54 protein-coding genes, 3 pseudogenes and 1 riboswitch (2 of these 58 cut by a window edge) are annotated in these 57,671 nt (G+C 52.5%); of the genes and pseudogenes, 21 read left to right on the plus strand and 36 right to left on the minus strand.

All coding sequences use genetic code 11. The features are described 5' to 3' along the window. A protein-coding gene (locus MIH19_RS10870; RefSeq protein WP_249008867.1) for a RimK/LysX family protein crosses the window boundary here: on the minus strand, window positions 1–144 show its beginning. Its footprint begins 465 nt before the window's first position; the window shows 144 of its 609 coding nt (coding positions 1–144); its start codon is at window positions 142–144; its stop codon lies off the left edge, out of view. A gap of 261 nt (window positions 145–405) precedes the next feature. Here MIH19_RS10870 and MIH19_RS10875 point away from each other — a divergent pair, with 261 nt between their 5' ends. Then, the gene (locus MIH19_RS10875; protein ID WP_249008868.1) at window positions 406–1,818 is read left to right on the plus strand and encodes a TrkH family potassium uptake protein; all 1,413 of its coding nucleotides are present in this window, start codon (window positions 406–408) and stop codon (window positions 1,816–1,818) included. 57 nt (window positions 1,819–1,875) lie between these two features. On the opposite strand, the gene MIH19_RS10880 is transcribed toward MIH19_RS10875, so the two are convergent. Further along, the gene (locus MIH19_RS10880) at window positions 1,876–3,069 is read right to left on the minus strand and encodes a 1-acyl-sn-glycerol-3-phosphate acyltransferase (protein ID WP_249008869.1); all 1,194 of its coding nucleotides are present in this window, start codon (window positions 3,067–3,069) and stop codon (window positions 1,876–1,878) included. 322 nt (window positions 3,070–3,391) lie between these two features. On the opposite strand from MIH19_RS10880, the gene recQ reads away from it, so the two are divergent. From recQ to selD, 5 genes are all read left to right on the plus strand, one after another. Further along, window positions 3,392–5,251 carry a DNA helicase RecQ gene (gene recQ / locus MIH19_RS10885; protein ID WP_249008988.1) on the plus strand — a complete coding sequence of 620 codons (1,860 nt, stop codon included), beginning with the start codon at window positions 3,392–3,394 and terminating at the stop codon, window positions 5,249–5,251. A 117-nt stretch (window positions 5,252–5,368) separates the two neighbouring features. Continuing rightward, window positions 5,369–6,895, plus strand: a complete 1,527-nt coding sequence (locus MIH19_RS10890) for a GNAT family N-acetyltransferase (RefSeq protein WP_249008870.1) — start codon at window positions 5,369–5,371, stop codon at window positions 6,893–6,895. Between the two features lie 91 nt (window positions 6,896–6,986). After that, complete coding sequence (locus tag MIH19_RS10895) at window positions 6,987–7,385, plus strand: hypothetical protein (protein WP_249008871.1); 399 nt, start codon at window positions 6,987–6,989, stop codon at window positions 7,383–7,385. Between the two features lie 82 nt (window positions 7,386–7,467). Then, window positions 7,468–8,208, plus strand: coding sequence for a hypothetical protein (locus tag MIH19_RS10900; RefSeq protein WP_249008872.1), 741 nt, complete (start codon window positions 7,468–7,470; stop codon window positions 8,206–8,208). Further along, entirely contained in the window at window positions 8,208–10,487 is a 2,280-nt protein-coding gene (selD, locus tag MIH19_RS10905) for a selenide, water dikinase SelD (protein WP_249008873.1), read from the plus strand. Before MIH19_RS10900 ends, selD begins: the two co-directional genes overlap by 1 nt. On the opposite strand, the gene MIH19_RS10910 is transcribed toward selD, so the two are convergent. Beyond that, window positions 10,475–10,945, minus strand: coding sequence for a hypothetical protein (locus tag MIH19_RS10910; RefSeq protein ID WP_249008874.1), 471 nt, complete (start codon window positions 10,943–10,945; stop codon window positions 10,475–10,477). The genes selD and MIH19_RS10910 overlap by 13 nt on opposite strands. Window positions 10,946–11,112: 167 nt before the next feature. On the opposite strand from MIH19_RS10910, the gene MIH19_RS10915 reads away from it, so the two are divergent. Genes MIH19_RS10915 through MIH19_RS10925 form a run of 3 tightly spaced genes read left to right on the plus strand, consistent with a single transcriptional unit; the run spans window position 11,113 to window position 13,323 of the window. Beyond that, a complete protein-coding gene (locus MIH19_RS10915) occupies window positions 11,113–12,033 on the plus strand; it encodes an ABC transporter ATP-binding protein (protein WP_249008875.1) in 921 nt (306 codons plus the stop codon). Window positions 12,034–12,052: 19 nt separating this feature from the next. Further along, the gene (locus MIH19_RS10920; RefSeq protein ID WP_249008876.1) at window positions 12,053–12,814 is read left to right on the plus strand and encodes an ABC transporter permease; all 762 of its coding nucleotides are present in this window, start codon (window positions 12,053–12,055) and stop codon (window positions 12,812–12,814) included. After that, window positions 12,811–13,323: a DUF192 domain-containing protein gene (locus MIH19_RS10925; protein ID WP_249008877.1), complete on the plus strand. Its 513-nt coding sequence runs from the start codon at window positions 12,811–12,813 to the stop codon at window positions 13,321–13,323. Before MIH19_RS10920 ends, MIH19_RS10925 begins: the two co-directional genes overlap by 4 nt. Here MIH19_RS10925 and MIH19_RS10930 read toward each other — a convergent pair. After that, window positions 13,320–14,111 carry an enoyl-CoA hydratase gene (locus MIH19_RS10930; RefSeq protein ID WP_249008878.1) on the minus strand — a complete coding sequence of 264 codons (792 nt, stop codon included), beginning with the start codon at window positions 14,109–14,111 and terminating at the stop codon, window positions 13,320–13,322. The two genes, MIH19_RS10925 and MIH19_RS10930, sit on opposite strands and share 4 nt — an antisense overlap. Window positions 14,112–14,316: 205 nt before the next feature. On the opposite strand from MIH19_RS10930, the gene MIH19_RS22450 reads away from it, so the two are divergent. Continuing rightward, window positions 14,317–14,451: a hypothetical protein gene (locus tag MIH19_RS22450; RefSeq protein ID WP_283164114.1), complete on the plus strand. Its 135-nt coding sequence runs from the start codon at window positions 14,317–14,319 to the stop codon at window positions 14,449–14,451. A 135-nt stretch (window positions 14,452–14,586) separates the two neighbouring features. Here MIH19_RS22450 and MIH19_RS10935 read toward each other — a convergent pair. After that, a pseudogene (locus MIH19_RS10935) lies at window positions 14,587–14,673 on the minus strand (IS200/IS605 family transposase); the annotation flags it as partial. A gap of 20 nt (window positions 14,674–14,693) precedes the next feature. Between MIH19_RS10935 and MIH19_RS10940 the strand changes: the two are divergent. Further along, on the plus strand, window positions 14,694–15,908 hold the full coding sequence (locus MIH19_RS10940; RefSeq protein WP_249013660.1) for a transposase: 1,215 nt from the start codon (window positions 14,694–14,696) through the stop codon (window positions 15,906–15,908). Window positions 15,909–15,947: 39 nt separating this feature from the next. On the opposite strand, the gene MIH19_RS10945 is transcribed toward MIH19_RS10940, so the two are convergent. Next, window positions 15,948–16,433 (minus strand): DUF1456 family protein, encoded by a 486-nt coding sequence (locus MIH19_RS10945; protein WP_249008879.1) that lies wholly within the window; start codon window positions 16,431–16,433, stop codon window positions 15,948–15,950. A gap of 377 nt (window positions 16,434–16,810) precedes the next feature. On the opposite strand from MIH19_RS10945, the gene MIH19_RS10950 reads away from it, so the two are divergent. Then, a complete protein-coding gene (locus MIH19_RS10950; protein WP_249008880.1) occupies window positions 16,811–17,143 on the plus strand; it encodes a hypothetical protein in 333 nt (110 codons plus the stop codon). 91 nt (window positions 17,144–17,234) lie between these two features. Here MIH19_RS10950 and MIH19_RS10955 read toward each other — a convergent pair whose 3' ends face one another. Continuing rightward, window positions 17,235–17,882, minus strand: a complete 648-nt coding sequence (locus tag MIH19_RS10955; RefSeq protein ID WP_249008881.1) for an alternative oxidase — start codon at window positions 17,880–17,882, stop codon at window positions 17,235–17,237. A gap of 364 nt (window positions 17,883–18,246) precedes the next feature. Here MIH19_RS10955 and MIH19_RS10960 point away from each other — a divergent pair, with 364 nt between their 5' ends. After that, the gene (locus MIH19_RS10960; RefSeq protein ID WP_249008882.1) at window positions 18,247–19,518 is read left to right on the plus strand and encodes an MFS transporter; all 1,272 of its coding nucleotides are present in this window, start codon (window positions 18,247–18,249) and stop codon (window positions 19,516–19,518) included. 131 nt (window positions 19,519–19,649) lie between these two features. Next, window positions 19,650–20,300, plus strand: a complete 651-nt coding sequence (locus tag MIH19_RS10965) for a major royal jelly family protein (RefSeq protein ID WP_249008883.1) — start codon at window positions 19,650–19,652, stop codon at window positions 20,298–20,300. A 24-nt stretch (window positions 20,301–20,324) separates the two neighbouring features. Here the strand turns inward: MIH19_RS10965 and MIH19_RS10970 are convergent, their stop codons facing one another. Next, complete coding sequence (locus tag MIH19_RS10970; protein WP_249008884.1) at window positions 20,325–21,518, minus strand: CoA transferase; 1,194 nt, start codon at window positions 21,516–21,518, stop codon at window positions 20,325–20,327. A 261-nt stretch (window positions 21,519–21,779) separates the two neighbouring features. Between MIH19_RS10970 and MIH19_RS10975 the strand changes: the two genes are divergently transcribed. The 4 genes and pseudogenes from MIH19_RS10975 to MIH19_RS10990 all read left to right on the plus strand — a co-directional run bounded on the left by MIH19_RS10975 (window position 21,780) and on the right by MIH19_RS10990 (window position 24,943). Beyond that, entirely contained in the window at window positions 21,780–22,010 is a 231-nt protein-coding gene (locus tag MIH19_RS10975; RefSeq protein ID WP_249008885.1) for a hypothetical protein, read from the plus strand. A gap of 546 nt (window positions 22,011–22,556) precedes the next feature. Further along, window positions 22,557–22,745, plus strand: a pseudogene (locus MIH19_RS10980) (IS30 family transposase); the annotation flags it as partial. 129 nt (window positions 22,746–22,874) lie between these two features. Beyond that, window positions 22,875–24,500, plus strand: coding sequence for an AMP-binding protein (locus MIH19_RS10985; protein WP_249008886.1), 1,626 nt, complete (start codon window positions 22,875–22,877; stop codon window positions 24,498–24,500). A 2-nt stretch (window positions 24,501–24,502) separates the two neighbouring features. After that, a complete protein-coding gene (locus tag MIH19_RS10990; protein ID WP_249008887.1) occupies window positions 24,503–24,943 on the plus strand; it encodes a MaoC/PaaZ C-terminal domain-containing protein in 441 nt (146 codons plus the stop codon). A 43-nt stretch (window positions 24,944–24,986) separates the two neighbouring features. Here MIH19_RS10990 and MIH19_RS10995 read toward each other — a convergent pair. From MIH19_RS10995 to MIH19_RS11060, 14 genes and pseudogenes are all read right to left on the minus strand, one after another. Then, window positions 24,987–25,431, minus strand: a pseudogene (locus MIH19_RS10995) (IS21 family transposase); the annotation flags it as partial. 517 nt (window positions 25,432–25,948) lie between these two features. Then, window positions 25,949–27,352 carry a dihydrolipoyl dehydrogenase gene (gene lpdA, locus MIH19_RS11000; RefSeq protein WP_249008888.1) on the minus strand — a complete coding sequence of 468 codons (1,404 nt, stop codon included), beginning with the start codon at window positions 27,350–27,352 and terminating at the stop codon, window positions 25,949–25,951. 10 nt (window positions 27,353–27,362) lie between these two features. Next, the gene (locus MIH19_RS11005) at window positions 27,363–28,589 is read right to left on the minus strand and encodes a dihydrolipoamide acetyltransferase family protein (protein WP_249008889.1); all 1,227 of its coding nucleotides are present in this window, start codon (window positions 28,587–28,589) and stop codon (window positions 27,363–27,365) included. A 103-nt stretch (window positions 28,590–28,692) separates the two neighbouring features. Then, a complete protein-coding gene (locus tag MIH19_RS11010) occupies window positions 28,693–29,406 on the minus strand; it encodes a GntR family transcriptional regulator (protein ID WP_249008890.1) in 714 nt (237 codons plus the stop codon). A 52-nt stretch (window positions 29,407–29,458) separates the two neighbouring features. Beyond that, on the minus strand, window positions 29,459–30,181 hold the full coding sequence (locus MIH19_RS11015; protein WP_249008891.1) for an SDR family NAD(P)-dependent oxidoreductase: 723 nt from the start codon (window positions 30,179–30,181) through the stop codon (window positions 29,459–29,461). 18 nt (window positions 30,182–30,199) lie between these two features. Continuing rightward, window positions 30,200–32,383: an alpha-ketoacid dehydrogenase subunit alpha/beta gene (locus tag MIH19_RS11020; RefSeq protein WP_249008892.1), complete on the minus strand. Its 2,184-nt coding sequence runs from the start codon at window positions 32,381–32,383 to the stop codon at window positions 30,200–30,202. Between the two features lie 121 nt (window positions 32,384–32,504). Beyond that, window positions 32,505–33,269 (minus strand): SDR family NAD(P)-dependent oxidoreductase, encoded by a 765-nt coding sequence (locus MIH19_RS11025; protein ID WP_249008893.1) that lies wholly within the window; start codon window positions 33,267–33,269, stop codon window positions 32,505–32,507. A 42-nt stretch (window positions 33,270–33,311) separates the two neighbouring features. Continuing rightward, a complete protein-coding gene (locus tag MIH19_RS11030) occupies window positions 33,312–34,652 on the minus strand; it encodes a TRAP transporter large permease subunit (RefSeq protein WP_249008894.1) in 1,341 nt (446 codons plus the stop codon). Beyond that, entirely contained in the window at window positions 34,649–35,254 is a 606-nt protein-coding gene (locus MIH19_RS11035; RefSeq protein WP_249008895.1) for a TRAP transporter small permease subunit, read from the minus strand. The genes MIH19_RS11030 and MIH19_RS11035 overlap by 4 nt, the downstream gene beginning before the upstream one ends. A 12-nt stretch (window positions 35,255–35,266) precedes the next feature. Beyond that, a complete protein-coding gene (locus tag MIH19_RS11040) occupies window positions 35,267–36,286 on the minus strand; it encodes a TRAP transporter substrate-binding protein (RefSeq protein WP_249008896.1) in 1,020 nt (339 codons plus the stop codon). Window positions 36,287–36,456: 170 nt separating this feature from the next. Beyond that, window positions 36,457–38,082 (minus strand): GMC family oxidoreductase N-terminal domain-containing protein, encoded by a 1,626-nt coding sequence (locus MIH19_RS11045; protein ID WP_249008897.1) that lies wholly within the window; start codon window positions 38,080–38,082, stop codon window positions 36,457–36,459. Window positions 38,083–38,195: 113 nt separating this feature from the next. Continuing rightward, window positions 38,196–39,626: an aldehyde dehydrogenase family protein gene (locus MIH19_RS11050; protein ID WP_249008898.1), complete on the minus strand. Its 1,431-nt coding sequence runs from the start codon at window positions 39,624–39,626 to the stop codon at window positions 38,196–38,198. A gap of 69 nt (window positions 39,627–39,695) precedes the next feature. Further along, entirely contained in the window at window positions 39,696–40,610 is a 915-nt protein-coding gene (locus tag MIH19_RS11055; protein WP_249008899.1) for a hydroxymethylglutaryl-CoA lyase, read from the minus strand. A gap of 21 nt (window positions 40,611–40,631) precedes the next feature. Further along, window positions 40,632–41,828: a CaiB/BaiF CoA-transferase family protein gene (locus MIH19_RS11060; RefSeq protein ID WP_249008900.1), complete on the minus strand. Its 1,197-nt coding sequence runs from the start codon at window positions 41,826–41,828 to the stop codon at window positions 40,632–40,634. A 139-nt stretch (window positions 41,829–41,967) separates the two neighbouring features. Between MIH19_RS11060 and MIH19_RS11065 the strand changes: the two genes are divergently transcribed. Further along, window positions 41,968–42,858, plus strand: coding sequence for a LysR substrate-binding domain-containing protein (locus MIH19_RS11065; protein ID WP_249008901.1), 891 nt, complete (start codon window positions 41,968–41,970; stop codon window positions 42,856–42,858). 61 nt (window positions 42,859–42,919) lie between these two features. Here the strand turns inward: MIH19_RS11065 and MIH19_RS11070 are convergent, their stop codons facing one another. The 4 genes from MIH19_RS11070 to MIH19_RS11080 form a co-directional block, all read right to left on the minus strand. Further along, entirely contained in the window at window positions 42,920–44,281 is a 1,362-nt protein-coding gene (locus tag MIH19_RS11070) for an amidase family protein (RefSeq protein WP_249008902.1), read from the minus strand. Window positions 44,282–44,397: 116 nt separating this feature from the next. Next, entirely contained in the window at window positions 44,398–44,595 is a 198-nt protein-coding gene (locus MIH19_RS11075; protein ID WP_249008903.1) for a hypothetical protein, read from the minus strand. A 123-nt stretch (window positions 44,596–44,718) separates the two neighbouring features. Then, a complete protein-coding gene (locus tag MIH19_RS22535; RefSeq protein ID WP_349292907.1) occupies window positions 44,719–45,324 on the minus strand; it encodes a maturase in 606 nt (201 codons plus the stop codon). Window positions 45,325–45,798: 474 nt separating this feature from the next. Next, a complete protein-coding gene (locus tag MIH19_RS11080) occupies window positions 45,799–46,758 on the minus strand; it encodes a LysR family transcriptional regulator (RefSeq protein WP_249008904.1) in 960 nt (319 codons plus the stop codon). Between the two features lie 117 nt (window positions 46,759–46,875). Here MIH19_RS11080 and MIH19_RS11085 point away from each other — a divergent pair, with 117 nt between their 5' ends. After that, window positions 46,876–47,115, plus strand: coding sequence for a hypothetical protein (locus MIH19_RS11085; RefSeq protein WP_249008905.1), 240 nt, complete (start codon window positions 46,876–46,878; stop codon window positions 47,113–47,115). A gap of 582 nt (window positions 47,116–47,697) precedes the next feature. Here the strand turns inward: MIH19_RS11085 and MIH19_RS11090 are convergent. The 4 genes from MIH19_RS11090 to MIH19_RS11105 form a co-directional block, all read right to left on the minus strand. Further along, entirely contained in the window at window positions 47,698–48,027 is a 330-nt protein-coding gene (locus MIH19_RS11090; RefSeq protein WP_249008906.1) for an IS66 family insertion sequence element accessory protein TnpB, read from the minus strand. Next, window positions 47,999–50,929, minus strand: a complete 2,931-nt coding sequence (locus MIH19_RS11095) for an SPOR domain-containing protein (protein WP_249008907.1) — start codon at window positions 50,927–50,929, stop codon at window positions 47,999–48,001. Before MIH19_RS11095 ends, MIH19_RS11090 begins: the two co-directional genes overlap by 29 nt. Window positions 50,930–50,992: 63 nt before the next feature. Next, window positions 50,993–51,826 carry a molecular chaperone gene (locus tag MIH19_RS11100; RefSeq protein ID WP_249008908.1) on the minus strand — a complete coding sequence of 278 codons (834 nt, stop codon included), beginning with the start codon at window positions 51,824–51,826 and terminating at the stop codon, window positions 50,993–50,995. Between the two features lie 89 nt (window positions 51,827–51,915). Continuing rightward, window positions 51,916–52,389, minus strand: a complete 474-nt coding sequence (locus MIH19_RS11105; RefSeq protein WP_249008909.1) for a DUF4402 domain-containing protein — start codon at window positions 52,387–52,389, stop codon at window positions 51,916–51,918. A 272-nt stretch (window positions 52,390–52,661) separates the two neighbouring features. On the opposite strand from MIH19_RS11105, the gene MIH19_RS11110 reads away from it, so the two are divergent. Further along, complete coding sequence (locus MIH19_RS11110) at window positions 52,662–52,856, plus strand: hypothetical protein (protein WP_249008910.1); 195 nt, start codon at window positions 52,662–52,664, stop codon at window positions 52,854–52,856. 57 nt (window positions 52,857–52,913) lie between these two features. Here MIH19_RS11110 and MIH19_RS11115 read toward each other — a convergent pair whose 3' ends face one another. The 6 genes from MIH19_RS11115 to MIH19_RS11140 form a co-directional block, all read right to left on the minus strand. After that, window positions 52,914–53,477 carry a DUF4402 domain-containing protein gene (locus MIH19_RS11115; RefSeq protein WP_249008911.1) on the minus strand — a complete coding sequence of 188 codons (564 nt, stop codon included), beginning with the start codon at window positions 53,475–53,477 and terminating at the stop codon, window positions 52,914–52,916. A gap of 136 nt (window positions 53,478–53,613) precedes the next feature. Next, window positions 53,614–53,702, minus strand: a riboswitch (cyclic di-GMP riboswitch). Between the two features lie 85 nt (window positions 53,703–53,787). Beyond that, window positions 53,788–54,192: a hypothetical protein gene (locus tag MIH19_RS11120; RefSeq protein WP_249008912.1), complete on the minus strand. Its 405-nt coding sequence runs from the start codon at window positions 54,190–54,192 to the stop codon at window positions 53,788–53,790. Window positions 54,193–54,291: 99 nt separating this feature from the next. Beyond that, on the minus strand, window positions 54,292–55,023 hold the full coding sequence (locus MIH19_RS11125) for an AzlC family ABC transporter permease (protein ID WP_249008913.1): 732 nt from the start codon (window positions 55,021–55,023) through the stop codon (window positions 54,292–54,294). Window positions 55,024–55,027: 4 nt separating this feature from the next. Beyond that, entirely contained in the window at window positions 55,028–55,756 is a 729-nt protein-coding gene (locus MIH19_RS11130) for a 2OG-Fe dioxygenase family protein (RefSeq protein WP_249008914.1), read from the minus strand. 11 nt (window positions 55,757–55,767) lie between these two features. After that, on the minus strand, window positions 55,768–57,270 hold the full coding sequence (locus MIH19_RS11135; protein WP_249008915.1) for a radical SAM protein: 1,503 nt from the start codon (window positions 57,268–57,270) through the stop codon (window positions 55,768–55,770). Between the two features lie 388 nt (window positions 57,271–57,658). Next, a protein-coding gene (locus tag MIH19_RS11140) for an AraC family transcriptional regulator (protein WP_249008916.1) crosses the window boundary here: on the minus strand, window positions 57,659–57,671 show its 3' end. It continues 791 nt past the right edge of the window; the window shows 13 of its 804 coding nt (coding positions 792–804); its start codon lies off the right edge, out of view — the gene reads right to left on this strand; it ends in the stop codon at window positions 57,659–57,661.

Genomic DNA, 57,671 nt, shown 5'->3' on the forward strand with positions numbered 1-57,671 from the left:
TTGCATTACCACCCATTCCACAAATCCAAGAGTTTCGCCGGGGCGTTTATCACTGTCATCGCGTTTGTCTTGGGCACTGGCCAGAGGAGCCCAAGAAAGCGCAGTGACAATCGCCGTGATGAGCAAGAAACGTGCGTGAATCATAATGCGTCCTGTTTTAAGAGAAATAATGTGTACAAGCAGTAAAAGGTGCCCAAGATAACCTCCGATAAAGAATGATAAAAGCACCTGGCCATGCTTTTACGGCGATGTAATTGACCGGTAATCAGGGCCTTGTTCAGCCCCGCTCGCGGCCCGCCAAGTTGCGCAGCTGGCACCTCGGGAGTATCCTTGGCCGTCTTTGTATAACCTCGATTCGAGCACCGTTTGAGAAACCTCACACCCGTTGTATTTATCATTAGCGTCATGTTTATACTTTTGAGTATTTTCATGATCTTACCGCCACTTATTCTAATGGGTTCTGACGCTCCTAACAGCGCTGCGTTTATGGAATCAGCGGGCATTGTGTGCGTATTGGGGATGCTGGGTATACTCGCAACCTATCGCCGGTCCAGAGACTTGAAACCGCGTTTCATGTTCGTGCTCACAGTGTCGAGTTGGTTCTTCATTGCCATTTTTTCGGCTCTGCCATTTTACCTTAGTGACAATAATATATCGGCGGCGAACGCATTTTTTGAGAGCGCATCAGGTATCACCACCACAGGCGCAACGGTATTCAGCGGCCTGGACTCCATGGACCGCGATTTGCTGATCTGGCGCTCTCTTTTGCACTGGATTGGTGGTATTGGCATTATCGGCATGTTCGTTGCTGTATTGCCGTTTCTACGAGTCGGCGGCATGCGCCTGTTTGCTACCGAGTCGTCCGAGTGGACCGACAAAGCACTGCCCCGGATGAAAACCCTGAGTCGCGGACTTTTAGGGGTTTACCTGAGCTTCTCCGTGTTGGCTGTGATGACGTATTGGGTATCAGGCATGACATTGTTTGATGCCTTCAACCACGGCCTGAGCAGCATTTCGACCGGCGGTTTTTCTACCTCGGATTTGTCCATGGGCAAGTTCAACGACGTGATACTGCTGGAAACCACACTCTTCATGATTTTGGGCAGTATTCCGTTCTTTTTGTTTGTGCGGGAGTTGCACGGTCAGCGCGGCGTATTGTTTCGTGACCAGCAGGTGCGGTTGTTTTTGACTCTCCTGCTGATTGTGCCCGCGCTCTTAACGCTGTATCGCTGGGCGGTTTCTGCTGTTCCCTTCGATCCGGTTAGCAATTACATATCCACGCTGTTTAACGTTACCTCTGTTGTTACTACCACTGGTTACGCGTCGGAAGACTATACTGCGTGGGGACCGCTGGCTTTCGTGGTTTTTTTCTTTTTGATGTTTGTAGGCGGCTGTTCCGGCTCCACCGCTGGCGGCATGAAGATATTCCGCTTCCAATTGTCAGTCATTGTTCTCCGTGAGAATTTGATGCGCCTGCTTCATCCACGGGCGGTGCTAACCCGCAATTACAACGGTCGCGCGGTTAGCGACGATATCATTTCCTCGATGATCGCCTATACCTTCATCTTCTTACTGTGCCTGCTGGTTTTGACGGTGTCGCTGGCCGCTATGCAGCTGGATTTCATCACTTCTTTGTCCGGCGCATTGACGGCTCTAACCAACGTTGGCCCGGGCTTGGGTGACATCATTGGCCCTGCCGGAAATTTTGGGCCGCTGCCAGATGCCGCTAAATGGATGTTGGGCGTGGGCATGCTGATGGGGCGTTTGGAAATATTAAGCGTAGTAGTGGTACTGTCACCAGCTTTCTGGCGCAGTTAGACTTGCCGCATTTCAGCGCGGCAAGTCAGTCACCCTTAATCAAGTTTTAGTCTTCTATCAAGCACTGGCGTCTGCTGTATTCAGAGCATTCAACGCACTCGTTACCGGGTTAGCGTACATGTCCAGCAGGTAAGGCCGCGCTGCTGCGTCACACGCATTGAGGCGTTTTTGTAACTCTTTCTCAGCCGCTTCCAAAGCCTGGCGTGTGCAACTTGCGGCTGCAGCCAGCGAAGCAAACAGTCCGGCCTCTACTGGCCCCCTGCCCGCAGCAACTTCACGCATCTGATACGCCACCAGATTGGAGGGGTGCAAGTGGTAATGGCTGTGAATTTCCCGGTCAATTCGCGCCGTCAAGGCTTTTGGGTCGGCTTCTGCGTCTTCGATGGGTGCGCCGAAGTGCACGTGCACGTGGCCTTTAAAGCCGGTTAGTCCGCGCATAATCTGGCTGGTATCTTCGCCTTCTGCTTTCAGGTAAGCACCGGTGCGGGCCCGGGTTTCCAGCTCATTGGCTTTATCCAGATCACAGGGGTCAAATTCATAAGCAATCGATACTGGCACAATACTCAGCCGGTTTATCGCCGTTTGGAAATCCAGTCCGGATTTTTTCGGGCTCATGTGGAACATCTTCACAATAGCGGGATCTGTGCGGTCTATACCGTCTTTGGCCCGCCCTTCACGTTGCGCAATCCACACCCCGTTGTGGGTCTCGATGCTGTGATTGATAAAATCGGACAGCATAAGGTAGGCGTCACGTATTTCCCGTGGGCTGGTCATGCTGCGCCGCACTACAAAGCTCTTGTTTAATCGCATCATTTCAGCAAAGACGCGATTTTCGAGCAAATTGTCACCAATGGCGATGCGAGTGGTTTTTAGCCCTTGGTTATACAACAAAAAATTTACAATCATTGGGTCAAAAACAATGTCGCGATGATTGCAGATGAACAGGTGGGTAGATTCCTGCTTCAAATTCTGTAACCCGCTCTCGGTAACCCGAGTGGTGGTATTTCCAACCAGTTCACCAACGTAGCCCGACAACGATGCTTGCAAATCGTCTATACGGGTGAAACCACCAAAACGGCGGCGCAACCAATAACTCACAATTCCCCGCAGCATCGCCGGCGCCCAGCGTGCAGCTCCAGGCGATTTGATGCGGCCAATCAAGTTCAGAAATTCCCGATCATGTACTAATCGTTGTATTACGGCGGAAGTCTCCTCGTCCGAGTAAGGACGGATGGCATCAAATTTCTGCATTAATAGTAAAACCTTGTGTTAGTCGAGAGCCGCGAGCCTCGGTAAGAATCACGCTTTTGCAGAGGCAATAAATTTTTAACGCTATTGTATCGTTTTAAAAGCCAATTTTCCTTAAACGTTAATGAAGCTGCACGAATTTCCGCTGCTCCTTTGCTCTTAAATGACGACGCTGACGTATAACAACAGCGCTCAGGCTTATATTGATAATCCCACTGGGCAAAACACCCACCCTGAAATCTGCTATGATTCTGCCGCAGAAATACACAGTGCCGCTCTGTCGGCGCTGCTTCATTCAGGCTGCTTGCGGGTAAACCGGCTCATTATGTACTCCCATCAGGACTTCGATCAGCTCTCAAGCGAACGGCCCACAGCCGTGCAGACTCCCGAACAGGTGTTGCATGAAGTGTTTGGCTATGACAGCTTCCGCCCGTTACAGGAGGACATAGTAAAAGAACTGTGCGCCGGTGGCGACGCACTGGTGCTTATGCCCACCGGCGGCGGTAAATCCCTGTGTTATCAGGTTCCGGCCCTGGTACGCCCGGGCACCGGCATCGTGGTGTCGCCGTTGATAGCTCTGATGCAAGACCAAGTAACTGCCCTGAAAGAACTGGGAGTTAGAGCCGCTTTTTTGAATTCCACCATGGACTTCGAGCAAGCCAGAGCGACTGAATACGCTCTGATGTCAGGTGAGCTGGATTTGCTGTATTGCGCCCCGGAACGGCTGATTCAGCCCCGCACTATAGAACTGTTACACAATACCTCCATCGCTCTGTTTGCAATCGACGAGGCTCATTGTGTTTCCCAATGGGGTCACGACTTTCGTTCGGATTACTTGCAGCTGAGCATGTTGGCGCAAACTTTTCCGAACATACCACGTATCGCTTTGACTGCCACCGCCGATGAGCGCACCCGCAAAGAGATTGCCGAGCGCCTGTCGTTAACCCAAGCTCGGCATTTTATCAGCGGTTTTGATCGCCCTAATATTCAGTACAGAATTACGCCAAAAATCAATGCTAACAAACAGTTACTGGACTTTATCAAGACGGAACATGAAGGCGATTGCGGCATCGTTTACTGCCTTTCGCGCAAAAAAGTAGACGCCACCGCAAAGCTGTTGCAAGGCAAAGGTTACAACGCTCTTCCCTATCACGCTGGCTTGGCCACGGATGAGCGAGCATCAAACCAGGATCGTTTCCTGCGTGAAGACAGCGTTATTATTGTGGCTACCATCGCGTTTGGTATGGGCATAGACAAACCCGATGTGCGCTTTGTTGCCCACCTGGATTTGCCCAAAAGCCTTGAGGCTTATTATCAGGAAACAGGCCGTGCTGGCCGCGACGGCAAACCTTCTACCGCATGGATGGTTTACGGTTTGCAGGATGTTATCAAACTGCGGCAAATGCTGGAAACATCGCAGGGTAACGATCACTTCAAACGGGTTGAGCGACAAAAGCTTGACGCCATGCTGGGCCTTTGTGAGGTTACCGGTTGCAGGCGCAAGGTACTGCTGAACTACTTCGGCGACGAACTGGACCAACCCTGCGGCAATTGCGATACCTGCCTGACACCGCCGGAGACCTGGGATGGCACAGTTACCGTACAAAAAGCTCTGTCTTGCGTATTCCGCACCGGTCAGCGTTTTGGTGTGACCTACCTGATTGATGTGCTGCGCGGATCTGAAAACGATCGCCTCGTTCAAATGGGTCACCAGCAGGTATCCACTTACGGAATCGGCAAAGACTTAACCGCCAACGAGTGGAAATCGGTGTTTCGCCAACTGGTGGCAAACGGCTATCTGAGAGCAGATCCAGACGGTTACGGTGCTTTGCAACTGACCGAACAGTGCCGCCCCCTGTTGAAAGGCGAAGCCAGCGTTCAATTACGCAAAGATCCGGAGCCGCCAAAAAGCTCAGCGAAAGGCAGCTCCAGATCCGCTGCATCGGTGCGGGAGCAGATTACCGATCACGACGGTTGGGAAGCGCTGCGCGCATGCCGTAAACAGTTGGCCGATAAGCAGGGCGTGCCGCCCTACGTTATTTTTCACGACACCACGCTGTTCGACATGCTGGAGCGCCGGCCAGCCACTCTGGAGGAGCTTGCCGACGTTAGCGGTGTGGGCGCTGCAAAGCTGGAAAAATACGGAGATCTGTTTTTACAAACGCTGAACAGCTTGCGCAGCTAAACGGAACGTCATGCCCGGGTTTTCAGCTTCTGTTAAACTCTATCGTCTTTTACTCTCTGAGGGCGCGTGTTTTTACCGCGCCACCAATTGACTTAACGCCTGCGGGAGCCGCTGTTTATGGCCCATGAAGAACTGCACTTGAACCTTCGCAACTTGACGTTGAATGATTACGACCAACTGCAAATACTAATGGACCGGGTGTACCATGACATTGGAGGTGCCTGGCCCCGCGACACCATCAAAGCCCTGGTAGACCAGTTTCCAGACGGCCAGATCTGCATTGAAGAAAGCGGCGAATTGGTAGCCGTGGCGCTGACAGTTGCCGTGCAGTACGAACGGTTCAGCAATCCGCACACCTATGACGATCTTATCATGCGTGATGAGAAGCTTCGGCACGATGCAAAAGGCGATTCTTTGTACGGGTTGGATGTGTTCATTCACCCGGAATACCGCGGTTATCGCCTCGGCCGACGGCTTTATGAGGCTCGCAAAGAACTGTGCCGCTCTATGAACTTACGGGCCATTCTAGCGGGCGGGCGCATTCCTTTTTATCATAAATACAAAGACCACTGCACACCGGCCGAATACATCGAGCGGGTAAGCCGTAAAGATATTTATGATCCGATTCTGAGCTTTCAGCTTTCCAATGACTTTCAAGTTACCCGGTTATTGCACAAGTATTTGCCGGAAGATGAAAAATCCCTGGGCTATGCCACCCTGCTGGAATGGCGGAACATTTTGTACGTCCCCCCCTCTTCTGTGCTCAACACACGCAAAACCCAAGTTCGTATGGGTGCGGTGCAGTGGCAAATGCGTGAATTCGCATCGGTTGAGGAAGTGTTGACGCAGGTTGAGTATTTTGTGGATGCCTTGTCGGATTACAAAAGCGACTTCGCTCTATTCCCTGAGTTTTTCAATGCGCCTTTGATGGGCCTGACGGATCAGGTTGACCAAACTCGTGCAGTACGTTTCCTGGCTGGCTTTACCGAGCAGTTTCGTAACGAAATGTCTGACATGGCGGTCAGTTACAACATCAATATCATCACCGGCTCCATGCCGCTGCTTGAAAACGACCGGGTCTACAACGTCTCGTACTTGTGCCACCGCGATGGCCGTGTTGATGAACAACGAAAAATTCACATAACGCCGCACGAACGCCGTGACTGGGTGATTGAAGGCGGCAACGAGTTCAAGGTGTTCGAAACAGACGCCGGCCGCGTTGCTATTCTGATCTGCTATGACATTGAGTTCCCGGAACTGGGGCGCATGGCAGCTGAGCAAGAAGTAGACATCATTTGCGTACCCTTCTGGACTGATACCAAAAACAGCTATCTACGGGTACGCCACTGCGCCCAGGCACGCGCGATCGAAAACGAGTGCTACGTGGTGATCACCGGCAGTGTTGGTAACTTACCGAAGGTAGAAAACCTGGACGTGCAGTACGCGCAGTCTTCGGTGTTCTCACCCTCGGATTTTGCCTTCCCCCACGATGCGGTAATGGCAGAAACTACACCAAACACTGAAATGATCATGTTCTCTGATTTGGATCTGGCAAAATTAACGTTGGTGCGTAATGAAGGTTCGGTGACCAACCTGAAAGATCGCCGGGTTGATCTCTATCAGCTAAAAACACGTCCTTTCTAACAGTGGGTTGAAAAACCGGTCGAACCTTGTACTTTAGGGAGTAAGCAACAAGGTTCGTTAAAAGCTGACATGACGGCAGGAATCTTTACTGATGAATGAGGCATTGCCCGATTTACGCGCCCGCTTCCGTTTTCGGCGCGGACTGTTTCGTAAAGAACGTGTTAATGTTCCAGTGTTTGAGTTGGACACTTACGGCTGCGTATTGAAAAGTGACAAAGTGTTCGAACCGGGCGACACCATTATTCTGGACCTGGTGATGACCATGCCGGTAGACGAAATCTGCGCCCAAGGCATAAGCGGCGTAATTATCCAGCGTCGAAAACACTGTAGCAATTTTTTTTACTCCGTTGAGTTTGTGGATCCAGACCCACAAAAAAATCCCCATTTGAATGATCGCTTAAGTCGTATTCGCAGTGTGTTAAACAGAAAGCAGTCCATTCAATCCCGCCGCTCATCAGGCCCCGGCGCAGCGTTACATAAGACGGCCTGAACCAACTCTGTAGTGATTTTCAGCTATTCAGTTGTGCCATTCACAGCAAATGTATTGCCCCAACCCGCCTGAGGACACCATCATGGCCAAGAAAGAAAAGCCAAAAAACGTCGAAAAGATAGTAAAAAAAGTAAACAAGAAGTTCGCTAAAACAACGTCACACATTGAAAGTCTGTTTAATGATGCTCTGAAGCAGTTCGACAATCTGCAAAACCAGATAAAACAACCTGTGCACAAGCTGCGTAAAGACATAGACGAGTTGCGCGATCGCGAAATGAAGCGCTTCAACGACGAATTCGAGCGTCGGCTTCAAGAGTTTCAAGAAATGCAAAACAGCCTGCTGGAACGATTGGGCATAGGACACGCCGACGAAGGTAAGCCAAGCAAAAAGAAACCGATGTTGCCGACTCCTGCAGTATCCAAGAAAAAAAAGGCAAAGTCTGAGTCTGTAGCACCCTCGGAATCCGCGCCATCAAAATCAAAAGCACCGAAATCTAAAGCGCCCAAAAAAACCAGGGCCAAAGCCGCACCTGCGCCAGCACCTACTTCTACAACTGCGCCTACATTTACTGAAGCACCGGCAAAGGCACCCGCTCAAGCTCCAGCAAAGACCAAGGCAAAATCAACTCAACTGGCAGATCCCGCCGACCTGACCCGAATCAAAGGCATTGGCCCCGCTACCCAGAAAAAAATGAACGAAGCCGGGTTGACCGCGATCGGCCAGATTGCTTACCCCAGCGCCGAAGACCAAGAAAAGCTGAAAGCGTTTGCCAGCATCAAGGGCTTTGACCAACTAGCGGCTGAAGCCAAGAAAATCGTTTAATGCAAAAGCCTGACCAGCCTGTATTACAGGACATTGTCCTGATTGGCGGCGGGCACAGCCACGTCGGGGTTCTGCGGCAGTTCGCCATGAACCCCGTAGCTGGTGTGCGTTTAACGCTGATTTGCCGCGACACCGACACGCCCTACTCTGGCATGCTGCCCGGTTACATTGCCGGCCACTACAGCCATGACGACGTCCATATCGATTTAAGCCGACTGGCTGAATTTTCTGGAGCGCGCTTTTACCGGGACGAAGCCATCGGCATCGATACCGCTACCCAGCATGTTATCTGCCGTGATCGCCCGCCCGTCAGCTACGATTTGCTCTCTATCAACATTGGCTCTTCACCACGTACTGCCGATGTAAAAGGTGCCGCCGAACACGCCGTACCCGTGAAACCTATTAACCGCTTTAATCGGCACTGGCTTGACTTGCTTGACCGCATAAAACAACACCAGGGCCCGTTCACACTGGCGGTGGTAGGTGCAGGCGCTGGCGGCGTTGAGATGGCTATGGCCATGCAATACCGCTTGCAGAATGAACTACGCAACATTGCCAGCCAGGCGGTAGAACTCCATGTGCACATACTGGATGCCGCTGACACGATATTGCCCACCCACAGCCCTAAAGTACGTGCCGTGTTTGAACGCACCCTGGCTGAGCGGGGTGTGAATGTTCACTTGGGTGCGGCAGTAACCGAGGTAACCGCCCGAACCTTACACATTGAAGGCGAAAAATCGCCCTTAATAACGGACGAAGTGCTCTGGGTAACCCGCGCCGGCGGTCCGAAATGGTTGACCCAAACCGGACTGGCGCTGGACAACGGCTTGTTTATTCGAGTTCGCGATACGCTTCAGGTTGAAAACGACGATCGCATTTTTGCGGTTGGTGATATTGCCAACATGATTCACCACCCGCGCGAAAAAGCCGGGGTATTTGCGGTACGCCAAGGCAAACCGCTGGCCGATAATCTGCGCCGAATGGCCCTTGGCAAAACGCCGTTGAACTATCACCCTCAGAAAAAATGGCTGGCGTTAATTTCTACCGGTGACCGCTACGCGGTGGCCTCGCGCGGTAAACTGAGCGTATCCGGCGCGTTGGTGTGGCGCTGGAAAGACCAGATCGACCGTCGCTTTATGAAGAAATTCAAAGAGCTGCCGGCCATGCCTGATAATCAGGTTAAACCGGATACAGGCGCTGCACGCTCCGCCGACGATGCCGCCCAAGCGCTGTCTTTGGCCACCATGCGCTGCGGAGGTTGCGGCGCTAAGGTCGGAAGCACGGTATTGTCCCGCGCGCTGTCAAAGCTTCAGCCGGTGAACCGCGATGATGTCATTGTCGGCCTTCACGCTCCGGACGATGCAGCCGTATTGCGCATTCCTCCGGGCAAAGCCATTGTACAAACGGTGGACTTCTTCCGTGCCTTTATTGACGATCCCTACCTGTTTGGTCAGATTGCCGCCAATCACAGCCTGGGGGATATTTTTGCCATGGGTGCAATACCGCAAAGCGCAACGGCTATCGCCACCGTGCCCTACGGCATCGAAAGCAAAGTGGAAGAGCAAATCTACCAGATGATGGCGGGGGCTGTATCCGTGCTGAATAACGCCGATTGCGCTTTGGTGGGTGGGCATACCGGCGAAGGCCAGGAACTGGCTCTGGGGTTTGCGGTGAACGGCCTGATCGATCCCGATGTGCTGATGAGCAAGGGCGGAATGCAACCCGGTGACGCCATTATTCTCACCAAGCCCATAGGCACCGGTACTCTGCTGGCCGCACATGCGAAGCTTATTGCCAAAGGCCGTTGGATTGACGCAGCCCTGCGCTGCATGGTGCAGTCCAGCGCCAGCGCTGCCGAGTGTTTTCAGCAACACGGCGCCACAGCGTGCACCGACGTTACCGGCTTTGGTCTGCTTGGGCACCTGGCAGAAATGCTGCGCCCCTCGAGTTGCGCTGCAGAGCTTAATCTTGCTGCCATACCGCTACTGGACGGCGCATTAGAAACCAGCAGCCAGGGCATTCTAAGCTCGCTACACATGGCCAACAGCGGCGCAGCCAGCCGTATTGAGCAGGTCGGCCAGTGGCAAAATCATCCGGTTTATCCGCTGCTGTTTGACCCGCAAACCGCAGGAGGCTTGCTAGCAAGCGTGCCTGCGAGCAATGTTGAAGACTGTTTGTTGGCATTACGCCAGTGTGGCTATTCTCACGCCGCGGTGGTCGGCGTTGTTAAAGAAACCCTTGCCAATGCCAACATAACCTTGGTGGATCAATCGGCCTGAAACACCAGTCTGAACGGCGGTTGATCGCCCAGCGGCGTCATGCCCTTTTGCAAGTCTACGCGCCAGATCATAGCGTTGCCGGTGGTACAAAAAGGCGCGGAAAATTCTGCGTAATAGCCATTGCCTTCGCGCACCAGTGGCACCGGGTATTCGCCCATGTACATAGACTCGCCGCGTAACACCACTAATAACGGCTGTGGAGCGCCAGGGGCTACAATATCCAAGCGATAATTGTTCTCGGTGTCGTTATTCGTGGTGATGTCAGACAGGCTTACCCGCCAGCTTTGGCCCTGTTGTTGCCAGTCACAGTCGCTCTGCTGAAGGTTACAAGTGCTGGTTTGTTGCCCGGTCTTTTCACTGTTTGAGCCATCGAGCCAGCGCAACGCCAGAACGGCGACGGCAATAACCCCTACAATCAACCCTATTTTCAAACCCGAAGCCCTTATCCCACGTATCATTGGCACGCCTTGTTGCAGAAAATGGCATTATGGACATTGTTCCCGCCCATTCAAAGGTTTCTAAGACGATCAAAGTCATGACAAAATGATCGCTTGCTACCGTTCAGTCAATGCTTACTCATTTGAAAACAGGCCAGTATTTACTTATTTTAAAATAGGATGATGTCGTGCAACCGGAAATTTCCGTAAAAAATCTCAACAAATCCTACGAAAGCGGCTTTCAGGCCCTGAAGGACATCAATCTGGACATCAGCCGCGGCGAAATTTTTGCGCTGTTAGGCCCCAACGGCGCGGGCAAAACCACGCTGATCAGTATTATTTGCGGGCTGGTGAACATGTCGTCGGGTCAAGTTCTGGCGGGGGGTAACGATATCATTCGCGACTATCGTAAAGCGCGGCAGGCCATAGGTCTGGTGCCGCAAGAGCTCGCCACCGATTCGTTTGAAACCGTTTGGGCCGCTGTCTCTTTCAGCCGTGGGTTGTTCGGTAAACCGGCAAATCCGGCTCACATTGAAAAAATACTGAAGGCACTGTCGCTGTGGGACAAGCGCAACAACCACATAATGACGTTGTCTGGCGGCATGAAACGCCGAGTGATGATTGCCAAAGCCCTCTCCCACGAGCCACGTATCCTGTTTCTGGACGAACCCACCGCCGGCGTAGACGTAGAACTGCGTCGGGACATGTGGGCGCTGGTTCGGCAGCTACGGGAAAGTGGCGTCACCATCATTCTGACTACCCACTACATCGAAGAAGCCGAAGAAATGGCGGATCGTATTGGGGTTATCCGCCAAGGTGAAATCATATTGGTGGAAGATAAAAACCGGCTGATGAGCAAGTTGGGGAAAAAAGAATTGCGCCTGCAACTGCAGAACAAACTCGAGTCCTTACCCCCCGAACTGGCGGCGGAAGCCCTGGAGCTGTCAGAGTCTGGCCATGAACTGATTTACACCTTTAACACCCAGCACGAGCAGACTGGCATTTCCCACCTGCTGCGAACGCTAGGCGACCTGGGTATTGAATACCGCGACTTGAAAACCCGGGAAAGCTCTCTTGAAGACATATTTGTTGGGCTGGTGCACCAGTAAACACCCTATGGAGAACGGCATGAATTTTTACGGCGTAAGCGCCATTTACAAATTTGAAATGGCCCGCATGAAGCGGACCCTTATGCAAAGCATACTCTCGCCGGTGATTTCCACGTGCTTGTATTTCGTGGTATTCGGCTCGGCCATAGGCTCTCGCATGGGCGATATTGGCGATGTGCCTTACGGCGCATTCATCGTCCCGGGTTTGGTAATGCTGTCACTGTTGATGCACAGCATTTCCAACGCATCTTTCGGCATCTACATGCCAAAATTTTCAGGTACCGTTTACGAGGTGCTTTCGGCGCCCATATCCTATATAGAGGTAATATTAGGTTACGTAGGTGCTGCGGCCACAAAATCGGTGATACTGGGCTTAATTATTCTGATTACATCGAAATTTTTTGTCGACTACAGCATTTTACACCCGTTCTGGATGGTGTCTTTTCTGGTGCTGACCTCCGTCACCTTCAGCTTGTTTGGCTTTATAATCGGTATCTGGGCTGACAATTTCGAAAAGTTACAAGTTGTTCCAATGATGATTGTGACTCCCCTGACATTTCTGGGCGGCACCTTTTATTCAATCGACATGCTGCCCGACATTTGGCAAACCGTCAGCCTGTTCAATCCCGTGGTGTATCTGATCAGTGGATTTCGCTGGGCATTTTTCGGCGTGTCAGACGTGCATATTGGCGTTAGCCTACTGATGACGCTGGGGTTTCTGACCGCCTGTTTGGTGACCATAAGCTGGATTTTCAAAACCGGATACAAACTGCGCCCATGAAACTGGTAGCGTTCAAACCAAGAATGATTGCCCTGAGAGCATCGCTGCTGATGGCGGCGTGCACCACGAGCGCCAGTGCTATTGAGTCTCAGGTGTTACCGGCGCGAGCAGCGTGCTTTGTCAGTGAAGAACAGAGCGTTACCGTTAGCCTGGAGTGGGCCGAAACAGCAGAACAGCGGCGCATCGGCCTGATGGGGCGGGAAAAATTGAAAGACCGCAGCGGTATGTTGTTTGACTACGGCAGCCTTCAGTCTGCCGAAAACAGCTTTTGGATGCGCAACACACTGATAGCGTTAGACATTGCCTATGTAAACGAGCAAGGCAGCATTGTGGCCATTAATCGGATGGAGCCTTGCGAATCTGTGGCGGCGTTCAATTGCCCGACTTACCCGGCAGGCGCCGAATATGTTCAGGCTATCGAGATGAACGCCGGTTTTTTTAGCCGTTATCAGTTAACGCTGGGCGATCGCTTACTGACAAATCCGGCGCTTTGCGCCAATGGATCTTAGCGATCCAGCCACTTAGCCGGCCGCTTCGCCAGAAACGCGCAAATGCCCTCTTCCGCATCCTCAGCTTCCAGATTCTTCGCCATTACCTCTGAGGTGTAGGCATAAGCCTCGTGCAGGGGCATTTCCAGCTGACTGTAAAACGCCTGTTTGCCAATTTTTAGAGTGTGACCAGATTTACTGGCAATTGTAGCCGCCAGCTGCGCAACCGCATTCTTCAGCTCGCTATCGGCAACCACCCGATTCACCAGCCCGATTTGCTCGGCTCGCGCCGCATTGATCATCTCGCCGGTGAGCAACATTTCCATCGCGTGTTTTGGTGATACGTTACGAGACAGCGCCACCATTGGCGTGGAACAGAACAAACCAATATTTACCCCGGGCGTCGCGAAACGCGCCGTTTCACCGGCAACCGCCAGATCGCAACTGGCCACCAGCTGGCAGCCCGCCGCTGTGGCTACGCCATCAACCCGGGCGATCACCGGTTTCGGCAAATTCACAATCTGCTGCATCACCTTGCTGCACAACTCAAACAGCGACAGCATAAACGGCGTGCTGCCGAGCTGACCCTGCACCTCTTTCAAATCATGACCGGCACAAAACACCTTGCCACTGGCGGCCAAAACTACAACCCGCGTTGCGGCGTCATCGGCCAATATCATCAATTGGTCATGCAGCGCCTGCAGCATCGTCATCGACAAACTGTTACGACCGGTCGGATTGTTCAGCGTCAGCGTGGTTACGCCGCCCGTATTATCGACTAACAGCAGGGAATCCGATTCAGACGTCATGATGCCATCCTCTTATTTACAATTTTTATTCAGAACGTTAGGTTGCGCTTTCAAGTATTGAATAGCCTGACAATCATGTCGACGCGACATTCGCAGCATGACGGAAAATTCATGCGCCAGAGCTTGAGATTCTCTTGCTTGACCGACAACCTACTCTGAATCATCAAAAATACACAGTGACTGAAAACCTGACGGGGATATACCCATGAATAAATCCAATATTCTGAAAGCCGTAGTCGGGCTGGCGATCATCATCGGGGGTGTGCTGGTGATACTGGAAGACAATCCACAGCCGCCCACGGGAGACATCAACCGGATTGAGCCCTTGCCGAAGCAGTAACCCGGAACGGTGCTTGTGAATATTTTATCGGAATGCGCGGAAAACCTCGGCTTTCAGGCCGGGGATGAATAGCGCGGACACCGCAGGTGTCCCTCTCGTTAGCAACATTCTCATTCCGGCGTTTGCTGCTGCGCCGCGACGATATTTCGTCACAAATACCAAGTGAACGTGCATCCTAAAAACGCAATGCCGCCCGTGCCTAATATCATTGTTTTTTTCCATAGACTAACTATGGTTGAGCTATGAAACGCCTTCAAGCATTCAAATTTCAGATTGAGCCAAACGGTGAGCAAATCCGCGCCATGCGTCAGTACGCTGGTAATGCTCGCAAGATTTGGAATTTGGCTTTGAATCGTCAGCAAGAGCTACAGACTGCCGGTGAAAAATTCACCAATAGCTTTGGCATGAATAATTGGCTGCCAGCGTGGAAGCAGGAATTCTCGTACTTGTGCGACTCTCCCTCACAAACACTACAACAAGTCACAAAAGACCTGGCCGCTGCGTACAAGAACTTCTTTGAGAAGCGTGCCGATTTTCCACAATTCAAGAAAAAAGGTAGGTCGTCAGACAGCTTTCGCTTTCCGCAAGGTTTCGAGATTGACGAAGCCAATCGACGTATTCGACTCCCAAAGCTAGGCTGGATTCGCTACCGCAAGAGCCGTGGCATCATCGGACTGGCAAAGAACATCACCGTTTCCTGTGTGGCTGGCAAGTGGTACGCCAGCATTCAGACCGAGCGCGAAGTTGGGCAGCCACTACATCCATCAACGTCGATAGTCGGCCTCGATGCGGGTATCACGCTATTCGCGACGCTCTCTGACGGCACGATGTTCGAGCCGGTCAATGCGCTGCGTACCAGCGCTGCTAAGATGGCAAAGTATCAGCGACGCATGAGCCGCAAGGTCAAATTCAGCAGCAATTGGAAAAAGGCGAAGGCCCGTATCACCAAGTTGCATCAACGGGTTGCTCATACCCGCAATGACTTTCTCCACAAGACCTCGAACATCATCAGCAAAAACCACGCGATGGTCGTCATCGAAGATCTGAAAGTCACGAATATGAGCAAGTCAGCAAGCGGCACACTTGAGGCACCAGGACGAAACGTAAACGCCAAATCCGGCCTTAATAAGTCGATTCTCGATCAGGGCTGGGGCGAGTTCCGCCGCCAGTTGGAATACAAACAGGCGTGGCTGGGCGGTGAAGTGTTTGCCGTCAACCCTCGTAACACCAGCCGGACGTGTCCGGCCTGCGGTCATATTTCCGCAGAGAATCGCAAGACTCAATCGCAATTCGAATGTGTCGAATGTGGGTATGCTGAAAATGCAGACCTCAACGCCGCCATCAATATTTTAAGGGCAGGTCATGCCCGGTTAACCTGTGAAGTGAACGGTGCGGTAATGCCGTCAGCAACAGGAACCCACCGAAGCGACTCAAGGATGGCTCAATGCCACGCCTGAGCGCAGTAGGAATCCCCGCCCTTCAGGGCGGGGAGGATGTCAAAGTTCCGAAGCTGAATCACTATGGTTTGGCCGTACCTGGCGCTGCAAGCCCAGCAAAAAGTTTCGAAGAATCTGGTCTTTGCACTCCCGGTAATTCTTATTACCTGGTTTGCGGAAAAGCGCACTTAATTCATGGTTACTTAATTGAAGCTCTACCAACTGAAAAATAGCTAGAATATCGTCAGTCTTTAAATTTAAAGCAATTCGCAGCTTCTGGAATACAATATTATTATTGAGCTGTTTTTCTGGCTCTGGTTGCTCACCATCGCGTTTGCCACGCTTATAGATAATGAAGCCATTAAGAAAAACGGCTAGAGCTGTGTCATTTAGCTTGAGAAAAGTATCGTCCTCGTCTTTTTTCAACCAGGCAGAAACTTGCTCTTCGGTTACGGTAAAATCGGCCAAAGCAAAGATTTCAATCATCGTACTATCGTTTAAATCAAAGATATAACGTACACGGCGTAAAACATCATTATTGGTCAAAATGTAATTCCTAGTCTTTGGTGAATCCAGCTCAGTTAAAACCGTCTTTTAGAACACAATATTTTACCATAACTGCAACTTCTAACCCGAACCGATTGTCACCTTTCCTAGTGATCTTCGAATGTTCATTACTCTCAACCTTCCTGTAGCGGCAGACCAAATTCGATGATCGATTCTCAGACAGAAGACGTGATGCAAAGCGTCGAAAAGGTGATTCAGGACCCCCTTCGATTCAAGCTGAAACTTGACATCGGCGAGGACGCTTACACGTCGCTAAAGCTCAAGAAGCACCTCATCGACAGTGTAGATGCAGCTACCGGCGCAACAACGGGCGTTGCCGTTGCACAGTCGTCGCTGGTCGCTTCAACTACAAATCCATGTCTAACGAGATCATCTCGTTTCTTACCGGTGTAGCAGAAGCCGACGGAGCCATTGACGAGCGCGAGGAGATGGCCATAGAACGTGTCAGCACAATTTTCCTGACCGTAAACTCTTTCTCTACCACTGTATCTGAAGGTGCGAAGGCAGGAATGGAAGGCCTGAATCGTCAACGGCAATCTGCTCTATCGGGCATAGCGGCTGGAATTCAAGCCTCGAAAAAGAGTTTTGGTTCTTTAGGACAAAAATCGAAGACTGTTTTTTTCGGGCTTGGGCGTAAAAAAAATGCCAGCACGCCTAAGGTTCCTCCACAGAAGTCGCCGCGCCCCTAAGATTCCATAACGTAAGAGGCGGCGGCACTGGCACTGCACATTCACGCCAAATATTTAATTAAGAGCCTGGCCTGAAGACCAAAACACGTGATCAATGATCAAAACTATCGGCAAAGCGGTGGTTAACATCCCGATGACCCGCTTCATCAAGCCTGACCACTATAATGACATCGCGCAAAGTCGCATCGGCGGGCAATTTCCAATAGTCAATTGCAATCTGCGGCGCGGCCACGTTTTCCAAACGACCACTGTCTACCTCGGCCAGGTATTCACCATAGCTATACACCGCCTCTTCTTCGAAATAACCCACTAGCCGATGTGCGGTGCGGCCAGAAATAACATAGAGAAACAAAAAGCTGGTAAAGAAAACCCCCTGCGCAAGCAAAATCAGCACCCGTTCCAAAAAGCTGGGCTGAGCAATTTGTACAAACGTCATCAGGTGCATGCGTTCGTTTTCAGCCTCCTCCAGCAACGTGTGGATCCATTCCCGATTGTCTTCCATCCGACGAAGCGAGCGCATGTGCCCGACCATCCCGCCGACCATCCCCGGTACGGCTGCTACGGTTTCCAACACCACCGCACGGTGTCCATAACGCTTGGCAAAAAAAAGATCCGCAAAAAAACGTAGAAGCCTGGTTAAGCGAAAGGCCACGCGGTCAGAAAAGCCCGAAGGGGTATGATGTTTGCTCAGCGGATCACTGTTGTGTGCCGTTGAAAAAGACCCCAATGCTTCGTTCATGTCGACGATCTCCAAATTAAGCGTACCAAGACCCCAGAAAAAATACTGCCGATGTGGGGGACGTACGCGGCACCTATAATTACGTGGTTCACCAAGCAGTTAGATCACTGTCCCTTACATACTACTCGAATGTAACCATTTACTTTCTAGACGCTGGTGCTCGCCCACTTTCTGAGAAATCAGCATGACACCAAACGAAATAGATCTTTCCCGGTTTTGTGAAAGGAAAAACTGAGACAGGTTTATTTTTAAACACTATCTCTGGTACAACTAAAGCCCAAATTACATCTAAAAATCTAACCCGACTTCCGGTTTCCACGCTTCTGTTTCCGGGAATCCTCAATGCCTTACTGGCGGAGGTGGCATGAAGTCTCTCTCGAACACAGGGTTTGCGCTCTTTGGTGCAGCGCTGATCGCGATCAGTTACGGGCTAGCGCGCTTCGCCTTTGGTCTATTTGTACCCCCTATCCGGGCCGAGCTGGGTCTTACGCCTGAAGTAATCGGTATCATCGGCGCGCTGCCGCTTATCAGTTTCCTTCTGGCGACGTTGGTGGCACCGCTCTCCGCTGATCGTCTCGGTGCCCGCAACACAGCCGTCCTGTCGTGTGGTATTGGCGTCGTCGGTCTGGCGCTTATCAGCCAGGCGTCTGGTGCTCTGTCGCTCGGAGTGGGCGTGTTCGCGTGCGGCATCTGCACGGGCCTTATGATGCCGGCGCTCACGGCCGCCATGCAGGCTATGGTGAGCCGCGCGGTGCACGGCCGTGTCAGTTCAGTCATGAATGCGGGCACCAGCATTGGCGTGGCCGTTGCCGTACCGGTGGTTCTGTTCCTGTCTAGCGCTTGGCGCTCCGCGTACCTGTCCTTCGCCATTCTGGCGGGGATTGGCGCCGTTGCCGCGTGGTACTTTATCCCTTCCGTGTCTCGGGTCATTCCCGCGAATTCTGCGCCACCAACTCCGATCAGCGCCCTGCAGTGGTCGCGTCTGTTCAGGCTTTCGCTGTTTGCATTCGTGATGGGCTTCGTTTCCTCTGCGTACTGGATCTTCGCACCCGATTTAATGATCACCCTCGGCGGCCTACCACCCTCTGCAACCGGGTGGCTGTGGCTAGCGGTTGGTATCGCCGGCATCGGAGGTGCCGTGGTGGCCGACCTGGCCGATCGCAACAACCCACCCATCACACATTCACTGATGCTGGTGATGTTGTCCGCGAGTTTGGCACTACTTGCTGCCAGCCCTGATCAGCTGGTGCTCGCGGCATTCTCCGCGTTGGTCTTCGGTTTGGCCTATATGAGCCTGACAGGGCTCTATCTGATGACCGGCATCCGCCTGTTGCCGGGCCGATTGTCAATGGGGCCGGTACTACCATTCATGGCTGTCTCGCTCGGGCAGGCAACCGGCTCGCCCGTTGTCGGCATGCTAGTGAGCGAATTCGGCTACGCCAATGCATTTGCTACTTTCTCCGCGATCGGCATCCTGGTAGCAATGTTGTCGCCACTTTACCCGCGCTACATCGACCATGAGCCCGAGGAGGAGATTGAAGACCAAACCGGCCTTCAGGCGGCGTACAATAACCAGCTCCTGGACGAAGATGGCGAGCCTCTGGCAGCCGTCGCGGATGAGGCCGAGAACCCTTAGCAGACCACAGCACTTTGCTAGAGTCATCAGGATTCTAATAACACTGGTTTTATGACTATTCCTGCAGTTTTTACCACTAATAAGCCGCTGACAATACCGTAGATTGCTATTAAAGGTGGGTGCCAGCAGATGTGGCGCCGAAAGGCAGTTTTATTCAGGACTTGGTGGTTGACCGCGACCGGGGCTTTGCCTACTTGGCGGATATCGCCAATCCCGGCCTGCTGACGGTCAACCTGGCAAGTGGCGAGACCTGGCGCTTCCAAGGTCATGCATCGCTTCAACCGCAGGCCGATGCGCGCATGGTGATCAATGGCGAGGCCATACAGTTTGGCGGCGCACCCGCGAACGTCGGGTCCAATCCCATCACCCTGTCGGATGACCGCAGCATCGTCTACTTTGGCGCCATGAATGGTCTGGACTGGTTCAGCGTGCCTGCCAAACTGTTGCGCGAGCACGCCAGTGAACAGAAAATTGCGGATGCGATTGTCCGGGTTGGGCCCAAACCCGTGTCCGACGGTGCCGATACGGACGCCACAGGCCGACACTTCTTCACTAACCTCAATCACAACGGCATTGATGTACTGCCACCCGGAGGTAATCTGGAACCCCTGGTGCGAGACGAGCGTCTCAGCTGGCCTGACAGTGTTCGCATGGGCCCGCAGGGCTGGCTCTACGTTGCGGTCAATCAGCTGCACAAAGCGCCACCGTTCACAGGTGGTAAAGATCAAGGCAAGCCGCCCTACTTTATTTACAAGGTCTGGGTTGGAGGGGTTGAAGAGTAATACTGAAATCCATCGTGGCGGCTCTTACTCTGGCAGGCCTGCCACGCCTGAATCGACCATCGTTTGTATGTCGTCACTGGAATAGCCACAGCCTGCCAGCGAAGCCACTGTGTCCTGACCCAGGGCCGGTGCGCCTTGCCAGGGTTGCATTGGCGTGGCTGAGAATCGGGCCGGAGCGCGGGTCTGGCGAATGTGACCCGCCTGCGGGTGGTCATACTCCACCAGTAAGTCATTGGCCTGAACCTGTGGATGGTCGAGCACCTGCGTGCGGGTCAGTACCGGCGCGCAAGGCACCGACTCTTCTTCCAGTCGCGCCAGCCAATGCTCGGCAGAGTCTGTCCTGATTACGGACTGGATCAGATCGAGCCGGGCGTCGATGTTTTTCTGCCGTAGCTCTGCCGTCAGGAAACTCGGGTCCTCGGCCCATTCCGGCCGATTCACCGCACGGATCAGTGCCTGCCACTCGCGGTCATTCTGCACCGCAATGGTGATATAGCCAGTGGTGGTCTCGTAGATCAAATCCTGAAAGCTGGCAGCGGCCTGCTGTGGCAATTCGCCTTGCACAAATGTTTGGCTGCCCATGTCAGAACTCCACAGAAACGCGATGATGGCGTCCAGCATGGACAGCCGGACATGTTGACCCTCACCGGTGCGCTCGCGGGCAAACAGGGCCGCGGTGATGGCCTGGGCAGCAACAACGCCAGTGAGTTTGTCAGGCAGAATGGTTCTGACCAGTTGCGGACGACGTTCGTCAGTGCCGGCCTGCACCGTGGCCAAACCAGACAGGGCCTGGATCAGCGGATCGTAAACCGGCCGCTGGGCAAAGGGACCGGTGTCACCAAACCCACTGATGGACACCATAATCAGGTTCGGAGCCACCTTGCGCAATTCGTCCTCGCCCAGGCCCATCCTGTCGATCACACCGGGGCGGAAATTCTGCACAAACACATCGGCGGTGGCCACCAGCTTTAACAGCGCTTCGCGACCCGCCGGCTCTTTCAGATTGAGCGCGACCGATTTCTTATTGCGGTTGTTATTGAGAAAAGACGCTGACACATTGCCCTGCCGATTGGCGGCAGAGCGGGTGAAATCGCCGCCGGAAGGATTTTCGACCTTGATCACCTCAGCGCCCTGGTCTGCCAGCATCATAGTAGCCAGAGGGCCAGACACCATGGCGGTCAGGTCAATAATTCGGATGCCGTTGAGTGGGCCCGTCATGTAGGTGCTCCTGTCATTTAGGTGCCTTTATCATTTAGGTGCTTCTGTCATCGGCTCAATTTTATACCCGCAGCACGAGGCAGATTCCGCCAGTCCCAGTCTGCTGATACAGACTGCACACTGGCGAAGGTCGCCTGATGCCGGTTTTCCTTTAACCCATTCGCGAACGTATATTGAAAAAGATAAAACGCTTTTTTACAAGTGCATTTTGACCGTTAATGTTTAGCGATAACCACCGAGACACTAGAAGGGAAAAGGAAATTGTCGTCACAACGTCGTAATTGGAATGTCTGGTTTGGACTGCTGCTTGGAGCTTTAGGGCTTATCCACGTAGTCAGTATGTCAGTAAGCGCCGTGGCGGAATTGCCCCACATACTGGCGGCACTAACCGTTCTGATCCCGCTGACGATGTTTGGCGTTGTGTTGCGAAGCCCATGGCCAGCGGCATTGGCGCTCGTTCTCCTTGCTGTTATAAACATAACGCTGACCTGAGGGTTGTTGAGGCCTGATACTCCGCGGAAGTCGGGAGTCGCATCAGGAAGTCGGGCTCAGTCGCCGCACGCGCTACCAGAGCGCCTGCGGCGACAACGCCGGACTGGATTTCGGTCAAGCTGCTGGAGCGGACCACTCGAAACCTTCGTCTTAACTCTGCAGGTGAGCGAGTTTTCGCGCAATGCAGGGTAACTCTAGACTCTGCACGTGATGTGCTGGACGTAGCGGATCAGATTTGTGGTGAGCCTCAAGGGCGGCTGAAAATCGGCGTACCCAAGGCTTTTGGTTCCCAAGTGCTCCTAAAGGGTGCGAGGCAGCGAGCGTCACGACCTCTGGTCGCTATATCGCCAACCACACCGAAATTCGCAAAGACGCGGTTCTAAACGGATTCGGAGTGGGCTTGTTTCCCGACTTTTCAGTAACTGATGAAATTGAAACAGGGGTTATGATTCAGATTCTGGCGGATTGGTCGGTTGTTGGAAAATACCAAGGACAGGTAAATCTGCAGTAACTATTCAGCTCGACTCTGGAAGTGGGGCAGCACCCAATCCATGGCAACGCGGAGCGAATGAAAATACCAATGGCCTCTTGAGACAGTACCTCCCAAAAGGCAGTTGCCTATCAAGAGATTCTCAGCATGACCTGAATTAGGTGGCGGAAAAGCTAAACAACCGGCCCAGAAAAACGTTGGCCTTTCACAGTCCAACCGATAGGCTAACCGAAGTGTTGCTTTGACCAACTGAATACGCCCCCTTCAAAATTGGGATAACAGGGCTGATTCATAGCATCGCCATTGGTGACTATTATCGTATTGTGCCGACCGCTCACTTACTACATATAAAAATTAACTACAGAGATACGATTATGCTGACAATACAAGTTGAAAATATTTATCAATGGAAGAATTCAAAAGGTTTTTTTAATATTGCAGAGGTGTGTTGTGATCGCTGGGTGAAAGATACGTGTGAAAAAACTGCTATAATTCAGAAAAATCATGACGGCAGTGTGGTTGAGTACAGCTTTAGTTATTTACAAGAGCAGGCAAATCGTTTGGCCAATAGTTTTCAAGAGCAAGGCGTTGGATTTGGTGACCGGGTGGGAATTATGTTGCCCCAAGGTATTGAGTCAGCAAGCACGCACATGGCCATTTATAAGCTGGGAGCCATCGCAGTACCTTTATTCAAGCTCTTCGGGTTTGATGCTATTGAGCACCGTGTCCGCAATAGTGGTATGTGTAGTCTCATCACTGATATTGAGGGCTTTGAAAAAATTACTTCCCTAACGGAGAACTGTCAGAGTTTAACCAGCTGTTATGTCGTTGGATTTAGTAAAGGTCAATCAGGTGCTCTGTCATATCAAAATGAGTTAGCAGCACAGAGTTGCGAATTCACTAATTACGAGACCCGGATGGAAGATCCAGCAATCATTATTTATACCTCAGGAACGACAGGTCACCCCAAAGGAGCATTGCATTCTCAACGAGTTCTGTTAGGTCACCTGCCAGGGGTTCAAGTGTCTCATGATATGTTTCCGCGAGAAAACGACCGGATGTGGACGCCAGCCGATTGGGCATGGATTGGTGGTTTGTTAGATGTATTATTGCCATCACTATACTTTGGTGTGCCGGTAGTTGCCTACCGAGCTGAGAAGTTTTGTGCTGACGACGTCTTCCAGCTATTACAAGATTTAAAAATTCGCAATGTGTTTTTTCCACCAACTGCGCTTAAGTTATTACGCAATGTGAAAAGTCCTGAAAATTGGCAGTTGCAGTTACGTTCAGTTGCTAGTGGTGGAGAGCCACTAGGTGCTGAGTTACTGGAATGGGGGGAAAAAGTACTCGGGGTACGGATGAATGAAATCTATGGACAAACTGAGTGCAATTTGGTGCTATCTTCTTGTGCCAGTAAAGGGATACAAAAAGTTGGCGCTATAGGTAAGGCCGTACCTGGTTTTGAAGTAGCTATTGTGGATAACGATGGCAATCCGGTTCCTATAGGTGAGCCAGGCAATATTGCAGTAGCTAGCCCCAACCCCTCTCAAATGCTGTGTTATTGGGAGAACTCAACAGCCACAGTAGAAAAATATATAGAGCAGTGGTTAATTACTGGTGATAATGGACGAATGGATGAGGATGGTTATATTTACTTCATTGGTCGGGATGACGATATAATTACGAGTGGTGGTTATCGAATAGGGCCAGCACCGATTGAAGACTGTTTGCTTAAGCATCCAGCAGTCAAGCTGGTTGCCGTAATTGGTAAAAAAGACCCAGTACGCGGTGAGATTGTAAAGGCTTATATCGTATTACAGGACGATTATGGTGAGAGTACGGAGTTGCTCAAAGAATTACAGCGGCATGTTCAGATCCGATTATCTGCCCATGAATACCCGCGAGAAATTCAATTTATTGAAGAGATGCCGATGACGACGACAGGAAAAGTAGTTCGCAGAACTCTGCGAGAACTTGAAACTCAGCAATTAGGGGATTAGTTATGGATTTTGTTGGCAAGGCATTTGATGAATTGAGTGAAAATGGCACGTTTGGTCAAAGTCTTACGATTACTGATGCGCATATAAGTCAAGCTTGCGGAATGTTTGGTGATTTTAACCCTTTGCACAGTGATGCGGAGTTTTGTGCTAAAACTCGGTTTGGGAAACGAATCTTACATGGGCCGATGACAGGTGCCTATATGTCCGCTTGCATTGGTATGTATTTTTATGGCTCAGCAGTCGCTTACCTAGAGCATAACTGCCAATTTTTAGCACCCGTTTTTGCGGAAGATACTTTGACTGTAAAATGGACAATTAGTGAGCTTTTGGCTAAGCCAAAGATTAATGGTGGAATAGCCGTATTAAAGGGCGAGTGTTTTAACCAAAAATCTGAACTTGTAGCTACTGGAAACGGTAAAATAATGCTCACTAATAGAAAATAAAATGAGTGTGCAATTAAATTTTTTCTCTGGGAGGGGGCGGTGGGTCAATGAAGCGTTTCTCGCCGGCCTTATGGGCCTGGCGCATGGAGCGCTTTTGCTGCTTCAGCCAGTGGGGGTAGCGACGCAGTACTGTAAGAGTAGCTGTAACACCGGTTGAGGTACCGGGCGGTGTACTCCTCCCACAGCAACTGCTTGGTGACGTCTTTGCGCTTGAGTTCCTGGTAAACCGTCGTCCAGTCAGGCATCTAATAGCGTGAAGATGAGGTGAGATCGGAGCCGGGATAGAACATGGCCGCCAGGCGGCCATCGTCCAGATCGTCTGGCAATGGCCAGAGGATCTCTAAGGCATCGGCCCGAGACAAGAGCTTCTGGATGGCTCCGACACTGGTCTTGGTGCTGGCGCTGATCTGCCGGATCGAGAGCCCCGCTTCCAGCCGCAGACGAAGTACTTCTCTGATTTTGCGCATTGCCATTCTCGTAGCTGGCATGGCCCTGATCCCCAAAAAAGGGAAATCAGAGTAGCAAACGTTTGACATAGCAATGCGTTAAGAAGGATTCCGGCTGAACGTGAACACCGAATCTGACATGGTGAATACCGATTCGGTAAATCACCAAAAGTATTCATCTTCAGCCGTAATGGCTGTTCACGTTGGTCCGGAATCGGTGTTCATGATGGTCCGAAATATGCACCATTTTCTCCAAATGCATATCAAGACCACGGTGCTTCAGTAAATCCCAGAATTTGCTAATCAACGTCACGCTTGACAGATCGTCCGACAGCTTCAATCTTTTATGATTCTTGCACGCTTATTCTTACCCCTATAATCGATTGGCGCTTACGTAGACATAAGCCTAGCTCTTGCGTCTTTCTGATGGAGTTGAGTAGATTGCGAACGAGGATCAAGAGTCATTTTCGGCCAGAGGCTAACCAGCTATATTTTTCAAGCTGCGAACCACTTGATTCAATATAGTTTTAGTAAACCTCGATTGGCCGATATGGAAGGTTCAGACGTGCAACCCGCGATTAAAGGCAGCCAACACGGACTCGTGCAGACTCTCACTTAACGTAGGGTGAGGAAACACCGTTCGCATCAGTTCCCGCTCGGTGGTTTCCAATGTCCGCGCGATGGCGTAAGCACCAATCAGTTCGGTGACGTCTGGCCCAATCATATGAGCTCCCAGAAACTCTCCAGTACTCTCATTGAAAACCGTCTTGACGAGCCCTTCGTTGTCACCCAGGGTCAACGCCTTACCATTGCCTAGTAACGGAAACCGGCCGACGGCCAATGCGTGCCCCTTCTCCCGTGCCTGCTCTTCCGTCAAGCCGATGCTTGCTACCTGCGGATGGCTGTATGTGCAGCTGGGAACCGAGGCGGGGTCCAGTGGATGCGCCTCCGCCAAGCCGGCAATGTGATCGACACAAGCAATCGCCTCATGGGACGCTTTATGAGCAAGCCACGGGGGGCCAGCAACATCGCCAATGGCATAGAGGCCCGGCTCCTCAGTACGGGACCATTGATCCACGATCAAATGCCCCTTATCCACTTTCGCACTAGTGTTCTCGAGACCGAGGTTTTCTGTGTTACCAACAATGCCTACAGCGACAATGACGCGCTCAACTGTCAACTCCTGCTCAACGCCCTTCTCGTGGTAACGTATGGAGACGCCATCCGCAGTATTGCGGGCATCCACCAAGCGTACTTCAGTGCGCAGATCCAGCCCCTGACGCTTAAGGCTGCCGGCGAGTGCCGCAGATATCTCCGCATCCTCGTGGGGCAAAATACAATTTGCACTTTCAAACACGGTGACCCGGCTACCGACAGCCGAAAAGAAACTGGCGAACTCGACACCGATAGCTCCTGCTCCAATTACAGCCAGCGTCTTTGGCACTATTGTCGGCGTCATCGCCTCGCGTGCAGTCCATATTCGGTCTCGATCGAACTCAAAACCGGGCAATTCACGAGCACTCGCGCCTGTAGCAATAATAATGTGTTCGGCCTGCAAGCGGTCAGACTGGCCGTTGCCGTCTTCAACTTCCACTGCACTGCCACCTAGCAGTCGTGCATGGCCTTTGATTACAGTCACCTTGTGCTTCTTGAGGAGCGCGCCAATGCCCTGATTGAGCTGATCAGCGACTGCGCGCGAGCGCGCGACCGCAACACTCAAGTCAAAGCGTGGCGGGGCATCTAGCACCAAGCCATACGCCGCCCCCTCCCGTGCTATGCGTAGAATCTCGGCGGACCGTAGTAGCGTCTTGGTGGGAATGCAGCCCCAGTTAAGACATACACCTCCCAGCTCTGCCCGCTCAACGACCGCTACGCGCAACCCCAGCTGGGCAGCCCGTATGGCGGCGACATAGCCTCCCGGGCCAGCACCGATGATCAAAAGTTCGTACTTATTTGTCTTCATAGCAGATTTCCTACACCAGCATCGTTACCGGGTCTTCCAAGAGTCCACGCAGTACCGCAAGAAAACGCGCAGCAACGGCTCCGTCGACCACTCTGTGGTCAACGGACAAGGTCAGAGTCATGAGCTCGCCGACTGCTAACTCATTATCGCGAACGACTGGGCGCTTCTCGATACTGCCGACTGCAAGGATGGCAGCCTGTGGCGGATTGATGATCGCTGAGAATTCCCGGATGCCATACATCCCCAGGTTTGAGATGGTGAAGCCGCCTCCCTGATACTCTGCTGGCTTAAGGGACCCTGTGCGCGCCTTCTCCGCAAGTTCCCGCACTTCACTAGCGATCTCCGCCAAGCCTTTGCGATCCGCCTCACGAATAACCGGCGTAATCAAACCTCCCTCAGTGGCAACAGCGACGCTGACGTCGACGCTGAGGTAGCGTTTAATAGCCGCATCCGTCCAACTGGCATTAACTTCGGGAACTGTGCGCAGTGCTCTTGCCACTGCACAAACAACAATGTCGTTGACTGACAATTTATAAGTCGGCGATGCTTTTGCTCCCTTGACATTGAGTTGGGCGCGCAGGATCAAAAGACCGGAGACGTCGCAGTCCAGCGTCAAGTAAAAGTGCGGGATCTCACGCTTCGACTCGGAAAGCCTTGCAGCAATGGTGCGCCTCATACTGTTATTCGATATGTATTCGACTTGCTGATCATTCTGCTGCGAAAACACGCCGCTATCGACCGGCTCTTCCACCTTGGCTAACGCCCTTGAATCACGAGCGCTTTCGACGTCAACACGGACCACCCTGCCTCGTGGGCCACTCCCGGGAAGGGATGCAATATCAAGGTCATATTGACAAGCCAAGCGCCGCGCCAATGGGCTTGCGAACACCCGGTCTTCGTGTGGCCGGGGCACGCTGTTTCCGAAGCCTGCGGCTGTCACCAGCGTTTCTTCTGGCGCAGATATTTCGGTAGCAGGCTCAGCCGCCAGTTCTTCTCCATGCTCGGTCAAAATGGCGATAACGGTACCCACAGGCACCTGCTCACTGCCTGCCGGCACCAGTATTTTACTGAGGATACCTTCGTCAAAGACTTCAACTTCCAGCGTAGCTTTATTGGTTTCAACCTCGACGATTACATCGCCAGACTCAACACTATCTCCCTCGTGCTTGAGCCATCGTATCAACGCGCCTTCCGTCATTCCGGGCGTCGGTGCCGGCATTTTTATCTCAATTGCCATCAGTTCATCTCCTTTACCAACTTGCGCATAGCGACCGACGATTCACAGCAAGCCGCGATCATCAAACGGTACGACGATCATGTGGTCTATTGGTACAATGCTTTTAAGTACCGAGTGCACCAGAGCGCTCAATATATGTAGCTGCATCTCTAATATCGTCTTCGATCGCCTGCCTCGCCTGCAGGCCATCACGTTGCCGCAGAGCTTTGACCAGGTCACGGTGATGATCAAACGCTTCCATATTGCCGATTTCACGCAACTGCGTGCTCATGCTGAGAGCAAATACGGGGGCAACCTGCACCCACAAACCTTCAATCATCGACATCAACAGCGGCATCTGGGACTGCTCATATAAACTGAAATGCAGTAGTCGGTTAGCCTCGACCATATCCAGCATGTTCGCAGTCTCCGGCTTGGCCACGTCGTCAAAACGATCAGCGGCTTTGACGATGCGTTTCAGCGCCGCTGCACCCATCTTCTCGGTAGCCTTTTTCGCAGCCAGCCCTTCCAGATGGCAACGGATTTCAACGATCTCCCGAAACTGCTCCACCGAGGGCTTTGAAACTCGAACAGTGCGATTGGGCAACATCTCTAGTGCGTGTTCGGTAACGAGCCTTCGCACTGCATCCCTAATCGGCATAGGACTGATCCCCATGATCTCCGACAACCCTCGCAGCGTAATTTTCTCACCGGGCGCGACTGCGCCCGATAGTAGTAACCGCTTTAGATCTGTATAAACCTGATCCGCCAAGGTTGTACGCTTATACAGACTGAGGCCCACTTCAACTCCGTTATCCATAGCAATCGCGTTCTGCACCCTGTGTCGTTCCAGTTCAACAGTTCCAAAAAAAGTCCCCACTCTCAGCTATTCAACTCATATGAACACCGCCATTAACATCTAATGTCGTGCCACAGATGTAGCTCGCAGCGTCTGAACACAGAAAACTGATAGGAAGCGCTATCTCTCTTGGTTCCGCCAAGCGCTGTAATGGGATTCTGGAACAATCCAGAGCCTGGCTCGCTGTCATACCGGTGGCGGTCGCTCCCGGCGCCACTGAATTTACCACGACACCATGAGGGGCAGCTTTACGCGCCAACCACTTGGTCATCGCCATAATACCCCCTTTCGCCGCCACGTAATGTGGGCTAGCCTTGAGCCCGCCCATTCGCCCAGCCACTGAGCTGACCAGCACTATATTGCCGGCACCGCGTTCGCACATTCGTGGCAAGCACGCACGGACCAGATGGATGACACCGAGCAGATTAATGTCGATGACTCGCCCGAACACCTCGTCCCAGCTCTCGTCTTCCCAATCGTCCCATGGGCAGAATCCGGCATTGGCCACGACTGCATCGAGCTCACCTATGTCTGCTACAACTCGTTCTGTAGCGACACGATCCGCAACGTCGAAGGCGTAAGTTACAACGGTTGCTCCAGCTCTTCTGAGTTCCTCGGCAAGTGCCACCGGTTCGACGATGTCAGCCAACACGAGTGATGCGCCCAACTCGGCGCAGACGCGAGCGGTCTCGGCGCCGATCCCGCCAGCTGCACCGGTAATCAGAACTTTTTTGTTTTGAAGTGAAAACGGCATAAACTTCTTCCTTGATGATTACGCTGACAGCCCACTGTCCGCCAGCAAGTCACTAATTCCAGCCTCGACGTCGTGCCCATTCGCCAATGCAGCCTCTTCCAGCACCTTGGAAACCGTGGGAGGACTCCAGCGACCAGTCACGCGCTTGACTGGCTGATCCAGATAGTCGAAGAATTTTCGTTGGATTTCATCGGCGATGTGCGCACCGATACTGGCCCCTCGAGTAGTTTGCTCAACAATGGCTACCTTGCCAGTCTTACGCACGGAGTCGCCAATTGTGTCGTAGTCGATATCGCGGAGGGAGAGGGTGCGAAGGTCAATAATGTCCGCCCGCACACCCATTTTCGTGGCTATTTTTTGACACATTTCGACCATCGTGAGCGTGGCGAGAAGGGTAATCTGGTCGCCTTCCGCCACCTTGTGCGCTCTGCCAATGGGGATGTAGTAATCCAGGCTTTTCGGCACCAGGGCACTTTTCTTGTGCAACTCCTGAGCCTCGATAATCAAGACAGGGTCTTGGCAGCGCAGGGCCGAATTCATCAATCCGACATAGTCGTAAGGATTCGAAGGTGCCAGTATCCGCCAACCCGGAAATAGAGCAAACAAGCCGGCAGGATCCATCGAATGCTGCGACCCGTATCCTTCGAGCCCCGGCACCCGACTGCGCAGCACCAAAGGCACCGACAGTCTTCCTCCGAACAAGTGACGCATTTTACCGGCTTGATTCAAAAGTTGATCGCCTGCGACGAGGATAAAGTCACTGTACATCAGCTCAACGATAGGTTTCAGCCCGGACACTGCTGCTCCTGCAGCCAGTCCGCAGAAGCCGTTCTCAGTAATCGGCGTATTTATTATGCGATCGGGAAACTCCGCAGGAAGGCCTTTCGTAGCTCCGACCGTACCGCCACCCATATTCGCAACATCTTCCCCAAATACATAAATGCTGTCATCTTCCCGCATGCGCGCGCCGACAACCTGAGACATCGCCTGAATAAGGGTCATCTCTTGAAGTTCTTCGGCAGCGAAATCCGTCACTTCTGAAAAACTAACGTCCTGAAATTCCGCCAAGTCGCCAGTCAATTCATGGTCTACCGTGTGGGGATCGGGCCAAAGCTCCGCTCGAATGCGGCTTGCTGATCCTTTGCCTTCGATGCAGTGATCGTAAGCTGCGTTTACAGCCTTACTCACGATCAAGTCGATCGCATCGAAGTCATCATGGGAGAGCAACTCACGGTTTGCGAATTCAGTTCTGAGAAAATCATAAGGGTCGCGCGCGCGCCAAATTTCTTCCTCTTCTTTGGAACGATAACCGAAGGCGCTTCCGGGGATAGCCGAGCTTTGATGAAAATACCGATAAACATCGGCTTGAATGAATGCAGGACCGCCTTGCTCACGCACACACTTATGAGCCCACTTCGTTGCATGCCACACGGCCAACGGATTCATGCCGTCTACCCGCATAGACGGAATTCCATGCGCGAAAGGCCGCGTCAAAAGGTCAGTCTGGTGACACGACTGTTCCACACTGGTGGAGACAGCGTAACGGTTATTCTCCAGGAAAAAGATCAGCGGCAACTGGTACAAAGCAGCGAGAGCCATCGCCTCCTGGGCCGCTCCCTGGTGTATTGCACCATCACCGAAGAAGGACACCATCACGGAATCTCCACCGCGAACCTTTTCCGCAAACGCGTGCCCGCACGCGAGCGGCAGTCCTCCCGCAACGATAGCATTCGTCCCCATGATGCCGACCTCTTCTCGGCGCAGGTGCATGGAGCCACCGCGTCCACCAGTCCAGCCTGTACTTAGCCCGAGGATCTCTGCCATCATCTGCGAGATCTCTGCGCTCATTTCAGCAGGCAGCGCATCAGCGGTAGCGGGATCAAAGTCATCCGGGTACCTCGCATGAACAGCTTTGGCAACACACTGGTGATGTGCTCTATGAGTACCGTTGATCATAGTCTGCCGTGGCAAAGCCGCGAGACAACCAGCAGCGCCACCCTCTTGGCCGATACTGGAATGCGCGGGCCCATGAACCAAACTGAGCTTGTCGAGCTTCAGAATACTTTCTTCGAAGCGGCGCGCAGACAAAAAAAGTGTTGCCATGCGCTTGGCGTTATCGGCGCTGAACCCGGACCAGTCGCCAGATTCCAGTTCCATCTCCAACATCGGCGTATCAATGCTAATATTCTTGATTTTCATCATCTTCTCCATCGCGCCTGGCGTAACCATCCCCGCAGGTCGCACGTATCTGAAGTCAGTCTGTCGCTGCGGCATACATTCACTATTACGAGCCGAACCACCAGACCACAGCTTCCCCTAGTTGCTACACGTGTGCCGTAACCCCACCGTCAACCACGAGACTCGCCCCAGTAACGAAATCGGACGCCGAGCTGGCAAAGAACAGCGCAGCACCGGCCAAATCTGCGGGTTCTCCCCAGCGCCGGAGCGGCGTAGTAGCCACAACGCGTTCAGCGTGGCCTGGTATATCAATGCGCGCCTGGCGAGACAGCGGGGTATCGATCCACCCTGGCAGAATGACATTCGCTGTGATGTTGTGCTCCGCCCAAGAGCACGCTAATGCCCTTGTGATCTGCAGGATTCCGCCTTTGCTCGCAGCATATGGCCCGGTCACCTCATTAGCGACCAATGACAAAATAGAACCAACATTGATGATCTTGCCGCCGCCAGCGGCCTTCAGGGCGAGAAAGGCCGCCTGACACATGAGAAACGTCCCTTTCAGGTTGGTGTCCAATATGTCGTCCCAGAGCTCTTCCGAATAATCCTCGAGTTTTTTGCGAGTATTTATGCCTGCGCAGTTAATCAGAACGTCCAGCCTGCCGAACGCGCTGACTGCCGATTCCACTGCGGCGTTGCATGCATCTCGATGCCTGACATCCACGGCGACCACGCTGACCGCGCCTCCCTTGGCGCGCAATTGCTCAGCAACCTCTTCGCAGTGCTCGACTTTAAGGTCGGCCAGCACCACGCTCGCGCCTGCATCCACCAAGCCTTCCGCAATTGCCGCACCGATTCCTCGCCCTGCTCCGGTTATTAATGCAACTCGCCCGCTCATGTTAAATAGTTTCACATCCAACCTCTTTTAAATTACTTGACGGCTTTCCACCTGGAGTCAAAGTATGCCCGGGAGCCAAAGCGCAATAGCAGGAAACAAAATGATCAGAACGAGACCGGCCAGCTGAATGAGAACGAACGGCTTCACGCTGCGGTATATATCAACAGTAGAAATTCCTTTCGGAGCAATACCTTTCAAATAGAACAACGCGTAACCGAAGGGAGGCGTCAAGAATGACGTCTGCAGGTTGACTGCAACTAACACTGCGAACCAGATGAGTACATCATGGCTGGAGTCTATTGCCGGCGCGAAGTCAAGCTGTCCAATAACTGGCGCTAACAATGGCAGCACTAGGAAACTGATCTCGATCCACTCGAGAAAGAACCCAAGCACGAAGATCAACAGCATGGCTCCCATGAGAATCACATAGGGCTCACCCCCCAGTAGGCCCACCAACGCATAGATCATATCGCTACCCCCCAAGCGGCTAAACACTACGCCGTAGGCAGTCGCGCCTATTGAGAGGAAGAGGATCATACCCGTCGTCAGAGTCGTCTCCTTGCACGCACCGCTGAGTACCGACCATGACAGCTTTCCCGACAGCAGGGTGAGCAATAGAGCCCCGGCAGCGCCGATCGCAGCTCCTTCGGTCGGTGTTGCAACTCCGGTGATGATCGACCCCAACACACTGGTGATCAACAAAGCGGGAATAACAAGGTTCGTGGCAAGCCTCAGGAGCAATGGCACTAAGCCAGCGGTCTCTTCGCCTCGTCTGGCAGGCGCTTTTTCCGGTGAAACAATCGCCGTTATGATCACATACAGAGCATACAAGAGCCCGAGCATCGCGCCGGGAATCAGCGCTGCGGCAAACAATCCACCAATGGAAACCTGCAATATGTCACCAAATACAACCAGCATAATACTCGGAGGTATCAGAATACCGAGGGTGCCGGATCCAAGAATCGTCCCCATCGCCAAAGACTTGTCATAGCCCTGCTTGAGCATTACCGGCAACGCCAACGTCCCCATCAGCACAACTGAAGCGCCAACAATACCGGTGCTCGCCGCCATTACGATTCCAATCACAATGACAGACAATGCCAGTCCGCCCGACTTTCCGGCGAACAACGCCTCCAGTTCCTGGAGGATTTTCTTGGCAATATCAGACTTGTCCAGCATGATTCCCATGAAAACAAATAAGGGAATCGCCGCCAGAATCCAGTTGGACAACACGCCCCCATAAATTCGACTAACAATCAGACCAAAGCCTGCGAGGGGAAGGTCTCCGACGAACGTGAAGACAATAGCCAGGCCACCCAGCAGAAGGGCGACCGGATACCCGGAGAGTATTCCCATCATCAACATTAAAAGCATCAGAGAGGGTAGAAGATAAATCACGACGGCATCCTCGCTTTGTTGCTAGCGCATTCATCCGTCTGAAATAGAATGCCTACGTTTTTTAAAATTCGTCCCAACCCACACCCGAGTAGCAAAAAGGCACCCAGAGGCATGGTGGCTTTCACCAGGTAACGGTCTATCAGGCCACCGCTATTGGACTGCTCACCCATCAAGAATGAATTCTCAACATAACCAAAAGAAAACCAAGCCAGACACCCGAAAAACGGCAGCAAGAATAGAAGGTCGCCCACCAGATCCACTGTGACACGACCTTTCGGCGACATACGCGCGGACAATAAATCCACGCGTATGTGCCGATCTTGTTGAAGGACATAAGATCCAGACACCATCACGAGCAAGGCAAACAGATGCCACTGCAACTCTGCAATGCTCACCATGTTCAGGTGATTCCCGAACAACGGCAGACTGGTCTCCCAAGACCCGAGGTCACTCCATCCAAAGGAGGAACCGACGACAGAGAGCAGAACCACCGCAATGATGACCAATACCAGCCCTGCAGAGTAGCGTCCCAGAACCGCGAAGACACTTTGACACATGTCGCCAGCAGATATTGCCCGAGTGGCGAAAGGATTCTTAGCCATTAGGATTCCCTCTTATCTAGCCTGCAGTTCATTCCAGCGACGAGCACGCTCAACGTGAACCTGGAGTGACTCATTCGCTTCGCGAAACGCCTTGTCTTTCTTGGACTCCTCGGCAATCACTTCCTCAGTCGCCTTCCGCAGCGCATCAATTACGCTATCCGGGAAACGACGAATCTCAGTGCCCTCGGCCTCCAACTGCTCAAGGGTCTCTGCCTGTTCCTGAACGCCATTGGTAAGCGACCAGAATGCGGTCGACCGACAGGCCTCCATCAGTTGGCCCTGCTCGGTTTCAGAGAACTTGTTCCAACGATTCATGTTGATCAAGACCGAGTTGATACTGGAGGGCTGGTGCCAGCCGGGGAAGTAGTAATAAGGGGCTGTTTTGTTTAATTGAAGGGTTTTATCAATAGCGGGCAGCGAGAACTCGGCGGCATCTATACGCCCACGATCGAGTGCTACATATACTTCTCCGCCAGGAATCAGCTGAGGGCTGGCACCGAGCTTGGCTACAACACGACCACCAAGACCACCGATGCGGAATTTCAGCCCCTTGAAGTCTTCAGGAGAGTTGATTTCTTTACGAAACCAACCAGCCGGCTCCGAAGGCACAATGACGCATGGTAGGAACTTAATATTGTGCTTGTCGTATTCACTCTGAATGATTTCACGGCCGCCGCCTTCCCACACCCAGTCAGCAAGCACGACGGGATCGGGTCCGAAGGGCATAGCCCCGGCAAGGTTTGAAATCGGAACTCTTCCACCCCAGTAGCCACTCCAGTCAAAGCCCGCGTCTACCGCCCCCTGACTAACTGCAGAGAACACTTCGAGAGCCGGGACTAACTCTCCAGCACCATGAATTTTGAAGGTGATCTCACCGTCGGTTATGGCCTCGACAGACTTTGCAAATTCTTTTAAGGAATCACCTAAGTACAGCATGTCCTTGGGGAATGTGCTGGCAACATCGACAGTTGCAGCCATCACAGGTGAAGCGACAGCCAAAGCAAGTGCAGCAGTAGTGAATAACTTCTTCATTTTGGATTCTCTTCAGTAAGTTACTTGTTGTTTTTGTGCCTTTTCTGAACTGACATACACCTCACGGGCACGTCATTACCTTTACATTAGACTCACCCTCACTCCTTATCAAATTATATATATGTGATCACAAAATTTTTGTTCGGCAACGTTTTACAGCTTCGTTCGGCTTACTGGCCGTTCATTATCATGTCAGCACCTTTCTCACCTATCATCATCGAGGGAGCACAAATATTGGAAGAAGTAATCTCGGGCATAATCGACGAATCGACAATGCGTAGCCCCCTTATTCCATGTACTTTGAGCTGATGATCTACAACGGCATCCGGATCCGTTGCCGGGCCCATTTTGGCGGTGCCATTCAGGTGGTAGGAAGACACTCCGTACTCTCGAGCAAAATCCCTGAGCTCTTCATCGCTTCGCACGCTGGCACCGGGAAACGTTTCTTCCTGGCGATAGTGATCCAATCCCGAGGCTGCCACTATAGAGCGAGCCAACTTGATACCTTTTATCAGGACTTCGAGATCGTCCGGGTGCGATAAGTAATTGGGCTGAACGATCGGGGCAACCATAGGATCCTTCGAACGAATTTTCACGACCCCGCGGCTTTGCGGTTTGTGTTGCCAGAATCCACAGGTCATACCCGGATAGTCGTCGAGGACGCCGACATAACCTTTTTTGTAGCTCGCCGGAGTGAAGACTCCTTGTAGATCAGGAGAATCTAGAGTGTCATCCGATTTCCAGAAAATGTGCACGAGAGACGGACTCAAACTGAGGACGCTTGGCCGTTTCAGCAACCAACGGACAATCTGCCGTCCCAAGCGCCAGCCCCGAGCTTCTTCATTAATTGTTGAGCTATTTTTAACACCGTAAGCAACTCTTACTGAATAGTGGTCCATCAAGTTCTTACCCACGCCTGGCAGCGGGTGTTGTGTGGCTATATCCAGGGATTTCAAAAGGTCAGGGTCACCGATGCCAGACAGCTGCAGTAGCTTCGGTGTATTAATCGCACCCGCACTGATGATCACTTCTTTTTTGGCGAATAGAGACTCATACTTTTTTTTGCGGGCATTATAAAACTCGACGCCTACAGCCTTCTTTCCATCCAGTATGATCCTTGTCGCTTGGGACCGAGTCTGTATATGGAGGTTTGGTCGAGACCTGGCGCGCTTCAAATAAGTACTGGCTGTACTCACCCTGAAGCCATTGGAAATGGTTCGCTGGAAATATCCCACACCCGCTTGGGAGGCGCCGTTATAATCTTCATTCAGCGGAATCCCACGCTCCTGCGCGCTCTTCAGAAAAGCTTCGCAGACCGGGTTTTTCCAGCTCACGCGGCTAATTGGAACAACACCATCCTGACTTCGGTAACGTTGATCAACGGAAAACTCGCATTTTTCAATGCGCTTGAAATAAGGCAGTACACTTTCGTAATCCCAGTCTGTATTGCCTAGATCAGCCCACCTGTCGTAATCCTCCTGCTGACCGCGATTGAACACAAGGCCGTTGATTGCAGTGGACCCACCAAGCGTTTTCCCTTGGGGTATGGGGATGCTCCTGTCGTTCGTTTTTTCGTCACCTTCGGTATGAAACTGCCACGCGAGTTTAGGGTTGAAAATTGTTTTAATAAAGCCTGCCGGGATATGGATAAAAGGATGGCGGTCACTTTGTCCTGCCTCAAGCAAACAAACATTATTATCTGAATTTTCACTAAGCCTACTGGCAACGATTGCACCTGCAGCGCCACTTCCGACGACAATATAGTCAAAATCTGTTCTTGTTTTATTTTTTGTCATAATCGAACACCGAAAAGCGGGTTACTGGGAGATTCGAAACAGCAAGTCCTCTATTAACCCTAACCATTATTGTTGTACGCCAGAGATCACTTCTGACGTTTAGTGCCTGAAGCTTATTGATAATGATTGACTATTGTTTTGGTCGTGGTGAACTCGTCCAGCGCCAATAAGCCTTTTTCCCGACCATAGCCACTCTTCTTGACCCCGCCAAAAGGCAGCTCTACGCCACCGCCCGCGCCGTAGCAATTGATAAAGACCTGTCCGGCTGCAATAGCGCGGGCCATCCGATGTTGACGCGATCCATTTTCGGTCCAGACGCCAGCAACCAGGCCGTAGTCGGTATCATTTGCAAGCGCCACCGCATGCGCCTCATCCTTGAAGGGAATCACCGCCAGAACCGGCCCAAAGACCTCCTCCCTGGCCAGTTCATGGTCACTCGGCACTGGGCCAAAAACCATTGGGGGGACGAAAAAACCGCCCTTCTCGACTGTATCCAACTCTCCTTGGGCAATCAGTTTAATACCGGTAGCCTTAATCCTTTCGATGAAGTCTTGAACGCGCTTAAATTGGGCCTTGGTGATGATAGGTCCGCACTCAACGTCACGGTCGGGCATGCCGGTCCTTATTTTCTTGACACCGGCCGCGACCATTTCAACCACTTCCGAGTAAATACTTTCCTGAACCAGCAGCCGTGTTCCAGCTGAGCAGGTTTGCCCGGTATTCTGGATGAAGCCCGAAATAACCGCAGGCACCGCTTTTTCCAAATTAGCGTCGTCAAAAACGACCTGCGGCGACTTGCCACCCAGTTCCAGAACACAACGCACGTGATTTTTCGCAGCTGCTTGCTGCACCAACGTTCCCACACAGGGTGAGCCGGTGAATGTAAGAAGGTTAATATCCGGATGACTGGCCAACGCATGGCCAGCCTCGTCCCCGTATCCAGTAACGATATTCAGCGCCCCGTTCGGAAGCCCCGCCTCACTGGCAATCCTGGAAATCAACAGGACCGATTGACAGGCCTCTTCAGAAGGTTTGACGACAACGGCATTTCCTGCAGCCAAAGCCGAGCAAGCCGTTCTGCCAAATAACTGCGAAGGGTAGTTCCATGGGATAATGTGCCCAGTCACGCCTAGCGGTTCACGAACGACGGTAACGCTGTAGTCATTCAGGTACGGAATGGTCTCGCCATGATGCTTATCTGAAGCGCCACCGTAAAATTCAAAGTAGCGCGCCAGCGCTGCGATATCATTCCGAGCCAGATGTAAAGGCTTGCCAGTATCCTGGGATTCAACCCTGGCAATCTCCTCAGCATTCTCCATGATCTTTGTGCCGATTTTTATCAGAAGGCGACCACGCTCGGTCGCCGAATATTTTCCCCAGTCGTTTTCGAACGCATGTCTCGCAGAGCGGACAGCCAGATCAATATCTTCCTGCTTACCCCGGCTTAGCTCGGTGAACTTTTGCCCTGTAGCAGGCGCCAGGACTTCGATTCGGCTCTGGTCTGCTGATTCCTGCCAAATGCCGTTTATCAAGATTGTTTTCATGAACCGACCTCTAGTTAAGCTTTAAATGAGTTAAGCGGATCGCTACTTCACAGTGCTGTCGGATAAAGATCATCGATCCGGCATGGCATAACGCCTGTCCGCTTTACCCGCCTTGACAACTTGCCCCGGTACATCATGCTCCAGGATGACGGGAAGCGTCTTTGACACCATCAAAAGGGCGTCCAGGTCGACTCCGGTGTTTACCCCCATTTGCTCGAACATATGCACTAAATCCTCTGTGCAGACATTGCCTGTCGCTCCCGGTGCATAGGGGCAACCACCAACCCCCCCCAACGCACCGTCGAAACGAACAATTCCGGCCTCCCACGCTGCCAGTGCATTCGCTAGCCCCATGCCTCGTGTATTATGAAAGTGCAAGGTAAAAGGTACTTCTGGCCATTTGCCAAGTATGGTCTGACACAGATGCTTCACCTGCGCCGGGTTCGCCATACCGGTTGTGTCGCAAAGCGTGATACCGTCCACGCCGACATCCAGGAGGCGCTCAATAATGGATAGAACCTGATTCTCCGGCAAGAATCCTTCAAATGGGCAACCAAAAACCGTCGATATTGAGGCGTTGCAAAAAACCCCCGTACCCTTGATCATTCTGACGATGCGCTGCAACTGCTCGAGTGACTGCTCTGGCGTCATCCTTAAATTGACCTTGCTATGGGACAGGCTCGCCGACATCACCATATTGATCTCGTCGACACCGCATAGCAGCGCCCGCTCACAGCCCTTCTCGTTGGGCACAAGGGCTGTTATAAGCACACCCGCGTGGCGGTCTATCATGCTGATCACTTCTGACGCATCACGCAAATTAGGAATCGCCTTCGGCGAGGTGAACGAGCTAGCCTCTATTCGCTTGACCCCTGTTACAGAAAGAGCATTAATCAATCGAACTTTGTCTTCGGTGCTGACAAACACGCTTTCGATTTGAAGCCCATCCCGCGGAGCAACCTCATTAATTTCGACCCTACTCATTTTTACCTCGCACTATCGCTTTTATGACCCAAGGATTTGTGACCGAACAGCGTCATCAATGGCTAATTCTGAAAGAACTTCGGCGGTGTGCTCGCCAAGCGACGGCCCCCCTCCACCAACCTTGCCAGGTGTCGCGCTAAGCCTTGGCAAAACGCCTGGTACTTTCAGCGTGCTACCGCCAGGCAACGCGATCGTTTCAATCATTCCGCGCGCCAGGTAGTGTGGGTCTTTCAAAATGTCTTCTGCCGTGTAGGGGTAACCGGCAGGCACTCTTTCGGCATCGAGTTTTCCGAGCACATCCTTTCGAACTCTGGCACCCGTCCAGGCGCCGATTGCCTCGTCTATTTCTTTGGAGTGCTTCGAACGACCGTCGTTATGCTCAAGGGCCGGATTCTCAGCCATATCGACTCGTCCAATCAAATTCATAAGTCGCTTGAAGATGGCATCACCATTGCCCGCAATCAGCACGTAGTTGCCGTCCAGGCACTTATACGCGTTGGATGGAGTGATACCGGGCAGCGCACTGCCACTAGGCTGCCGCACATGGCCTGTCGCATCAAATTCGGGAACCAGGCTTTCCATCATCGCAAACACGGATTCGTAAAGGGCGACATCGATCACCTGGCCCAAGCCACTCCGACTACGCTCCTGAAGAGCCAGCAAAGAGCCGATAATGGCATACAGCGCAGACAATGAATCGCCAATACTGACGCCCACTCGCACCGATCGCTCCTCAGGATTGCCCGTCAGATAGCGTAGACCTCCCATCGCCTCACCGATCACGCCGAACCCGGGCTTGTCCCGGTAGGGGCCAGTCTGCCCATACCCTGAAACTCGAACCATGATAAGGCCGGAGTTATTGCGAGAAAGCTCTTCGTAACCGAGCCCCCACTTTTCCATCGTTCCCGGACTGAAGTTTTCTACCACGATGTCGGCTTCGGCTGCCAACTGCCGCGCAACACTCTGCCCAGCCTCACTTTTGAGATCCAAAGTAATGGAGCGCTTATTGCGCGATTGAACATGCCACCATAGAGAAGTTCCGTCCTGAACAATGCGCCATTTTCGAAGCGGATCGCCGGTATTGGGAGGTTCGACCTTGATTACGTCGGCGCCAAATTCTCCGAGCAACTTAGTCGCGAATGGCCCGGCGATTAATTGGCCCATTTCCAAAACCTTGATTCCGGACAGGGGCAACACTCGTTGCTTTTCATCGGTCATTTTCGACTCCCTTGATCTTATTTCTAATCAGACTAGGCAAGAAGTGGTGATCGGACAATTAGGGAAACGGCAATCTTGGGTTCGCGGATTGCGAAATCACTGATAAAGTAGAATTTCACACCTGAACCCCGAGATGAACATGAATCAAATCGACCTTGTTACGCTAAAGCTCTTTATCGCAATTCACGAAGAGGGGAAGCTATCCGCCGTCGCCGAACGAGAACACATTGCGCTGGCTGCCGTTAGTAAGCGTATCAGTGACTTGGAGGCCAGAATCGGGAGCAAGTTACTTTACCGCAGATCCCGTGGCGTCGAACTCACCCCAGCAGGTCACGCACTCCTTCACCATGCATTTAATATTCTCGACGCCATCAAACGATTACACGCGGACTTAAGTGAATACGGCGAAGGCATAAAAGGTCACGTCAGGATTCACGCAAATACATCGGCAGTCATCGCCTTCTTGCCCCAAGACCTCAGCGTCTTCGCAAAAATTTACCCGCAAATAAAGATTGACCTGCAAGAGCGGATCAGCACCGAGGTTATCGATGCAGTCAGAAATGGCCTCACCGACATCGGAATCTTCGCCAGTCACGTCGACCCCGATGGTTTGGAGATAATGCCCTACCGCAGTGACAGACTCGTACTTGTGGTCCCTGATGATCACAGCTTGGCCCAGCGCAGCTCTATCTCTTTCAAGGAGGCAGCCGACCAGGACTTTGTGGGTCTGCAAACTGACACTTCGTTACAGATATTACTCCAGGAGCAAACAGCACTCGCAGGGAAAGATCTTCGAATGCGGATCCAGGTCAGAAGCTTTGATGCAATTTGCAGGATGGTTCACTACGGGATGGGGATCGGCATCCTGCCGTTGATGACTATCCACACAGAACTTTCAGAGCTCGGATTGAAAAGCATCCCTTTAGAGGATTCCTGGGCAGCCAGAAAGCTGGTCATAGGCATACAAAGTTACGACAAACTTCCGTTACCCGCAAAGCAGTTAGTCAGCCAGCTTTCAAAGAAGCTGTAGACCATGGGAAAATATGACGCACTGATAAACGTAACGTCCGGTGCCCCGGTTACCGACCTCTTTATTCAAATCGTTGTTTCTCCGCCATGAAGACAACGCTGTTTCCGTTCGCCGTGCACAGTAATTTTTCATCTTCACCGCAGGGTGCACTAATCTGAATACTGGTGAAGTTGCCCTCCGGATCCAGTCCGCTGGGAAAAACGATTGCCGGCATATCAAGAAAGCTGCCAATCATTGGAAGTCGCAAGGTTTGAAGGTTAACTCTGGCAAACACGTCAGCATCTTTTTCGACTGGTTCCAGTAATGGTGCGCAATGGGCGACCGTGGGGCTCAATAGAATCGCACCCTGAAGCTCCATTCTAAGTTTCCGTATCAACTCGGCGCGCTTCGCATAAAGTACAACAGCCCGATCCGCGGGAAAATCCCGAGCATCCAGAAGGCGCTTGCGAACGCGTGAGTCCAAGGCACTGGCATTGCTGCCTTCCAGAATTTCTCGGAATTCTGCGTAGGCTTCGATTGCTCCTAGCCATCCAAGTGACTTAATAGTTTCTAAAGTCTCTTTAACCGCCTCGATGGGGCGCTCTTCGACTCGGCAACCGGCCTGCCTTAGTCGCGCTGCAGTCTTCTTCAAATTCTCCCAGACGGCCGGCTCGATTAAAGGATCATCTGCAAGGGATGTGTCCATGACAAACAAGCTCGCTGCAGGCCTTATGGGCTGCCTGTCCTGGATGTGTCCACATCTCATAATGTCGTCAATCGCAACGCAATCGGCCAGTGAATGACTAATAACCCCCATAGTATCCAGGGAGCGCGCAAGGGGAGCCACACCTATGCGGTTGTGCCTTGATTGCGAAGGCTTATAAGAAACCAGCCCATTAAATGCGGCGGGCACCCTCAATGATCCGGCAGTGTCTGTGCCAATAGCTGCTGAGACGATACCTTTGGCGACCGCGATAGCTGAGCCAGAACTGGACCCTCCGGGCACTCTTGGAGCGTCTTTCCCCGTAATGCAGGATGGCGTTCCGTAATGCGGATTTAGCCCAAGGCTGGAGTAGGCAAATTCGGTCATGTTGGTTTTTCCAACGCTAACCATTCCAGCTGCCGCAGCGTTGTATACTGCGAATGCGTCCCTTTGTGCGGGAATGCTGGAAAAGATTCGACTGCCAGCTGTGGTTATAGAGCCAGCGAGATCAAATAGATCCTTCCACGCCAGAGGAACACCGTCCAGAACGCTTCGATTCAGCCCTAAGCGGATGCGCTCCCTAGCCGCCAAGGCTTCCGCCCGAGCCCTTTCTGGCGTCAGTGAGATAAAGATGCTGTCGTGCTCACCTGCTTGAATGAGTGTTCGTTCGGTCAGCTCCACCGGGTCCAGAGAGCCTTGGGCAAGCTGGGCCCCTAACGACAAAGCGGTTTCTGGTTTCAAGGTCATTTACAGTCTCTCCAACTACTGGGGCATATGAGATAAAGAGAACATTCGACACTTTGTAGCAAATATAAACCCCGGGCATCGCTGCCGAAGTTTCGTATTGATTACAGCACCTACGAACTAACCTCATCTCTTCGATAAGCGGCGGTTACACCATACACCCATTCATCACGATCTGAATCCTGCCCTTTAATTCCTTGGCTTTGAGTTTGGCGCCCACTGCTGCCGACACCAAATCTGCGATTGAACCAAATCCGGCTATCCGCGACAATAATTCCGGCCGCGAGGGAACCGCCTTGGCTGGCCATCATGGAACGCACCTTACGTAACGCTTCCGGATTTCAAAACAGTCGCTGAAAGGGTCGCAGTAGGAATGCCGGTCACCCGACACCCCCTGCACAGAGCCGTACGTGCGCTACTAACGCATACGGCTCCTATCTTGAGTGTATACCGTCAAATCGTTTGTTTGGCCAAGGATGCACAACTCTGGGTTGTGGCAGCGCGTCTCGCAAGAACTGACCGAAGCGCGCCCACACGAGACGGTAGCGCTGGCTGCGGCGCCGTAACGCCTTCATCCAGAGCTTTCCAAGTTCCGTGTAAAAGCGGCTCACCCTGATGACATTGCCTGGAACGGCAAAGTCGTTCAGGTGACCCCGCATCACCGCAGCCAACCCGCGTTTCTGCTCGCCAACCGGCCGATGCCTGTTTCGGTATAACCCGTCCTTGACGCTGTGCAGCGTTCGTCGCATGCGGCTCACAGATGTTTGCCGCAGCAACATGAACGTCCGTCTATCACGCAGGACTGCGCAGCTGTGCGTAAACCCCAGAAAATCGAACGACTCAGGCTTTGGTAGCCCTGCAGTCGCGCAGTCCCTCCGGGCAAAGCGTCCAAAGCGATCCAACCTCTGGTGCAGCTGACTCAGGAACGCCTCCGCATCGTCTTTTCTCTGAAAGCCCAGTACCGCGTCATCCGCGTACCTCACGACGATAACATCGCCCGGGGTCTGCCGCTTGCGCCAAGGGTTGATCCAGAGATCCATACAATAGTGGAGATAGATGTTCGCCAGCAACGGCGAAATTACGGCGCCTTATGTACATCTACTCGTTATGCAAAGTATTGCACTGGAGAGCAGCAGGTAGCTGTATTCTCGTCCGATTGACTTTGCATAAAACCTGACTGCTGTGGTGAGAATGGAGACTCCCATTAACGCAGGAGTCAGTAACTATGTCCGTGCTTACATTTGATGAGTTGACTCATCGTCTAGAGAATGAACTGCACCGATTGCATTACACTGAGGGTACGATTTCCCGACTTTTCAGTAACTGATAAAATTGAAACAGGGGTTATGATTCAGATTCTGGCGAATTGGTCGGTTGTTGGAAAATACCAAGGACAGGTAAATCTGCAATACCCACAATCACGATATATTTCACCGTTGGTCAGAGCATTTGTCAATTTCGCCAAGGAAAGTTTAGGGGCCGGGGCAGTTCAGGTTTCGTAACAACGAAACAGGCTAGCGTAATAATGGCCCGGCCAGACGCTGTTTTTGTGCCCGGACAGCTTCTGTCAGAAAGTCCATCAAGGCATGAATCCTCGCTACGCCTCGCAGGTCCGGGTGCATCAGAAACCACAAGCCATATTCCAGCTCAGGGATGGGATTTGTAAGCTGGATAATGTCCGGGTTTTCGTCCGCCAGATAACAGGGCAGAACGGCCAGCCCCATGCCAGAGCGAATAGCGCTGAGTATGCTGACCAGAGTATCAACACGGTAGACACAGGCTGCCTTCAGCTCGTTATTGTCCATCCACTGATCCAATGCTGAATCCTTTAGTCTTGGCCCCGCACCAATCCAGGGTTGGCTGCCAAGCGTCTCGACGGAAGCCCCCGGTGTCAGACCAAAGCTTCGGTGTCCGTAGACGGCCTGGCCAATGGTGGTCAGCGGTCGGCCGATCAGATTTTCAGGGGGACGGTTGGACGGGCGAATGGCGACGTCCGCTTCCCTGCGTGTCAGGTTGAACAACTCGTTGGAGATGGCAACATCCAGCACGATGCTTGGATATTTATGCCGGAATTGCGTGAACAAAGGCGCCAGCAATCCCATCAACAGGGAGTCCGTTGTGGTCGCCCAGATTTCTCCACTGGGCTCCAGGTCCCGACCGGCGACTTTACGTTCGGCTGCCAAGGCGGCCTCATCCATAATTCTGGCCGTGTCGGCGAGTTCTTCCCCTGCAAGAGTTGGCCGGTAACCGGTACGGCTCCTCTCAAAGAGCGTAACGCCCAAGCGCTGTTCAATATCACCCAACCGCCGAAAAATAGTCGCGTGACTTACACCCAGGGCGCGTGACGCGCCAGATAGAGAACCTGCGTTTCCGATTGCAAGGATGATCTCAAAGTCATTCCATGCCAGAAGACTCCGTGTTTTATGGGTAACGGTAGAGGACTTTCGGCCCGGCTTACCTGTTTTTTTTTGCAAAGTCTGTGCTCATTTTTATGGAATAGTTTGCATTTTAAAACAACAGTAGCATGTACCTGAACCCATGAGAAAACCAATGCTCCTGTTTCCAGGGGCGATGTTATGGAGATCAGAGGCATGATGATTTCAGAAGAGGTACGGTATTTTCAGGGTGGCGACCCGTTTACTCGCCGGGAAGACGGTGAAGTGGCAGACAGGAGTGTCGACGACTCGCTTGAGGGAACTATCCCGCTCAGGTACCGGGATGGGGTGGGAGGTATTGATCTTGAGCAAGTGAGGCGGGATCAGCTCCAGGCCCGGCGCGAGGTTGTCCGGGCGATGATACGACGCTTGGAAAAACTGCTGCGCCGGCGTTGAGAAGTCGTAGGCACGAGTGCGCGCAGCCTCGTTCTAAGAGCCTGCGCCGTAGGAGCGTTTTGAACATCGATCTGCATGGCCGTGCCACTGCCAGCCCAGAATGACGTTTGACACGGCCAAAAGGATTGAAAGCACGGCTTTCCCTTCTACCACTTGAAATGATCCGGGGAATCGGCCGCAGGGACAACGCCCGCTATAGCGCAGCACCTGCAAATACAGAAACCGGATGCCGTGGAGGTAAACACGGCGACTGGCCGGTGACAGCAAGCGCTCTTGAACCAGATGGCTGAAACAGACTTGTAAGTATTCAACCTTCAACTGGTCGGGCGAACGCCGATACGTGGATCACTTTTAAACTGGCGTTGACAGACTCCATAAAGACAACTGTGCTGGTTTCGGGGGAAAAGCCATGTTGGCACATGGCCTGGGTCATGGTCTGACGTAGTGTCCGTCAAATCACCTGATCTCGCGGGAAATTCCCAGGCCCATTCGCTGCCGCGAAGCGGAGCCGTTGTCTTCCCACATCAGGCATTTGATCTTGTTTCGATGTTTATTGGTGAAGGCGTAAAGATCGGTGGGGCATCACAGCTGTCTCAAAACAGCGCCTAGCAACTCGATGTTGCCGGCGTGCAAACCGGTGATGGAAACACCGCCGGGCAGTGAAACGGTCAGGCCATCGGCTCCGCCGATGCCAGCGCCAGGAACAGAAACGACCCGAGCAAACCCGGTGACCGTTTGCTTTTGCTTCAGACAGTCTTCAGTCAGGACCAGCTTCCGGCGCCAATAAACGAATTGATGATAAACCAGCGACTGTTGCTTGCAGTAAGCACTGCCCTGGTGTGTGCAACTACCATGAACGATTTCATAATCCAAGAATGCGACATTACTGGCGTAAAGCGGCTTGAACATCATCAAAACGTCGTACCCAAGGCTTTGCCTCTGTCAAAGTCGGTGGCAGTCGCTCTAGTGTGGCCCGAGCTTCCTGATAGCTCGTAAAACTGCCGTAGATAACGGAATACCAAGGCAAACCTCGACGCGAAGTACGCACATAAGCTGCCGTGTGTTTTATTTTATGACGCTCAATGTACTGCTTTATGGCTACCTCCGAACTGGCCGCTATCAATTGAATAGTAAAATAGTCAGAGGGTTGATCTTGTACCCAAGATTCCGTCCGGAAATAAGTCTGATCGTACCGCTCTGACTCCTCAGCATCCAAAGGACCTGAACGACTATCGCTTTGTCTGCCATCCGGCATTATTATAAAATCCACTCCGCTGATAAACGAGCCATCGCCCGAAACGGTAAGCTTGTGTCCGCCGGTATCTGTCAGCCCTAAACGCCTTAACTGCTGAGGTGAGATCCTTAGCCAGTATTCACCCGCTACCACTTGAGGGACTATGTAAAAGCCGTCCCAGCTGCTTGTCGTTTCACCCACTACCTCATGCTGATCGTTTAACAGTTCCAACTCGAGGTCGCCTATCCCGCGCTCGACGTCATTCTCCAGCAAGTATACGGTGCCATCAATTTCCGTAGTCAGGCTCACGGGAAATTCGAGCTCGGCCACGGTGCCGGGCCGTGGCACCAGGTTGAGCCCGGCAAGCTGAGGCGACCACTGAGGGTCCTCCAGCGTTGCCATATCCACCCCGATGTCGACGGACTGTTTAACGGGAAGATGATCAATATGGGCGATGCCCGCGGCGTTCGTTCGCGCCCTGTGCCGGCCGCCGTTGACCGTGAAACCGGCACCGGAAAGTGGCAGCTCATGGTCATCCATGACGCCGTTATTGTTGTCATCCAGAAACATCTTTACCGAAGCGGCGCCGCTGTTGGCCATCGGCCGAGCGTCGAATAGCCAGTCTGCCTGTCGCGGGTCTCGCCCCATGGCAACAAACAGCTGGACGCCGAGCGCAATCTCTCCCGTGTCGACATAGCTGGCATTAACGCCCAGCCCATAACGGCCCAGACTCTTTGTAAAACCGGCAGTATAGCGGGTTTGCGGTGAAGCAAAGGTATGCGCTACTCCCAAGGTCATGCGGTAGCCTTCACCCAGAGGTTTGTCCGCCGTGAACGCCAGCGTTGATATATCGCTCTCAGCGCCCAGAGTGTAATTCAGTTGGCTGCGTAAACTCATGTCGCGAACCCGGCGACTGATACGCAGCGTGCCCAATGTACGTTCAGTATCACCGGATGCCCGCCAGTTCAGCGTGTTAGTAAGGGCGGTACCGTAGGCATACGCGGATACCCGTGCGCTGACATCCGTGTTGGCAACGCCGGATTCCCGCTCGTCTCGCCTTGCCTCAATGGTCACCGGTAAACTTGAACGCTCCCCCACCGGAATGGAACCGCTAAGCCTAAGCTCATCCCGAGTGCGAAGAGGGTCGCTATAGGCGGGAAATACGTCGCTGTTGAAATCGCTCAAGTGTATGCGGCTCGCGTCCACCGCTACGCCGCCGACACGGGTTTGCATCCCGAGCTCGGCAAGCGAACCACCGTCCTCGGACTGGATAAAATCGCCGCTGATGCTCATGGATTGCCAGAACGTGCGCAGCCCCAGATTGGTGTACTGCTTTTCGGTATCATCTACCGGCGCCCGGATGAATCCAGCTGATGCAGAAAGGTAGCGGGAAAGGCCAAAGTCGAACTGAGCGACGGACCGGGGCTGTCCTTCATCGTCGCGATGTTCGGTAATGCTGTACTGGAACTCGCCGGGGCGCACCATGGATTGGGCCAGAGAGAAACTATATTGTTCCACCCGGGTCTGCCCCAGAGGCCCATTGAAGATCAACTGGAATTCATTACGCCCATAACTCAGGGGTTGATCTTCGAACCGATACCGGCCCTCAGAGTCGGCTAGTTGAAAGCCTACAAGGGCATCGTTGTAATAAAGCTCCACGTCCCAGCCAGGCGGCAGGTTGCCTTCAAAGACCTGCCGATCAAAGCTGGTAGGTTGCGTCAACGGGCGATTGCTTAACGTTACCCCTTCACCGCTACTGCCTCGAGTAACGTTGTCGACACTGGGCGCCGAGATACTGCCGAGCTGGAAAGACCGAGCTCGGAGCGGGCCGAGCAAGTTCCCGCCGGGGTCGTGACGACCAAGCGTGGCGCGCACATCCGGTGTTGGGTCCTGTTTGCGACTCGATAAATACAGGGACGACTCCATGCCCAGAAAATCGCCGGTAAGGAAGGCCGTATAGCGCGCGTCGGTTTGGGTATTACCGTCGTTTCTCCGTAGTTCGGTGGCGAACGTCTGGTCGATAAAAGGCGTGCTTAGCAACCGGTAAGGCTGCTCATAATGGGGATAACCCGGGTCTTCGTAGCCCCCTCGCATACCGGCCTGTTCCCCTAGGCGCTCACGTTTGAGTCGGGCCTGTAATGGCAATGCTTCGAGGGCGTGAACGCGCAGAGACAGGCTGGAGCGGTTGATCTCAAGTTCCACCGGCAGCCAGCGTTCAAGCAGAGACTTGGCAACGTAAATATCATCCGGCTCCGTTAAAACAAGGGCTGGATCAAAGCTTTCCGTCACTCCGGCGCGGGTAACGCGGGCTTCGTCCAGATTGAGACTGAACCCTCGGTCCTCGGTGAGAATAAAGCCGCTGGCGATTGCTTGTCCGGGCTGAGTCTTTATGGCGAGGGTGAGCAGCCGGGCTAACTCGCCCAGAGGCAGCAGCGTATGCTCTCCCAGGCCATAGGCAGGGATGGCATCGGAAAGCACCGACTGATCCAGGCGGACCTCAAGCAGAAGAAATTCCCGCTCTGTACTCTGGTATTGGGCAAGGAGATGCTGGGGATGCACAATCGACGCGAGCATCAACATTGCCACCGCCCATAGGCGAGCCCCGGGGCGAGTCAACGCGAAGACCACTTCAGGTAACACACATCAGGGCAGTTGCAGAACCGCCTCGGCCAGCAGCGCGCCGCCGTCCTCCGCCTGTTCTCGATAGGTGACCCGTAGGGCTCCGTTGGTGAGTTGCGAGCCGTTTAGCTGGCCCAGCGTAATGCTCGCGCGGCGTAAAGGGTTGGGTGTATAGACTGCAACGCCGTTGGCGCGGGCAATCACCTGCTTGCTACCGCTATGCGGAGTAAAGCTGATGGTTAGATCGCCATAGACAGACTGGTTGCCACTACGCTCCATAACAAACGCCAGGACCGGTGCTTTGTCAGCCGGCAGCCGCAGGTCGAGATGCGTCAGTGCAACACTGGCATCGGTGTTGCCATGACGCACAATCACTGGAATGGACGCGCCGACCAGGGCGGTCAGCATGATGCCGATCTCGTTATCGGCCGCGGCATCGCTGCTCTCGACGCTGGTTCTGCCCCTGGGATCCGGCTGCTTGGCGAACAGCATATGCGAGCGGTACTCGCCGGTTGCCAGATTAGCGGGTTTGCGGACCATAATCCGGACGGCCTGTCCGGCCCCGGGCGCAAGCGTAACTTGGCGGGGGGAGTACCTCAGCAGGTCCTCTGCGAACTGTTCGCCAGGCAGTGGAACGTCTATCTCGGAGAATGCGCCCGTTTCGCTCATGCGGCGATTGACCAGGGAAATGCGATAGGTTGCGCTCTCGGTGCCATTATTGATCAGTTCGAGTTGCGCCGCGCGCTGGTTTCCTGCAAAGACGATCCTGGTCGGATATAACATCAGATCAGCCAATGCATGGCTCACGGGTAAGAAAAGGAGGAGGACGAACAGGGTGATTCGGTGAAAGAAATTCATAGTTCTCTTTTTTCGGTTCAAGGCATGCGGCATCGTTCGGGATCCTTATTAGCTTAATCCGGGCGGGCCCCGAGGCGGGCGACTTCCGTTTAATTGTAGCTCACTGTCACGGAGAAGGTGCTGGAGTAGCTGCCGGGGGCTTGGTCGCTGCCCACGTTGAGCGTTCCTCCGACAGACAGAGCCTGTGAACCTCCGGCTCCGAGGTTCCCACCCGCGCCTGAGGGGGTACTGGTAAAGGTGTTGACGAACATACCGTTGCCCGGCCCCGTCAAGCTGACGACGTCATTAACAGGCAGTTGAATGGTATAGGTCGCGTTAGGGTCGCCACTGACCGTAAATTGTGCAGCGGTACCCAGGCTCGACGGTATCAGCACGACGCCGCCGCCGGCGCTGCGGTTGCCATTGGCGCTGACCGTCACGGAACCCCCGTTACCGGCCACAAAACTGCCAAAGGACAAATTCTGGACATTCTCGATCGCAATGTTTACTAGTGCCCAACTGGTGGGAGCCACCATGGACGCCAAGGCGACGCAGGCCAGTATTCTCGGCAAGCATGATTTCATTGCGGCGCTTCTTTTTGGAATGGGCATACTAGTTGTACGTCACGGTAACGCCGACATCGTTTCTGGCGAACCGGGTATCAACGGCGGCATTTAACAGGATGTTGCTCACCGGATCTCCGTTGAGCATTCCATCCTTATGCATGCGCTTAACACAACTGGCCAAGATCCTGATAGTTTGAAGGCAGTCATTACTCAAGACCGCCAATGATGTGGCTGAGGCGGAGTGGAGATGTCTATTGTCCGGGCCGGGTAAGCCAGCCCCCGGAAGACGTATGGTCAAGTTGGCCGTCACGTCGCTGGCAAGAGCGCTTGAGGCGTGTATCAAAACCGTATCACTGACATTGGCGGGAGCAATTACAACAGCACTGACCGAAGTTTTGACGCTGCCTGCGGATGCACTGGCACTGATAACGGCGATTGTCGTCATCAGCGCCAATTCAAGGGCGGCGCACCTGAAAAATCGTTGATACCCCACCCTTGGCCTCATCAGACTAGCACTCGCTTTTGTCGAGCTCGGCGAGCTCTCAGTTGTACTCTACAGTCGCTGTCACGTCGCCCGTATAAGTACCCGCAGCCTGGGCTATACCCACGTCCAGCACTCCACCCAGATAAATGGACTGGGTGCCACCGGTGCCCAGCGTACCGCCTGTGACTTCACCCGTTACTGCGCCGCCCGCGGTAAGGTCACTGATCTTGGTCAAAACCATGGTGTTAGGCGTACCAGCGCCATCAGACAGCGAGGCAGCGCCGGACCAGGTAATGGTATAGGTCGCGTTATTATCACCCGTGACGTCGAATTGGGCGGCGGTTGGAGTGGAACCTATGGTAGACAGGATAGCCCCTCCGGTCGCTGTACGGGCACCACTGGTGTCAACGGTCACGGTACCAACAACGACGGCGTCAGGCGCAAATTTACCGAAGACCAGATCCGCCGTTTTTGTGATCCCGATTGGCGCGATTACGGTGGCGGTCGACGCGGTTGACTTTGCGGCGGCAAAGCTGTTGGATGCCCCGAAAGCGCCTAGAGCGACGATCGAAGCCAGCGCCGCACGACGGAAAATCTTGCTCTGAAAAATGGATGAGTTCATTGTAATTCCCCTGTTAAGCCATGCCGCCGGATTATGACCGTTAGCAATCGCTTGATTTAATACCAGTCGGGGGATTCGAAAACACAACAGAGATGGTGGATACGGTGAACCCATACCCGGAAGAACCACATGAAATGTCGGCGATCCCGCTGTCATAGAACTGTTAAGTCCGTTAGACCGGTGACTTTGCGTCCCCGCCTTTCGACGGGTTTGCCTTTTTTTACATTTTCAGAGTAGCTGAGGCTTGCTTTCTTAGCAAGTAAGGTCAGTAAATTCGTGCGCATGTTAGATATTGCAGGATGGCCACCCACTATTCTGATTCAGCATAGAAAATAATACTTTGCCAGAGATTTCTGATGCCAATCGTTACGGTGATTTTCAACCCAGTTGTCCAAATAGCTGCACCTAAGCCGCCTATTTGTTGCGCTGAATTTCCTGCCCTAAATATCGTTGAAAAATTGATTAGATAAAAAGGGAAATTCGGAAGTACGAAAAATATTTCAGGCGATGTAGCAATCACGATATAGTCAATAGGTAGTACGACATGCAACCGCCAAGTACGCCCACAAAAAGCCCTCCGAGATTCAAATAGGCCAGAATGGCTGTGATGCCTAGGGAAACCAGTGTAGCGACAATTGAGATCTGCATTTCCTGCAAAAAAATATACACGATAAAATTTAGAAAAACAGCCGAGGGTAGAATCGTCTCCATCCACTTTACTAGCCCCGCGGGAAACTGAAAGTCGTAGACCACCGGCAATATTCGGACCAGTAGGCTCGTAAAAAGAAGTGCCGCGATGGCAGTGATTATGCCTTCATTCATGTTTTTCCCATTTGTCCAAAATGACAGCCGTAATGATTACGCTTGGGATCCAGAAATAAGTTGGCCCTAACAACGAGTAGAAAGCAGCGGCCAATAACAAGCAGGTAGCCATCATCACCAACTGCATGAGATAAATACCGGATACCCGCATCTTTATTTGTGAGACAGAAAGGTGAATAAGCACAACGCTGGCCGGAAATCCTAGGTGTATATCTGTACTGAGCCAAGCATTGGGAATGATCTTGGAAATCATCGCGCCTATCACCCCGGAGACCACCCAAAATACGAAGATAGTCAATCGAATGCTGAGAGTATCTTTAACCGTATCGCTGTTTCTTTCCGTTGCGTAAGCTTCATCACCGAGCATGTGTGAAACAAAAGTTCTGGCAAAAAATGTCTTTGGCAGCCTTTCGGTTGTGGTGAATGCAATTGGAAAGTACCGACTGTTAATGGATGTGCAGATAATCAGCATTGTTAGGAAGCTGGCATTGGCCTCTGCTAGCGGTAGCAATGCAAACTGGCCGCTACCTGTAAAGCCGAGAAGTCCGGCGGCCAGAATTTCAAGAATGCTCCAGCCTGCTCGGTGCGCCAGCACTCCGAAAAGCATGCTCACTGGGATAATGGCAATAGCGGATGGGAGTACCCTGAGGAAAGGCCGTCTTATGGGCGACGCCTTCCCTCGGTCCCGGTCTAAAGTTCTTTCAAGGCTTGTAGAATCGCGCATACGGTTAGGCCATAGATGTTCGTTCGTGAGCGGGCCCGTATGCTCGGTTGTGCCAGCGGTTGATTTCAATCACCCATATATCCCGGTAACCCACATCACCTTCCTCCGGCTCGATGTTGCTGGCGTAATGAATGAAACGCTCGTCATCGATCAGAATGGCCTGGTTTTCATCCAAGATGGTTCGGAACAAGATTTCCCGGGTTGTTGGATCGATCACATGGGTTTCCCCGCCCTTAACATTGTTTCTCCTTGCTACGGCGATAACGCTGAACTCGTGGCCATCCCTGTGCGGTCCTTCTGGTACCGTGACGCCCTTGTATTCAACATTCGCGGTTACCCGGATCTGGTTGACGTTGATCTGGAACATTTCATTGAGCTCAACGGGCAACTGATTCAATACCGCTGCAACCAAGGCCGTTAGATCCCCGACAATTTGTTCGCGGTGCCTTGGTACGCCGCCGGCCTCGGCCAACTTTATGTAGTCGGCAGATTGAACATAATTTCTCTTTGGAAGGGGTGCAAAAACCCACTCCCCTTCTTCCCAGTATCCAATGTACTGAGTCAAGCGAAGCTCTCTGTGCCTACCCAGACTGTGCATATCTCGCGGCATACTGTCGAATGAACCCAATAGGCTTTGGGGGATCTCAGGCATATCGATTACGCAGTATCCATTCTCCAAATAGTCACTATTGGCGCTATTCTTAAGGGCGATTTGTTCGGCTAAAGCTGTCATATATTTATCCCTTATTTGGCAGGTTCAAGATCAAAAGTGGCAACTTCGTAAGGCTGTATAGCTTCAATGTGCTTTTTGGTGATGCCTCGATAGAAATCGCAGGCCGATTCTTCTACCGCTTTTATTGAGTCGAACTTCTTTTCAAGAGGACCTAGGCAAAGTCCGCCACAAAAGCCCTCAATTTCACAGCCATTGCAGAAATTCGGATTCTCCCGCCGTAACTTCGCGTGTTCCAAGTAGGGTTTTTCGTTCAGAATTTTAGTCTCATCGCGAATATCCCCCAGCAAAGTTGATCCTGCCTTGCAGGAGAAGACTGATCCATTAGGCTCGATACTGAACTGAGCGCCCTTAGCCGAGCAGTTCTTGAATCCCCGGTAGCTGACCGCATCAAAGCCCAGCATGACTTGGAAAATCTGATGCCAATAGCCAGTCAACACCACGCCTTTTTCGCGGCCGTACTGAACAACACGCCATAGTCGATCAACGATGTTCCCGGCGCCATACTCGGAATAAAAAGTGGGGTCAAAATCAACGACGACGCCAATCTCCTTGGCGTCAACCTCGACTGCCAAATCTACTATCCCTTCATCAAAGTCGTCCCATGTTGCTGACGTCAGCGCCGCGTTTAGGGCCACCCTATTATTATATTGCTGCAGTTTTCTTAGCCCTCTCATGACAACTGGCATGCTGTCATCCCCGTTTTTGAGCGGACGGTTAGGACTGTTCGGCGAGTCCACACTGACGCACACGGCCACTTCGTGCTCGCGGAAAGTCTTGGACACCTCATCGGTGATCAAAGAACCATTGGTCACCGTCGAGTAGTGGATGATCATTTCATCCTTATCACCGCGACCAAACCTCTCCAGAACCGCCTTTATCGTGCGCCAGTTCAACAAGGGTTCCCCCCCAAAAAACTGAACCATGATCTCTTGAACACCTTCCGATCTCGCAACTCTTAATGCGGATTCAACATAAGCAACGCCGTCTTCCGGCTTCATTGAGCGATTCTGGGGACTGTACTGGTGTTCGAACCGCTCTTTGGAAGCATACATCGAGTTTTCAATGTTTACTTTGATACTGTCCTTAGCAATGATTCTAGACTCTTCGACCTTATTGACCTCATCCTCAACCGACATCTCTTTGCCCTGAACGCCTTCAAAGCAGTAAGTGCAGCCAAAATTACAGGCATTGGCCAAAATCAGCTGGATGATATTTACTTTTTTCTCTATTTGAGGCGTCGAGTGCTGTACTTTTGAAGCCGTGCTTTCTAGCAATATACGCCTGGCAATCAATTGCTGAACCAATTCTTCTTTTCGATTTCTGGCCTGCCCTTTCAAAACAGATTCCGGCACAGATTTACTTCTTTTAAAGGATTGCAGAACCTCTTGGCCGGCATCATCCAAGAAGAAAAGACCTCCCAAGAGTCTGTGGTAGGTTGCTGTCCTATCCCCAACCCGTTGCTGGATAATATCTTTAGATAAAGTAAATTTTTTTGTTTCTACTGCAGTTATCACGAAGCAACCCTCATCCTTTAGATGTATCAACGGCCACCCTTTCGGGTGGCCTGGTAAACTACTTGGTCAAACGAGTAGCTAACTGAACACCTTTCTGTCCTAGTGTGCCGCCCACAGTTCCACCGACTGTGCCGCCAACGGTACCGCCAACGGTACCGCCAACTGTGCCTGCAACTGGATTAACTTTGCTGTCAAATTTCATAGTATTTCCCTTTAAGTATTTTTAAGCAGGAAGCCTTTGCCTCTTTACAAAGACAAGAAGGCCTCGTCCTGAATCCCAAAATTTAACCGGAGCGTGCAAAAAAACACTCGGGATCTTTTTAGAGTCCAAAGAGATTCTAGTTATAAGGACGGAAAGGGGTCTTGTATGATCGTGCAGATTTGGGGTCTACTTGCGAAGT

Origin of the sequence: Marinobacter sp. M1C (assembly GCF_023314135.1) — a bacterium.
Taxonomy (GTDB): Bacteria; Pseudomonadota; Gammaproteobacteria; order Pseudomonadales; family Oleiphilaceae; genus Marinobacter.

Coding starts and splice junctions, on each gene's coding strand:
- MIH19_RS10875 (WP_249008868.1), top strand. CDS start 406: ATGTTTATACTTTTGAGTATTTTCATGATCTTACCGCCACTTATTCTA.
- MIH19_RS10880 (WP_249008869.1), bottom strand. CDS start 3,069: ATGCAGAAATTTGATGCCATCCGTCCTTACTCGGACGAGGAGACTTCC.
- recQ (WP_249008988.1), top strand. CDS start 3,392: ATGTACTCCCATCAGGACTTCGATCAGCTCTCAAGCGAACGGCCCACA.
- MIH19_RS10890 (WP_249008870.1), top strand. CDS start 5,369: ATGGCCCATGAAGAACTGCACTTGAACCTTCGCAACTTGACGTTGAAT.
- MIH19_RS10895 (WP_249008871.1), top strand. CDS start 6,987: ATGAATGAGGCATTGCCCGATTTACGCGCCCGCTTCCGTTTTCGGCGC.
- MIH19_RS10900 (WP_249008872.1), top strand. CDS start 7,468: ATGGCCAAGAAAGAAAAGCCAAAAAACGTCGAAAAGATAGTAAAAAAA.
- selD (WP_249008873.1), top strand. CDS start 8,208: ATGCAAAAGCCTGACCAGCCTGTATTACAGGACATTGTCCTGATTGGC.
- MIH19_RS10910 (WP_249008874.1), bottom strand. CDS start 10,945: ATGATACGTGGGATAAGGGCTTCGGGTTTGAAAATAGGGTTGATTGTA.
- MIH19_RS10920 (WP_249008876.1), top strand. CDS start 12,053: ATGAATTTTTACGGCGTAAGCGCCATTTACAAATTTGAAATGGCCCGC.
- MIH19_RS10925 (WP_249008877.1), top strand. CDS start 12,811: ATGAAACTGGTAGCGTTCAAACCAAGAATGATTGCCCTGAGAGCATCG.
- MIH19_RS10930 (WP_249008878.1), bottom strand. CDS start 14,111: ATGACGTCTGAATCGGATTCCCTGCTGTTAGTCGATAATACGGGCGGC.
- MIH19_RS22450 (WP_283164114.1), top strand. CDS start 14,317: ATGAATAAATCCAATATTCTGAAAGCCGTAGTCGGGCTGGCGATCATC.
- MIH19_RS10940 (WP_249013660.1), top strand. CDS start 14,694: ATGAAACGCCTTCAAGCATTCAAATTTCAGATTGAGCCAAACGGTGAG.
- MIH19_RS10950 (WP_249008880.1), top strand. CDS start 16,811: ATGTCTAACGAGATCATCTCGTTTCTTACCGGTGTAGCAGAAGCCGAC.
- MIH19_RS10955 (WP_249008881.1), bottom strand. CDS start 17,882: ATGAACGAAGCATTGGGGTCTTTTTCAACGGCACACAACAGTGATCCG.
- MIH19_RS10960 (WP_249008882.1), top strand. CDS start 18,247: ATGAAGTCTCTCTCGAACACAGGGTTTGCGCTCTTTGGTGCAGCGCTG.
- MIH19_RS10970 (WP_249008884.1), bottom strand. CDS start 21,518: ATGACGGGCCCACTCAACGGCATCCGAATTATTGACCTGACCGCCATG.
- MIH19_RS10985 (WP_249008886.1), top strand. CDS start 22,875: ATGCTGACAATACAAGTTGAAAATATTTATCAATGGAAGAATTCAAAA.
- MIH19_RS10990 (WP_249008887.1), top strand. CDS start 24,503: ATGGATTTTGTTGGCAAGGCATTTGATGAATTGAGTGAAAATGGCACG.
- lpdA (WP_249008888.1), bottom strand. CDS start 27,352: ATGAAGACAAATAAGTACGAACTTTTGATCATCGGTGCTGGCCCGGGA.
- MIH19_RS11005 (WP_249008889.1), bottom strand. CDS start 28,589: ATGGCAATTGAGATAAAAATGCCGGCACCGACGCCCGGAATGACGGAA.
- MIH19_RS11015 (WP_249008891.1), bottom strand. CDS start 30,181: ATGCCGTTTTCACTTCAAAACAAAAAAGTTCTGATTACCGGTGCAGCT.
- MIH19_RS11020 (WP_249008892.1), bottom strand. CDS start 32,383: ATGATGAAAATCAAGAATATTAGCATTGATACGCCGATGTTGGAGATG.
- MIH19_RS11035 (WP_249008895.1), bottom strand. CDS start 35,254: ATGGCTAAGAATCCTTTCGCCACTCGGGCAATATCTGCTGGCGACATG.
- MIH19_RS11040 (WP_249008896.1), bottom strand. CDS start 36,286: ATGAAGAAGTTATTCACTACTGCTGCACTTGCTTTGGCTGTCGCTTCA.
- MIH19_RS11045 (WP_249008897.1), bottom strand. CDS start 38,082: ATGACAAAAAATAAAACAAGAACAGATTTTGACTATATTGTCGTCGGA.
- MIH19_RS11050 (WP_249008898.1), bottom strand. CDS start 39,626: ATGAAAACAATCTTGATAAACGGCATTTGGCAGGAATCAGCAGACCAG.
- MIH19_RS11055 (WP_249008899.1), bottom strand. CDS start 40,610: ATGAGTAGGGTCGAAATTAATGAGGTTGCTCCGCGGGATGGGCTTCAA.
- MIH19_RS11060 (WP_249008900.1), bottom strand. CDS start 41,828: ATGACCGATGAAAAGCAACGAGTGTTGCCCCTGTCCGGAATCAAGGTT.
- MIH19_RS11065 (WP_249008901.1), top strand. CDS start 41,968: ATGAATCAAATCGACCTTGTTACGCTAAAGCTCTTTATCGCAATTCAC.
- MIH19_RS11075 (WP_249008903.1), bottom strand. CDS start 44,595: ATGATGGCCAGCCAAGGCGGTTCCCTCGCGGCCGGAATTATTGTCGCG.
- MIH19_RS22535 (WP_349292907.1), bottom strand. CDS start 45,324: ATGGATCTCTGGATCAACCCTTGGCGCAAGCGGCAGACCCCGGGCGAT.
- MIH19_RS11085 (WP_249008905.1), top strand. CDS start 46,876: ATGATGATTTCAGAAGAGGTACGGTATTTTCAGGGTGGCGACCCGTTT.
- MIH19_RS11090 (WP_249008906.1), bottom strand. CDS start 48,027: ATGATGTTCAAGCCGCTTTACGCCAGTAATGTCGCATTCTTGGATTAT.
- MIH19_RS11095 (WP_249008907.1), bottom strand. CDS start 50,929: ATGTTGATGCTCGCGTCGATTGTGCATCCCCAGCATCTCCTTGCCCAA.
- MIH19_RS11100 (WP_249008908.1), bottom strand. CDS start 51,826: ATGAATTTCTTTCACCGAATCACCCTGTTCGTCCTCCTCCTTTTCTTA.
- MIH19_RS11105 (WP_249008909.1), bottom strand. CDS start 52,389: ATGAAATCATGCTTGCCGAGAATACTGGCCTGCGTCGCCTTGGCGTCC.
- MIH19_RS11110 (WP_249008910.1), top strand. CDS start 52,662: ATGGTCAAGTTGGCCGTCACGTCGCTGGCAAGAGCGCTTGAGGCGTGT.
- MIH19_RS11115 (WP_249008911.1), bottom strand. CDS start 53,477: ATGAACTCATCCATTTTTCAGAGCAAGATTTTCCGTCGTGCGGCGCTG.
- MIH19_RS11125 (WP_249008913.1), bottom strand. CDS start 55,023: ATGCGCGATTCTACAAGCCTTGAAAGAACTTTAGACCGGGACCGAGGG.
- MIH19_RS11130 (WP_249008914.1), bottom strand. CDS start 55,756: ATGACAGCTTTAGCCGAACAAATCGCCCTTAAGAATAGCGCCAATAGT.